This is a genomic window from Paraburkholderia sp. IMGN_8 (assembly GCF_038050405.1).
Lineage (GTDB): Bacteria > Pseudomonadota > Gammaproteobacteria > Burkholderiales > Burkholderiaceae > Paraburkholderia.
In genome coordinates, this window is record NZ_CP150901.1 from 2245245 (window position 1) to 2302780 (window position 57536).

Consider the following 57536-nt stretch of genomic DNA (forward strand, 5'->3'; position numbering starts at 1 on the left):
AGCGATGATCGACGCGATCCGCCAACTGGTCGATCTGAACAATCAGTTTTATCCGGGCTCGCTGCTGAGTTTTTCAATGGGCGCGGCGACCTGCCAGCGCGGCGATCGACTCGAAGCCGGCGTGCAGCGCGCCGATCTGCTGATGTATGAGGAAAAGCGCGCGCACTATACGAATCAACAGGGTTCGGCCGCACAGGGCGACTGAGCGCTGGAACGTGGGTCGGCAGCGCGGCACGACGGCGGTCGGCAGCTGGCCGAACGGGTCCGGCCGGGAGCACATCCGCTATAATCGCCAGCCCTGAAGTTGTCCGCGGCAAGCCGCGGTTTGGAAAGAAAATCATGTCGACGATTCCCGCCTGCCCCCAATGCGGCATGGAAAATACTTACCCGGACGGCGACAACTACGTCTGCCCGGATTGCGCTCACGAATGGCCGATGACGAACGCCGCCGTCGCTGACGACGCCGACGACCGCGTCGTCAAGGACGCCAACGGCAACACGCTCGCCGACGGCGACGCCGTGGTGCTGATCAAGGACCTGAAAGTGAAAGGCTCGTCGATCACCCTGAAAATGGGCACCAAGGTGAAGAGCATCCGCCTTGTCGGCGGCGATCATGAAGTCGACTGCAAGATGGACGCTGGCAATTTCATGCTGAAGGCGGCCTATCTGAAGAAGGTCTGACGCACACCTAACGCAACCGAGGAACGGCACCGATGCTTTCCCACGTATTCGTCGGCATTGCCGATTTCGAGCGCGCTTTCGGCTTTTATAGCGTGCTGATGGACACGCTGAATCTGAAGCTGAAGTTCCGCGACGACGACGCGTGCTGGGCCGGCTGGATGGCCGCGGATCAGCCACGGCCGCTGTTTCTGATCGGCAAGCCCTACGACGGCCGACCGGCCGCGGTCGGCAACGGTCACATGCTGGCGCTGCTGGCCACGGACCGCGCGACAGTCGATCGCGCGTATGCCGCGGCACTCGCTCACGGCGGTGCCTGCGAAGGACCGCCGGGATTGCGTCCGCAGTATCACGCGCACTATTATGGCGCGTACTTTCGCGATCCAGATGGCAACAAGCTTTGCGTGTGTTGCCACGAACCGGAAGCACCGGCAGCAAATCCGGCGTCAAACTAAGCGCCAACCAAACGCCAACTAAGCGCGCGGAAAGCGCAATTCGAAGCGCACGACGCCCGGCACCGGGCACACCACGCGTGCGCTGCCGCCATGCAGATGCATGATCGCCTTGACGATCGCGAGCCCCAACCCGTTCGATTCGGTGAACTCACTGCGCGCCGCATCGGCGCGATAGAAGCGATCGAACAGACGGTCCAACTGCTCGCGGGGAATCGGCTCACCGTCGTTTTCGACCGTCACGGTCGCGCCCTGTTCGTCCTGCACGCCGCTCAAACGCACGACCGTATCGCACGCGCCATATCGCACCGCATTGACGACGAGATTGTTGATCGCCCGCCGGCATAGCATAGGATTGACCGACGCCACGCCCTCGGCGTCGACGGTAAAGCGCATGCCGCGCTCGTCGGCGGGACCTTCAAAATAATCTGCGATCCTTACTAGTTCACCGCGCAGATCGACCGCCTCGCGCTCGATCGACAACGTCGCATGATCCGCATGCGCAAGAAACAGAATGTTCTCCGCGATGTGGCTCAAACGGTTCAGTTCCTCGAGATTCGATTCGAGCAATTGCTGGTACTCGTCGGGCTCGCGCGGTTTTGCGAGCGTGACCTGGGTCTGGCCGATCAACGCGCCGACCGGCGTACGGATTTCATGCGCGAGATCGGCCGAAAACTGCGACAGGCGCTGATAGCCATCGGCGAGACGGTCGAGCATGGCGTTGAAGGCGTGCGTGAGCTGGCGCAATTCGACCGGCGCGGCCTCGCTGTCGAGCCGCACCGACAGGCTCGTCGGACTGATCTGCGCCGCACGTGTGGCGATCTCGCGCACCGGCCGCAAGGCGCGGCGCAGCACATAGTAGGCAAGCAGCGTCGCGGCCAGCATGCCGGTCAGGGTCGCGAGCACGATGCGATTGCGGTATGCAGCGAGCATCTGCACTTCATGTGTCATTGGATGTGCGGCGATGACTTCGACTTCGGTGCCGTCCTCGCGCGCCTGGGTCGTGGCGATCGCCCAGTGAACCGGCACGCCGTCCGGTAGCACGGTCTGACGGATGTCGGCGGGGGTCGGCAAGTGCCCCGCCGCGCCGGCCTGCAAAGGCGGCACCGCGACGTTGCCCGGGTTGACGTCGATGAACGGCGCTTCGCCCGGCCTGCGAAACAGCAGCACGTCCTCTTCGGCGCCGAGCATGGTTTCGAACAGCAAGGGCCGATTCTTCAATTCGCTGACCGAGTACAGGTCGCGCACGATCCGGCTGAAATGCTCGACGCGCCCGGTGAGCACCACGTCGGCGCGCTGCCGCAACGACACTTCGGCGGAGTGATAGAAATAAACGCCGAGTGTGCCGATCACCACGCACGCGATCGATGCGAACAGCACCGTGGTGCGGGCCGTCAGCGAACGCCCCGTCCACAGTTTCATGAGCCGTCGCCGAAGGTGTAGCCGATGCTGCGCACCGTATGGATCAGCTTCTTTTCGAACGGATGATCGATCTTGGCGCGCAGCCGCTTGACCGCTACGTCGACCACGTTGGTGTCGCTGTCGAAGTTCATGTCCCACACTTCGGACGCGATCTGGGTTCGCGACAGCGCTTCGCCCTGCCGTCGCACCAGCAGATGCAGCAGCATGAATTCCTTGTTGGTGAGCGGAATCTCCACGCCTTCGCGCGTCACCTTGCGGCGCAATACGTCGAGCTTGAGGTCGGCAATCTCGAACACATCGCTCTCGCGGATCACGCCGCGGCGCAGCAGCGTGCGGATGCGCAACACCAGTTCGGTGAACGAGAACGGCTTGACGAGGTAATCGTCGGCGCCGAGCTCGAGGCCGCGGATGCGGTCGCTGACGTGATCGCGCGCGGTCAGGAAAATCACCGGCAAATCGCGCCGCGCCCGCAAGGTGCGCATGATTTCCCAACCGTCGATGCCCGGCAGCATCACGTCCAGCACCACGAGGTCATAAGGGTGTTCGAGTGCCATATGCAGGCCATCCGTGCCGGTGCGCGCGAGATCGACCGCGTAGCCGCTTTCGCGCAAACCCTTCTTCAGGTAGTCGCCGGTTTTCGGATCGTCTTCGATGACGAGGATGCTCATGATGCTGAATGCTCCAGCCCAGGCGCTGGTCCCCGGGCGTTGGACGTAGATATGGCGGTCATTCTACGTGTTAGCCGCGCGCCGTTCATGACGTTTTTGTCATCCGTCTGTCACCCGCCGGAGCCAACCGCTCGCCTAACCTGCCCCTATCCCTCACCACCCAGGAGCAGATTCATGAAGATCGTTTCCGCGAATGCACTGCGCGCCATCGTCGCCCCTGCACTCGTTGCCGGCACCTTGCTTGCGGCAGGACCGGCTGCGCAAGCCCAGAACACCGCGCCCACCGGCGTGCGCGGCACGGTCACGTCGCTTTCGGGCGATCTGCTCAAGGTTCACACGCGCGACGGCAACGACGTCGACGTGAAACTCGCCAAAGACACGCCGATTCGCGGCGTCGCGATCGCCAACGTGAACGATATCAAGCCGGACAGCTATGTCGGCACGGCCGCCATCCCGCAAGCCGACGGCACGCTGAAGGCGCTCGAAGTGCACGTGTTCCCGGCCAGCATGCGCGGTGCCGGCGAGGGTCACCGCCCCTGGGATCTCGGCTCGAACAGCACGATGACCAACGGCACTGTCGGCTCGCTGGTGGTCAGCAATGGCCGCACGATCACCGTCAAATACAAGGATGGCGAGAAGAAGATCGTGATTCCGCAAGACGTGCCGATCGTCAGCCTCGAATCGGGCGACCGTTCATTGCTGGTGCCGGGCGCGAAAGTCGTGCTGTTCGCGCACAAGGAAGCCGACGGTTCGATGGCGGCGAACTTCATCTCCGCGGGTGAGCACGGTCTGACGCCGCCGATGTAATACGGCTTGACCGGTTATGCAAAAAGGGCCGCGTCCTCCGTTGCTCACGACGCGGTTTCCGATTTCTCCGACTTCATCGGCTTCGTTTAGCACCGTCCACCATGTCTGAACCGCAAAAGCGCCTTGTCGTCCATCCGCTCGTCGTACGAATCACGCATTGGATCAACGCGTTTGCGATGGTCTGCATGGTGATGAGCGGCTGGGCGATCTACAACGCGTCGCCGTTCTTTCCGTTCAGATTCCCGCCGTGGGCGACCGTCGGCGGCTGGCTGGGCGGCTCGATTGCATGGCATTTCGCGGCGATGTGGCTGCTGTGCGCGAACGGCCTGCTCTATCTGGCGTATGGCATCGGCCGTGGGCATTTCCGCCGCAAGCTCTTGCCGGTTCGTCCACGCGATGTGGTGCGCGACGCGGCGCTGGCGATGCAATTCAAGCTGTCGCACGATACCGGCAAATATAACGCGGTGCAGCGCACGCTATATCTGTTCGTGTTGCTGCTCGGCGTGCTGCTGGTCGCATCGGGACTGTCGATCTGGAAACCGGTGCAGTTTTCGTGGCTCACCGCGCTATTCGGCGGTTTCGATTTCGCGCGGCGCGTGCATTTTGTCGCGATGGCGGGCGTGGTCGGGTTTGTCGTCGTGCATCTGGCACTGGTGCTGCTGGTGCCGCGCACGCTGCTGCCGATGTTGACCGGCCGCGCCAAACACGCCGCGCAGGAAGGGACCCGAGCATGAGCACATCCAAACCAGCAGGCGCGCGCGAAAAACGCATCGTTCTAGCTGACCATCAGCCGCAAATCGAGCGCTTGCAGCGGCGCCTGTTCCTGCGCTCGTCGCTGTCGATCGGCGCACTCGCGATGCTGTCCGGCTGCAACATACAGGACGGCGATTCGGCCGACAAGGTGCTGTGGGCCATGTCGCGCTGGAACGATCGCGTGCAAGCGTGGCTCTTCGACCGTAACAAGCTCGCGCCGACCTATTCGGCGAGCGAGATCACCAACCCGTTTCCGTTCAACGCGTTCTACTCCGAGTTCGACGCGCCGGACATCGACGGCTCGACGTATCAGTTAGAAGTGTCGGGATTGGTGTCGGACAAACGCTCGTGGAATCTCGATCAACTGCGCGCGTTGCCACAGACTTCACAGATCACGCGCCACATCTGCATTGAAGGATGGAGCGCGATTGGGCAATGGCGAGGCATACCGTTTCGCACATTCCTCGAACGCATCGGCGCCGATCTGACTGCGCGCTATGTCGGCTTCAAATGTGCGGACCGCTATTACTCGAGCCTCGACATGGCGACGGCGCTGCATCCGCAAACCCAACTGACGCTCGATTTCGGCGATGCGCCGCTGCCCGCCAAGTACGGCTATCCGTTGAAGCTGCGCGTGCCGACCAAACTCGGCTTCAAGAATCCGAAGCACATCGCGGCGATTTTCGTCACCAACACCAATCCGGGCGGCTACTGGGAAGACCAGGGGTATAACTGGTTCAGCGGCTTATAAATCTTGAGAGAGTGCGTGCTTCGTTTATACGGCCGTCACGTATCGTTCAACCGGCTTGACCACGCGCGGCGGCGGCGCGTCGTACACGGTACGCATGCGTTTGACTTCGTCGACCGGGCTGAGGCCGAACAGGCGCTTGAACTCGCGGCTAAATTGCGACGCGCTTTCGTAACCGACTCGCGCCGCGGCTGCGCCTGCGTTCAAACCATCCTGCACCATCAGCAAACGTGCATGATGCAAACGCGTGGTCTTCACGTATTGCATCGGCGAGGTAGACGTCACGGCCTTAAACTGCGCATGAAACACCGCGAGGCTCATACCTGCTTCGGCGGCCAGCGTATCGACATCGAGCTGACCATGATAGTCGGCATGAATGCGCCGTAGCGCCTTTGCGATGCGGCCGAAATGATTCTGATGCGTGAGCGCCGCGCGAATCGCATCGCCCTGCTCGCCGGTCAGCACGCGATAGCAGATTTCGCGGACCACGCCTGGCGCCAGAATGCGCGCATCGAGTGGCGAGGCCAACGCTTCCATCAGCCGCTGCACCGCATTGCTCAGGGCCGGATCGAGCGGCGTCGAATAGATGCCGAGCGGCTCGTTCTGCGCGGCACCTTGCGCTTCGTTCAGCGCCATCAACAACTCGGCCACCATGGTCAGATCGACGCGCACCGAGATGGCGAGAAACGGCTCCTCCGGGCTCGCTTCCGTCTCGCATTCGAACGGCAGCGGCACCGACAGTACGAGGTACTGTTGCGCGTCGTACTGGAACACCTGCTCGCCGATGAAACCGCGCTTGCGGCCCTGGCAGACGATCACGATACTCGGCTCGTAAAGCACGGGCCTTCGTTGCATCGGGTGATTGGCGCGTAGCAGACTGACGCCCTCCAGACTGGAGCGCGTAACGCCCTCGACGGGCGCCAGCGCATCGAACAGTGCGGCCAGACGCCGCTGATCGGGATTGGCGGAAGCGGGTTCAACGGAAGGTGTGGACATGACGATATGGTGACGCACGAGAGAATAGTGCTTGAAATTTAGCACCAAACATCCTACCGCGCTGCTCGCCAGGAGTTTTAGGCAAATCTTCAAGACATTCAGGTATTCCCGGGCTCGCTCCCGGCTCCTACTATGGGAACCCTGCCGGATCATCTTTTTCCGCGCTGCGCCGGACTCGGTTGGCGAATCACTCATTCGGTGAATTTGCCGGCCGCCGCCGGCGCCGTGATCCCGGTTCCTGACAAGGATTGGCCGCATCGGCGACGCGTGTCGCCATCGTCGGCGCCTTGTGACATCCCCCTCTTTGCTGGAGTTACCCATGAGCACGACTTATGCCTATGCAGCGACCGACGCCACCGCGCCGCTCGCCCCGTTCGAACTTCAGCGTCGCGAACTGCGCGCCCATGACGTGCAGATGGAAGTCCTGTTTTGCGGCGTGTGCCATTCCGATTTGCATCAGGCACGCAATGAATGGAAGAACACGGTTTATCCGGTCGTACCGGGCCACGAAATCGTCGGCCGCGTGACCGCGGTTGGTGCGGACGTGACGAAATACAAGGCGGGCGATCTGGTGGGCGTGGGTTGCCTGGTCGATTCGTGCCGCACGTGCGCGAGTTGCGAGGAAGGTCTCGAACAGTATTGCGAGAACGGTTTCGTCGGCACGTATAACGGCGTGGACCGTGTTGACGGACAGATCACTTACGGCGGCTATTCGACGCAATTAGTGGTGGACGAAGCGTTCACGCTACGTGTGCCGAAGAATCTCGACCCGGCGGGTGTTGCGCCGTTGCTGTGCGCCGGCATTACGACTTATTCGCCGCTGCGGACCTGGGGCGCCGGACCTGGCAAGAAAGTCGGGATTGTCGGCCTGGGCGGCCTGGGCCACATGGGCGTGAAGCTGGCGCGCGCGATGGGCGCGCATGTGGTGTTGTTTACGACGTCGCCTTCGAAGATCGAGGATGCCAAGCGGCTTGGCGCACATGAAGTTGTCATTTCCCGGAATCCGGAAGAGATGCAAGCTCATCTGAATAGCTTCGATCTCATTCTGAATACTGTGGCTGCGCCGCATGATCTGAATCCGTTTTTGAATTTGCTTCGACGTGATGGGACGATGACGTTGGTCGGTGCTCCTGAGCATGATCATCCGTCGCCGCAGGTGTTCAATTTGATCTTTAAGCGCCGCCGGCTTGCTGGGTCGTTGATCGGCGGGATCGCCGAGACGCAGGAGATGCTGGATTTCTGTGGCGAGCACGGGATTACTTCCGATGTTGAAGTTATTCCTATGCAAGGGATTAATGAAGCATACGAGAGGATGCTTAAGAGCGATGTTAAGTATCGGTTTGTGATTGATCTGGATTCCCTCCGGAAGTAGTTGTTTTTTTGCCTATGCGGCGCTTATTTCTGTGTGCCTACGGCGTTGGCCTTTCCTTGATTTGATATTGGTTTATTAGCGTTCCCCCTGTGCGGGGGGGCACCTACTTTTCTTTGCCGCCGCAAAGAAAAGTAGGCAAAAGAAAGCGGCTCAAACCGCTAATTCTTAAGCGGGTCCCCTGGCTCGGAGGAGGCAGTGGTGCATCTGGAATCTGTGCTCTCGCACATTCCACGTTCGTGACAAGGCAGTCATCCTTCCCGCCTCGCGCTGCGCGCTCGCCGGAACGGTTTGCCAGGCAAACCAGTGGCTTCGCTTTGGTTCAGCGGGGGCAATCGGCTTCGCCTCGGCTAGGCACCGGAATTTTGGAGTGCAAGACACCACACCAAGCGAAACGTCGCCGCTGAAACTGATGGGCGGCTTTGTGAAGTAACACCGAACGCCGAAACCGCCAGGTGATTTGACAAGTTACAGCCGAGTGCCGAACCACCAGGCGGTTCGATGAAGTACCGCTGCGGCGCGCGCAGCGCCGCCGGAAGTATGACTGCCTTGTCACAAACGCTGAATGTGCGAGAGCACTGATTCCAGATGCTCCACTGCCTCCTCCAAGCCAGGGGACCCGCTTAAGGGTTAGCGGTGTGAAGCCGCTTTCTTTGCTTACTTTCTTTGCGGCGGCAAAGAAAGTAAGTGCCTGCCCCGCACAGGGGCGACGCTAATAGACCACTAAGAAATCAAGGAAAAGCCAACGCCGTAGGCAAACAGACAACAAGCGCCGCCTAGGCAAACAGAGAAAGCCACCGCAAAGGCAAAACCCCAAACCGAATGGAGTTGAACCGTGATTGACAGAATAACTGCAATGCGCACCTTCATCCGTATCGTGGATACAAACAGCTTCACCCGCGCAGCGGAGTCCTTAAACATCCCGAGGGCGACGGCGACAACGATCGTCCAGAACCTGGAAGCAATGTTAGGCACCGCCCTACTAACCCGTACGACGCGACGCCTGAGCATCACCCCGGAGGGCGCCGCCTACTACGAACGTTGTGCGCAAATCCTCGCCGACATCGACGAAATGGAAGCAAGCCTCCGTCATGCAACGGACAACCTGACCGGTCGTCTGCGCATTGAAATGCCCGGTGCAGTGGCAAGCGTCCTCGTCCTCCCGGCGCTGGAGGACTTCCACGCGCGCTTCCCTAACCTCGATCTGGCCATCGGCATCAGCAACCGCGCAGTGGATCTAATAGCAGAAGCGGTCGACTGCAGTATCCAGCTAGGCGAATTGCCAGATTCGAACCTGATCGCGCGACAGCTGGGAACCCTCGAGCACGTGACATGCGCAAGCCCCGCCTATCTGGCGCGTCACGGCACGCCGCTGAATCTCAGCGACTTGACAGAACACGTCGCGGTAAATTGCATGTCGCCACACACCGGCCGCGAAGTGGACTTCGACTTCGAAGTGGATGGCGAAGCGCAGAATGTAAAGGTAAAGGGCTTCGTCAAAGTCAGCGACGAGCAGGCCTATCTGACCTGCGGCCTGCAAGGCCTGGGCCTGATACAACCCGCGCGAATCGCCGCTCAGCCCTACCTCGACTCGGGACAGTTGCGCGAAGTGCTGCCGCAATGGAAACCGGTGCCCATGCCGGTCTCGGTCGCGTATGTGAAGAATCGCCGCGTGTCGCCGCGCGTGCGGGCCTTTGTCGACTGGCTCGCAGAACTGTTCGAGCAAGCCGAGCACGTCGATCAGGACCTCTCGCGCGTCCGTCAGTTGTTGCGCGGCCTGCATCCCGCTTAACCGCAACTGTGCGGGCTCGATGCAGACTCGCAGCTGAACGAACGCGCTAGTTCGGTAGTGTGACCGGCACCGGCCGCGTCAGCAAATCGACGTAGAAATTGAAAAAGCTCGGATCGTGCGCAACACCGTAATTCATGGAATCAGCTTCCTGCGTCTGAGGTCATCGAAAATGCCTATAAACATCGTTTCGGTATCGATAAATTCATGAAAACCGAATCGGCGCGCTTTCGAGCCGTCGCCGAACATGTCGTAATCCCACGAGAAAACGAAATCGGCAAAACGCCATGATGAGACGTCTTGATACGGCACCGCCTGCAAGCCATGTTTCGCGGCGATTGCGTTCCATAAGGGTTCTTTATCGGCCATGACCGTATCGAGCGACATCGGCAGCGGCGGCGCCACATCGAGTTCGAAATAACGGGCGATCTTCGGCCACATATCGTTCCAGCGGAACAGATCGCCGTTGTGGATATTGAACGCATGGTTCGCGGCGCGCGGCTCGGTCGCGGCCCAGATAGTTGCGTGCGCAAGCAAGCCGGCGTCGGTCATTTCGAGCAGCTTGTCATAAGCGCCGGGTTTTCCGGGAAAGCGCAACGGCAAGCCGAGTTCTTTCGACATCGATGCATACACGGCAATCGCCACCGCCAGATTCATCGGATTGCCAAGCGCAAAGCCGCCCACCACCGAAGGCCGGATCGCCGACCAGCTCCAGCGTTTGCCCTTTTGCCGCGACTCGAGAAACGTCTGCTGGTCGAACATGAACTCGGGCGGCATGAAGTGCGCATCGTCCTCGCGCGCCGGCGTCTTGAAGGGGCCGAGATGGCCGCCGTACACCTTGTAGCCCTGCATCAGACTCACGTGCTGCAGGCCCGCCGCCGCTGGTTCGATCGCGTCGATCACGTTGACCAGCATCGCCAGATTTGGCGGCACCAGTTCGGTCCAGGTGGGGCGATCCTGGTAGGCGGCGTAGAACACGTGCGTGACATGATCGAGCGAGCGCAACTTGGCCTGACTATCGGGAGAATCGAGCAGATCGACTGCGACGTACTGCACTCGTTCCTTTGCTACGCCCCCGCGACGCGCGAGGCCAATGACCTCCCAGTCGTCAAGTGTTGCCAGATGATCGACCAGATTGCGGCCGATCACGCCCTGTGCGCCCACTACCAGAGCGACTTTCTTTGCTACGTTCATTGTCATGCTCCCGATAAAACTTTTCGTTGCGACGGCCCACGCCGTGCGGTAATTGAAAGATATCGTCGCGACAGCGCTTTCGGTAGACTGCCGGGTGGCATATCACCTGTGAATTGAACTCACGATGGCACGTTTGGATGTGAACCGTTCCGGCGAACTCGAAGTGTTCGTGCGTGCGGTCGAACTGGGCGGTTTTTCGGCAGCGGCGCGCGCGTTGGGGATGACCCCGTCCGCAGTCAGCAAACTGGTGGCGCGGCTCGAAGCCCGGCTGGGTGCGCGCCTCGTGAACCGTTCGACGCGCAATCTGCAACTCACGCCCGAAGGCTGCGTGTTCTACGAACGCGGCGTGCGCGTGCTCGCCGAACTCGACGAAACCGAGCGCGGTGCGGCCACCGGCGCAACGCTTCGCGGCCGTCTGCGCGTGCACGCGAACGTGCCACTCGGACGGCACTACCTGCTGCCGCTGGCGCCTGCGTTTCTCGAAGCGTATCCCGACATCACGCTCGATATCGTGCTGACCGATCAGGTTGTCGACTTGCTGGAGCAGCGCACCGATGTCGCGCTTCGCAGCGGTCCGCTGAAGGACTCGCAACTGGTGGCGCGCAAGCTGGGCGATGCAAAAATGGTGATTGTCGGTGCGCCGGCCTATCTGGCACGCCATGGCACACCGCAGACTCCCGCTGATTTATCGGCGCACAACCGGCTCGGCTTTGGTTTTGCAAGGACTGCAAACGGCTGGCCGTTGCTCGACGGCGAACAACGCAGGATCGACGTGCCGGTCGAAGGCAACGCGCAGGTCAGTGACGGCGAAACGCTGCGCCAACTGGCGCTGGCCGGCGTGGGACTCGGCCGCCTTGCCGCCTTTCAGGTGCGTGAAGACGTGGCCGCCGGCCGCCTCGTCGTGCTGCTCGAAGCGTTCAATCCCGGCGACACCGAGCCGGTCAACGCGCTCTATCTCGGCCATGGCGGCCATCTGCCCGCGCGCGTGCGCGCTTTGCTCGATTTTCTGGTGGAGCGGATGCGCGTCGACTGACACGCGCATCCACCTTATGACGCAGATGCGGCGCAGGCTCAGGAACGCCGTGGTGGCCTATTCTGCCCCGCGGGCACATTCAGGCGCCGATCGCGCACCACCTGCCACGGCCGCAGCAGGTAAGCAATCGACGCGAAGCCGCTCCATATATGCACTAGGCGCGTGAACGGAAACACCAGAAACAGCGTCATGCCGAGGAACATATGGGCCTTGAACACCCAGCTCGCTTCACTGATCAGCGCCGCGGCGCCGCCCTGGAACGTGACGATGTGCTGCGCCCAGCCGGCGAACTTCATCATCATGCTGCCGTCCAGATGTTGTGCTGACATCGGGATCGTGCCGAGGCCCAACACCAGTTGCACCCATAACAACACCAGCAGCACGATATCGCTGGTCTTCGAATGGGCGCGGATGCGCGTATCGCCGAGCCGGCGAATCAACAGCATCGTCACGCCGATAAACGCCAGCGTGCCTGCTATTCCGCCCGAGACCATCGCCATGACCTGCTTCGAACCGGCGCTGATAAACGATTCGTAGACCACATGCGGCGTCAGCATGCCGAAGAAGTGGCCGAACATCAGGAACAGCACGCCGACGTGGAACAAATTGCTGCCCCAGCGCAGTGCACCGGTGCGTAGCATCTGCGACGAGTCGCTTTTCCACGTGTACTGATCGCGGTCGTAGCGCAGCAAACTGCCGACCAGAAACACGGCAAGACAAACGTACGGATAGATGCCGAATAAGAGCGTATCGAGGTAGTTCATACAATGGCGTCCTTGGACCGGCGTGGCGACGCAGCGTCACGCCGAACGATCTGGATGGGCTGGACCTGAGGCGCGGCGCTCTGGCCCGCCGCCGAACAGCCGTCGAAGACGAGCGGCTCGGCCCATTGCTCGTCGAGGGGGCCCTCCGCGGGTGCTTCGGGCACGGTCTCGGGCGGCTGCACGGGTTCGCTCGCGAGATCGAGCGCCGCTGCTACCACCGCCGCATAGGGGCTGTGTAGCCGGGCCAGCGCCGCATGAATCGACTGCAACAGATGCGCCATTTCCGCGAGAAATTCACGCGCGACCTCATAGGGTTGCGTCGACGCGAACTCCAGCACAACCGGCAAGTAGTCAGGCAATTCGCCTGCTTCGAGCAGCAGCCCCTCCTGCGCGTAGGTTTGCTGCAGATCGATCATGGCCGGGCCGCGGTCGCGCGAATCGCCATGCACGTGTTCGAACAAATGAAGCGACGTACGGCGTCCGCGGTCGAACGTGTCGACATAGCGCGCTTCCGCTTCGAGCGGTTCGCTTTGCCGCAAGTCCGCGATCAGCAGGAGAACGGCATCGCGACGCTCGGCCGGCAACACCGTATCGCGTTGTAGAGCCGTTTCCAGTTCCGGCAATAGCGCGCGCAAAGACGCGTCCGGATAGCTCAGCAGCGCAGCGAGTACACGCGCCGCAACCGAGTGACGTTCGGGATTGAATTGATTAGTCATCGCTACACCTCTCACACTTTTGCCTTGATCGGAATCGTGCGTCGCTTCTTGCCGCCGAACAGACTCGTTTCGCTCGCGCCGTCCGAACAACCGTTACCAAACGAGAAGCCGCAACCGCCCTTCAGGTCGTACAGATTCTCCGCATATTCACGGTGCGTGCTCGGCACCACAAAGCGGTCTTCGTAGCTCGCGAGCGCCATTACGCGATACATGTCCTCTACTTCCTGCTGGCTTAAGCCCACTTGCGCGAGCACCGCTGCGTTCTCGCGGCCATCCACGTGTTTTTCGCGCTGATAGGTCCGCATCGCCAGCATCCGTTCGAGTGCGCGGATCACCGGCTCTTCGTCACCGGCGGTCAGCAGGTTCGCCAGATATTTGACCGGGATTCGCAGTTGCGTGACGTCCGGGATTTCGCCGTTCAGGCTCATATGCCCTTCGCTCGCGGCGGTGGTGATCGGCGAAAGCGGCGGTACGTACCAGACCATCGGCAGCGTGCGGTATTCCGGATGCAACGGTAGTGCGACGCGCCATTCCATCGCCATCTTGTAGACGGGACTGTGTTTCGCCGCGTCGAGCCACGCTTGCGGGACGCCGTCGGCGCGCGCCTGCTCGATCACGTCCGGATCGTTCGGATCGAGGAACACGTCGAGTTGTGCCTGATACAGATCGGTTTCACGTTCGACCGACGCGGCGTCCTCAATGCGATCGGCGTCGTAAAGCAGCACGCCGAGATAGCGGATCCGGCCCACGCAGGTTTCCGAGCAAACAGTAGGCTGTCCGCTCTCGATACGCGGATAGCAGAAGATGCACTTTTCCGCCTTGCCGGACTGCCAGTTGTAGTAGATCTTCTTGTACGGACAACCGGACACGCACATGCGCCAGCCACGGCACTTGTCCTGATCGATCAGCACGATGCCGTCTTCTTCGCGCTTGTAGATCGAGCCCGACGGGCAGCTCGCGACGCATGCCGGATTCAGGCAGTGCTCGCAGAGCCGCGGCAAATACATCATGAAAGTGTTTTCGAACTGACCGTAGATGTCCTTCTGTACGTCGTCGAAATTCTTGTCTTTGCTGCGCTTCTCGAATTCGCCGCCGAGAATCTCTTCCCAGTTCGGCCCCCACTCGATCTTCTCCATCCGCTTGCCGGTAAGCAGACTGCGTGGCCGTGCAACCGGGGGCGCCTTGCTCTCCGGCGCGGATTGCAGATGGTCGTAGTCGAACGTGAACGGTTCGTAGTAGTCGTCGATTTGCGGCAGGTTCGGGTTCGCGAAGATGCGCGAGAGCACCTTAAGCCTGCTGCCCTGGCGCGGCTCGATCGAGCCGTTCGCATTACGCTTCCAGCCGCCGTTCCATTTGTCCTGGTTCTCCCATTGCTTCGGATAACCGATGCCCGGCTTGGTCTCGACATTATTGAACCACGCGTATTCGACGCCTTCGCGATTGGTCCAGACGTTCTTGCACGTCACCGAACAGGTATGACAGCCGATGCATTTGTCGAGATTGAGCACCATGCCGATCTGTGCGCGAATTTTCATTGCCGACCTCCGTTTGCTGCGCGGACGGGTTCATCGTCGAGCCAGTCCACCTTCGCCATCTTGCGCACGAGGACGAATTCGTCGCGATTGGTGCCAATGGTTCCGTAGTAGTTAAAGCCGTAGCTAAGCTGCGCATAGCCGCCGATCATGTGTGTGGGTTTGAGCACGATGCGCGTCACCGAGTTATGGATGCCGCCGCGCGTGCCGGTGATTTCCGAGCCCGGCACGTTCACGATCTTTTCCTGCGCGTGATACATCATCACCATGCCCGGATTGACGCGCTGGCTGACCACCGCACGCGCCGCAATCGCACCGTTGATGTTGAACAGTTCAACCCAGTCGTTGTCTTCGATGCCGGCATCTTTCGCGTCGTCTTCGCTCAGCCAGATCACCGGGCCGCCGCGATTGAGTGTCAGCATGATCAGGTTGTCGGTGTACGTACTGTGAATACCCCATTTCTGGTGCGGCGTAATGAAGTTCAGCGCGATTTCCTTATGTCCGTTCGGCTTGCGATCGTGCATCGGCGAAGCCGCCTTCAGATCGACCGGCGGCCGATAGCTGACGAGGCCTTCGCCGAAATCGCGCATCCACGGATGGTCCTGATAGAACTGCTGGCGGCCCGTCAGAGTGCGCCATGGAATCAGTTCATGGACGTTCGTATAACCGGCGTTGTACGACACCTTCTCGCTTTCCAGACCGCTCCACGTAGGCGACGAAATGATCTTGCGCGGCTGCGCCTGCACGTCGCGATAGCGAATCTTCTCGTCCTCGCGATGCATCGCCAGATGGGTGTGTTCGCGGCCGGTGATCTTCGACAACGCGTCCCACGCCTTCACCGCCACGTGGCCATTGGTTTCCGGCGCAAGCATCAGCAGCACCTCGCAGGCGTCGATGTCGCTGTCGATCTTCACCATGCCCTGTGTCGCGCCCGCATCGCGCACGGTGCCGTTCAGTTCCGCCAACTGGCCGACTTCAGTCTGCGTGTTCCATGCGATGCCCTTGCCGCCGTTGCCAATCTTGTCCATGAGCGGCCCCAGCGCGGTGAAGCGCCGGTACACATTCGGATAGTCGCGTTCGACAACATTGATTTGCGGCGCGGTCTTGCCGGGTTTCAGTTCGCATTCGCCGCGTTTCCAGTCGCGCACGTCGTACGGTTGCGCCAGTTCGGCGGCCGTGTCGTGCATCAAAGGCGTCAGCACCACTTCTTTCTCGACACCGAGATGGCCGACGCACACGTCACTGAATTTTTGCGCGAAGCCTTTATAGATTTCCCAATCGCTGCGCGCTTGCCATGCCGGGTCGACCGCGCTCGACAGCGGGTGGATGAACGGATGCATGTCGCTGGTGTTCAGATCGTTCTTCTCGTACCAGGTCGCGGTCGGCAACACGATGTCCGAGTACAGACACGTCGTGCTCATGCGAAAGTCGAGCGTCACCAGCAGATCGAGCTTGCCCTCAGGCGCTTTATCGTGCCACGTGACTTCTTGTGGTTTGGCGTCGTCATCGCCGAGGTCGCGCCCTTGTACACCGTGCGTGGTGCCGAGCAGATGCTTGAGAAAATACTCGTGGCCTTTGCCCGACGAACCGAGCAGGTTCGAGCGCCATACGAACATATTGCGTGGCCAGTTGTCGGGATGGTCCGGATCTTCGCAGCTCATCTTTAGCGAGCCGTCCTTCAGCGTTCGCGCGACGTAGTCCTTCGCGTCGAGGCCGGCGGCTTGCGCCGCGGCGGCGACCTTAAGCGGATTGGTCTGCAATTGCGGCGCGGACGGCAGCCAGCCCATGCGTTCGGCGCGCACGTTGTAATCGATCAGCGAGCCGCTGTATTGCTGCTTGTCCGCGAGTGGCGACAGAATCTCCTCGACACCGAGTTTTTCGTAACGCCACTGATCGGTGTGCGCATAGAAGAAGCTGGTGGAATTCATCTGCCGCGGCGGACGAATCCAGTCGAGCGCAAACGCTAGCGCAGTCCAGCCGGTCTGCGGACGCAGCTTTTCCTGACCCACGTAGTGCCCCCAGCCGCCGCCGCTTTGACCGATACAGCCGCACAGCATCAGCATGTTGATCACACCGCGGTAGTTCATGTCGGCGTGATACCAATGGTTCATCGCCGCGCCGATGATCACCATCGACTTGCCGCGCGTTTTGTCGGCGTTTTCCGCGAATTCACGCGCGACAGTGATGACCTGTTCGCGTGGTACGCCGGTGATCTTTTCCTGCCATGCGGGCGTGTACGGCACGTCGTCGTTATAGTCGGCCGCACCGCCGAAGCCGCGATCCACGCCGTAGTTCGCGGCCAGCAGATCGAACACGGTTGCGACCAGTGCCTCGCGCTGCTCGCCTTCCTTGCCCAACGAGATGCGCACCGCGGGCACTGCACGCGCAAGAACATCGCTCTGCTTGCTGGCCGTGAAATGCGGCGTGTCGATGCCACCGAAATACGGGAAACCGACCGTCACGACTTCATGGTCTTGCGCGCTGTCTTCCAGTACCGAGAGCTTGAGCTTGACATCGTCGCCGTGGCGCCCTTCTTTCGCTTCGAGATTCCAGCGGCCCGAATCAGCGCGGCTGTCCGGACCCCAGCGGAAGCCGATCGAACCGTGCGGCAGCACGACCTTGCCGTGCTCGTCGAAGGCCACCGTTTTCCAGTCAGGGTTATTGTCCTGGCCGAGTTTGCCGTTGAAATCGTCGGCGCGGAGGTAGCGGTCCGGCGCCAGCACCTGACGGCCGTCCGGCAGCGTGTGTTGCTTCAGCTGCACGAGCAACGGCAGATCGGTATAGCGGCGCGCGTAATCGTCGAAATACGCGCTGCGCCCGTTGAAGTAAAACTCGCGCAAAATCACGTGACCCATCGCCATCGCGAGCGCCGCATCGGTGCCTTGCCGCGGATGCATCCACAGATCGGCGAGCTTCGCCACTTCCGAATAGTCCGGCGTGACCGCGACGGTTTTCGTGCCGCGATAGCGCACCTCGGTGAAGAAGTGGGCGTCCGGCGTGCGCGTTTGCGGCACGTTCGAGCCCCACGCGATGATGTAGCTCGAGTTGTACCAGTCCGCCGATTCCGGCACGTCGGTTTGCTCGCCCCACACTTGCGGGCTCGACGGCGGCAGATCGCAATACCAGTCGTAAAAGCTCATGCAGACGCCGCCGATCAGGCTCAGATAACGGCTACCCGCTGCATAGCTGACCATCGACATCGCCGGGATCGGCGAAAAGCCGACAATACGATCCGGCCCGTGCTTCTTGATCGTATAAACGTTGGCAGCCGCGACGATCTCGTTGACTTCGTTCCAATCGGCCCGCACAAAACCGCCCAGCCCGCGCTGGCTTTGATAATCGCGGCGCTGCGTGTCGTTCTCGACGATGCTGGCCCACGCGTCCACCGGACTCGCCGCCACCGCGCGCGCGGCGCGCCAGTGCTTGAGCAGGCGTGCGCGCACCAACGGATACTTGACGCGATTCGCGCTATACAGGTACCAGCTATAGCTCGCACCGCGCGCGCAACCGCGCGGTTCGTGATTCGGCAGATCGGCGCGCGTACGGGGATAGTCCGTCTGCTGCGTTTCCCACGTGACGATGCCTCCCTTCACGTGGATCTTCCACGAGCACGAGCCCGTGCAATTGACGCCGTGCGTCGAACGCACGATCTTGTCGTGCTGCCAGCGCGCGCGGTATGCGTCTTCCCACGTACGGTCTTCGCCCGTGGTGACGCCGTGGCCTTGCGCAAAGCGCTCTCTCGGCTGTGCGAAGTATTTGAGTCGGTCCAGAAAGTGGCTCATGGTGTCAGTCCTTGTCTAATGCTGTCCAGCGCCGCGTTCAACACGGCATTTCGGCGTGGCGCCGCGCGTAAAACCACCAGGTGAGTCCGACGCACAACACATAAAAAACGATGAAGCCGTATAGCGCCAGCTCCGGGCCGCCGGTGGCGAGAATCGAACTGCCGTAGCTCTTCGGAATGAAGAAGCCGCCATACGCACCTATCGCGCCTGCAAAGCCAATCGCCGCAGCGCCTTCGGTGTTGCCTTCGCGGTTCGCGTGAGCGAGCGCTTCCTGGTCGGCGGGCCGCACGCCACGCAGGCGCAGATTGAGAAAAATGACGGGGATCATGCGGAACGTCGACCCGTTGCCGATACCGGTGGTCAGAAACAGCAGCATGAACATCGCGAAGAAGCCGCCGAACGCACCCGCATGCGGTCCCCATGGGAATGCCGCACTGCCGGTCTTCGGCAGGAAGTAAAGGACGCCTAGCACCGCCAGCGCCATCACGGCGAAATTCCAGAACGTGACGCGCGCACCGCCGAGCTTGTCGGCCAGCCAGCCGCCGACCGGGCGGATCGCCGCGCCGACGAGCGGGCCGACCCATGCGTAAGTCAGCGGATTGACGTCCGGGAACTGGCTCTTGATCAGGAGCGGGAAACCTGCCGAGTAGCCGATAAACGAACCGAAGGTGCCGAGATACAGCGTGCACATCAGCCAGTTGTGGCGATTGCGGAAGATCGTCGCTTGCGCGGCGAAAGAAGCCTTGGCGTCGGCCAGATCGTTCATGCCGAACCATGCGGCGAGTGCTGAAATTGCAATCCAGGGCACCCAGATGAACGAGGCGTTCTGCATCCAGACATGCGAAACGTGACCCGCTTTCGTCATCAACTGCGGCTCGCCGCCGAAGATGCCGAACACGCCGGCCGTAATGACGAGCGGCGACAGAAACTGCACAGCCGACACGCCAAGATTGCCAAAACCGCCATTCACGCCGAGCGCCGAGCCCTTACGCTCCTTCGGAAAGAAGAAGCTGATGTTGGCCATGCTCGAGCTGAAATTGCCGCCGCCGAAACCGCACAACAGCGCAAGCAACAGCATGGTGGGATAGCTGGTGGTGTTGTCCTGCACCGCGAAGCCGATGCCAATTGCGGGGATCAGCAAGGACGCGGTGGAGAGCGCCGTCCAGCGACGTCCGCCGAAAATCGGCACCATGAACGAGTAAAAAATGCGCAGCGTCGCGCCTGAGAGCGCAGGAGCCGCGGCCAGCCAGAACAGTTGATTCGTCGAGTAGCGAAACCCGAGTGTCGGCAAAGTGACCGCTACGACGCTCCACACCTGCCAGATCGCGAATGCCAAAAACAGCGCCGGAACCGAGATCCAGAGATTGAGTTTGGCGACAGATTCGCCTTCCTGCTTCCAGAAGGCTTTATCCTCCGGCGACCAGAGAGTCAGCGTGCGGCCGACCCGCGCGCGTGCTGTCGAGATATTCATGATTGGATTCCTGCTTGAGAAGAAGCCTGATTGCGTGCGACGCCTGCCGCAGTTGTTCCTGCTGTCAGTACGTCTTTGCTGCGAACTTCGGTGAGATACATCCAGATCAGCGACACCCATACGACGCCGTAGAGCAGCATGAAAGCGCTCGAACGGATGCCCGTGAGATCGACCAGCAGTCCGAACATAATTGGCAGCGCGAAGCCGCCAAGGCCACCTGCGAGTCCGACGATGCCGCAGATGGCGCCGATGTTGTGCGGAAATTCGTCGCCGATATACTTGAAGGTGCTGGCCTTGCCAAATGCGAAGGCAATACCGAGCACGAACATCAGCACGGTGAACCACACCACATCGAGGCCGAGATGGAACACCTTGGGGCCGTCGACGGTGGCGATGGTGAAAACGGTTTGCGGATAGCTGAGCAGAAACAGGCAGATCCAGCTCACCCACATCACCCACCACGTCACGCGATGCGCGCCATATCGATCGGAGAGCCAGCCGCCGACCGCACGCAAGACTCCGCCGGGCAGCGAAAAGCAGGCCGCGAGCAAGGCCGCGACACGAATATCGAGCCCGTATTCTCCGACGTAGTACTGCACCATCCACAGCGACAGCCCCACATAGCCGCCGAACACGATGCTGTAGTACTGGCAATACTTGAGTACGCGCGGATCTTTGAGCGCCTTGAGTTGATCGACGAAGCGCAGGTTGTTCGGCACGCGATGCGCGGGATCGCTGGCGGTGAAGAGCCAGAACAGCACCACGGCTGCGAGCATGGCGATTGCATACAATTTCGCGACCATACCCCAGCCGAACGCCACGAGGATGGCCGGCGCGACAAACTTGTTGACGGCCGCGCCTGAATTGCCGGCGCCGAAGATGCCCATTGCAAATCCGCGGCGTTCTTGCGGAAACCAGCGGGCTACATACGGCGTGCCAACAGAGAACGAACCGCCGGCGAGGCCGACGAACAGGCCAATGACGAGGAACTGCCAATATGCCGTGGCGTAGCTCATGAGCCAGATTGCGGGTACGGTGGCGAGCATCAGACAGGCCATCACGATGCGGCCGCCATAGCGATCGGTCCAGATGCCGAGTGGCACGCGGATTAGCGAGCCGGTCAGGACTGGCAAGGCGGCCAGCACGCCGAATTCTGTTGCGTTCAATTGAAGCGATTGACGAATCGGGATGCCGATCACGCCGAACATCATCCACACCATGAAGCACACGGTGAACGCGAAGGTGCTCGCGGTCAGGATCGACCAAGGGTAGGTTGAGGCGCTGCTGCGGGCTGTGGTCGTTGTCATGGGAGTGGCTCCTTTTTTCATGACTCTGACTTTGCCGCTTCCAGCGGGGGGTGGGTATCCTTCTGATGGGGTTTTGCTTTTGTGCAGAAGGAGTAGGAGTTTTATTGGCTTGTAGTTCTTTTGGAGTATTGTTTTTTTGCCTTTTGCGGCGGTGTGGTTGTTTGCCTACGGCGTTGGCCTTTTCTTGTTTTGTTTGCCTTCGCGGCGCTTTATGTCTGTGTGCCTATGGCGGTGGGCACACAACCAAAAGCGCTGAGCAGGCAAAAAACCTAATCTATTGCGATCGAATTAACCGTCGCATAAACAGCGGCTTGCACCCTCGACCCCAACTTAAGCTTGCGCAAAATATGCTGCACATGAATCTTAACGGTGGTCTCAGCAATAGCCAGTGCCCGAGCGATTTCCTTATTACTCGCGCCGCGAGCAATATGAGCAAGAATCTCCTGCTCCCGCGCGGACAGCGCGCTATCCGACACCGGTGGCGCCGGCCCAGCAACAGCAGCAACCGGCGGAGCCACAATCACCTCAGGTACAGCCCGCGACCCGGCCGAAAAATCATTCCCGGCCACGACGGCCCGATAAGCGGCCACCAACTTCCCGGTCATCTCGGGACTCACAACAGCCTCATCCCGCATTGTCCGCATGATCGACTCAACAAGCGTGTCCGCATCGACAGTCTTCAACAGATACCCCTGCGCGCCGCACCGTAATGCGGCACCCAAATCCCGCTCATCCTCGCTAACGGTCAGCATCAGCATCCGTGCTCGCGGCGCCGCCTCGCGCAAATCCTTGAGCGCGTCGATTCCGCTTACGCCCGGCAAATGGTTGTCCAGCAGGATCAAATCGGGCTGCAACTCACCAGCACGCCGTTGCGCTTCGCCAGCGTCGGCCGCTTCGCCGACCACCCGGAATCGTGCATCCTCCCCAAGCAAAGCAATCAGCCCGCGCCGAAGCAATGCGTGGTCATCGACCACCAGCAAACGAATTGGAATCATATTCAACGACCTCAATGAACCGACGCCTAAGCAGCCTCGGCCCCATGTTGATGAATAGCGTCCGGCGTTGCGCACTGAGACGACGCCAACGTCAGCGTGACGCACGTACCCGCGCCGGGCACGGAGTCGACTACCACCTCGCCGCCGATGCGCGCCGCGCGTTCACGCATGATGCGCATGCCGACGTGCGTCTCGCCCGGTCTATGCTGCTGCGCGTCGAACCCTTCGCCGTCGTCGCGAACCTCGAAACTCCACAGCGGGCTTTGCTGAACCTCCAGCCAGACCTCGCGTGCCTGCGCATGTTTGCGAACGTTCGATAACGCCTCCTGCAACACATGCAGCACTTGCACCTGCACATCGGCATCAAGCGGCAAACCATGACCCTCAATCGACAAATTGGTTGCAAGCCCGGTTTGATGCTCGAATTTGCGCAGCGTGGTGCGCAACGCAAGTTCGATATCCTCGGTATTGCCGCGCGTGCGGAAATGCACCAGCAATTCGCGAACATCGCCCGTGCTTTCGCGCACGCCCGCGTCCAGTTCGTCGACGATACGCGCTACCGATGAATCAGCGGCGGCAGGCAACGCGTCGCGCAGTAGTTGCACCTGGATTTTCAGAAACGCCAGCGACTGCGCGATCGAATCGTGCAATTCGCTCGCGAGCAACGCGCGCTCCTCGGACACCGCCGTTTCCCTTTCGAGTGCTGTCACGCGCAGGTTTTCCATCGCGCCCGCCAAATGGCTCGCGAGTGCGTCGAGCAGGTCGCGGTCCTGCGCCGACAACTCGATGGCTTCATGAAAGAACAGATCGATCTCGCCAAGCGTGCGCTGATGCAGAATCACAGGAACAGACACGAGCGTCGTGTAACCGGCGCGCGCGCAATGACCGAGCGTCGCCGCACCGGGACCCGCGGCCAGCACCGGAATCACTCGTGCGCCAGGCATGCTCTGAGGATGGCCGCACAGGCAACTGCGCGACGCGAGGCATTGTTCGTCCTCGATCATGAAGCGTGGCAGACTGTCGCCAGCCAGCAGCAGGTAGCGTTCATTAGCCTCGCCGGACCATCGAATCGCCACCGAATCCGCACCGGCTATGCGGCGAACGCGCTGCGCAAAACCCCGCGCGAGTGCATCGAGCGTATTGGCTTCAGAGAGAAATGCGCTGACCTCATAGAGCGCTGCAAGACGCGCGCGCTCCGTTTCGAGGCTGGCAGTTTTTTCGCGGACCTTCTGTTCCAGACCGGCATATAGCTGCTGCAGGTTCTGCGCCATCCTGTTGAAGCCCGCCGAAAGCTGGCCGAATTCATCCTGCGATTCCACCTCGATACGCGTATCGAAGTCACCGCGTTCGATACGCGCAAGACCGCCGGTAAGCCGGAACACCGGCGCCAGCACGCTTAAATGGCCGACATACAGCAACGCCAGCGCACTGCCGACGGCCAGCACCAGCAGCGCGAGTTGCAACGCATTGAGGATCGCGGTCCAGCGCGCCAGTTGCGCTTCGATGGCGCTATCGAACGAATCGATGAGCAAAACAAAATGACCTGCTTCGCGAGCGACGTCCGTAGCCGCGGGTGGTCTTGCACGGGTCCAGACCGGACGCAAGGTCTGCCATTGCGCTCGTACACGGGCGAAGCGTTCGCGCGCCTCGGCATTCCACGGAACAAACAGCGGGCGTACCGGATCGCCCTTTTCCAGTAACTCCAGACTTTCGTCGAACTGATGCGCAAGTGCGTTGACGTCAGACGGCGAATCGCGCAGCATCAGCGCGACGCGATAGGTCTGCATCCGCATGCGCCCGGCTTCGTTGATCGCGGCCGCCCCGCCGTCGAGTTGCCAGGTGATCCAGAGTGTCAGACCGATGGACCCCAGCGCCAACGCAAGCAACGTAGCGACGAGAGCAGCAAGTTTGGAGGCAAGAGGCCAGGAGGAGACGGAGCGCATTCAATGATTCTATGCGCCGCCTCCAAACAGAGCGCGCGGCCGGATTGACTTGAATCAACTCAGCGACGCGTCGGATGCGGTAGTGCGTCACTAAGACGCGCTTTGCAGGATATTAAGGCTGGCGTACCTGTGATGACGCACCCGGGCATGCCGGGTCTTTACCCCAATGACCGTCGCACACGCGCCAGCGGCACAACTGGTCTTCGAAGAAACCGCGTTGGCCACACTCCTTCACCCGCTCGGCCAACTTTGCGTTGCCGGGGGCCGCGGAAGCACTCACCTTGGTGGTGTCGCCGCCAGCCGCTTTCGCATCGGCCGGTTTGGTTCGCGCCACCAGCGCCGCCAATAGATCGGCATCCGAATCATCTTTCGAAGCCTTACCGTTGCCGGCAGCCGGGCGCGGTTTCTTCGTTTGAGCGACCTCCGTCGGCGCGCTCGCGTGCTTGCCGTGAGCCGCCGCGGTTTCATGCTTCGTATTGCTGGCGACAGCCGTTGCAGGTTTGCCGTGTTTCACCGCGGGCACAGCCACAGCCGACGCGGCCGTTGCTGACGCAACAGGCGTGGGCGAGCTGCTCGGCTCGGCACCGTCGGCAAGCGCGCGCGACAGGCGGCTGCCGTCCCCGCTTGCGGAGGCGGCGGCGGGCTTGGCCTGGTTGTCACTGTCCTCAGCGACGATAGTAGCCGCCTGCGATGACGCAGCAGCCGGAGCCGCCGCTTTCGCGCTGACTTGCCCGGCTCCGCTCGCACCGGACGCCGACGCGGCTTTCTCCGCACTATTCGGTGCGGCCGGCGTAGCCGACGCTACCGCTTCAGTCTGCGTATGCTGCTGCAAATGCCACGCGCCCCAACCACCGGCGGCGATCACCAGCAAGGCGACCAACGCGAGCGGCGTTTTTGACCGGCGTGGTTTATCCGTAGGCGGCGCGACGCGGCCTTCGAGGTTCGCAAGAATCCGCGAACCATTGCTATCAGCGCCTTTAGCTTTATCGGATAACAGGCTAGGCGGGGCTTTGGAATTCGAACTGTCCGGCGCACTCATTCACTGTCTCATTGAATCCTGGTTTAATTCGCCGTGATAATACGTTCCGGCTCGTCTCCGAGCAGGCCTGATTCTAAGAGCAAGCTTTGCAAAATACAATTGTTTCCAATTTCCGGGGTCGCCTTTGATTGCCGTTGTACTTGTTGCCTATTTCGCCATCGCTGTCGTGATCGCTGCAATGCTGCTATTGCCGGCGGTACGCGCCTCTTTATTAGGCGCCGCGCTCGATATTCATGGCCGTGTTATGCGCCGGGCATCGCGTGGCGCATCGCGCGCTCGCGGTCAATTAGCACGCTCGGCAAAAATTTCGCAATCGACGGTGGTCGATATGCAAAATTTACTGGCGAAGCGGCGCTTGCTGATTTTTACCACCGCAGGTATTCTTGCGACGCCGCCATTGGTGGCATTGGCATTACGCGGACGGCAATTATTCCAATTCGATGACACTGCACGGGTACCTGACGAGAAAATTGCTGCGTTATTGAATGGCGAACAGCTCGTGCCCCCGCCGCCGCTGCCGCCAGAGGTATTTGCAACGCAGGAAGTCGAGCAGATTCGGCCCGCGCTAAAAGATGCGAGCCGCGACTGGAATTTGCTCGACGCCGACTTCAGGACGCGTTTATTGCTCGTCTACAAAATCATGCACGAGCAGTACGGGTATGAAATGGCATTGCTGGAAGGTTATCGCAGTCCGGAGCGGCAAAACCGGCTTGCGCAAATGGGGGGCAACGTCACCAATGCCGCAGCGTTTCAGAGCTATCACCAATACGGCCTTGCCGCGGACAATGCGTTTTTGCGCGACGGCAAGCTCGTCATTTCAGAAAAAGATCCTTGGGCCATGCGAGGCTATCAGTTATACGGACAGACGGCCGAACAGGTCGGTTTGACGTGGGGCGGCCGCTGGAAAATGATGGATCTCGGGCACGTTGAATATCACAAACCCGGCTTCGTGCTGGGACGCGGCCATTAACGCGATGCGGGCAATAAAGAGGTTGGCAATGGGGCGTTCAATCAATTTTTCCGGCGAAAGGCGGCAATGCCGTGCGCATAACGGCATTGCCGGAATTGCAATCCTCGGGATCGTCGACTCCGGATTTAACAATTCACCCGTATTCAATTTCGCCTGACTCATGCCGTCATTTTCTTTCAAACGCGTTGCCCTGATCGTGCCCGCGGACCGGACCGGTGTGTCCGCCATGCTGTTTGCCACACCACGCGCCACAACATATATCACCAAGACCTGAACGGCTTATGCGACGCATTCTCAACGTGTTGACCCACCCGCGCACGCTCTCGATCATCGGCTTGCTCGCGCTCGCTGCCGTATTGTTCATCGGCGCCGATACCCTGCAGATCGACCTGATGTGGCCGGCCATCGTGCTCGGCGCGGTAATCGCGCTATGGCTGCTGGTCTGGCTGGTGCGCCGCCTGCGCGCACGGCGCGCGAACCGCAAGCTCGGCGAAATGCTCGAGCAGCAGGCAGAAAAGCAGGCCGAAAGCGGACCCGCGCCGACGCCCGCGCGTCAGGCCGAACTCGACGTGCTGCGCACGCGCCTCGTCGATGCGGTGAAGACCATCAAAACCTCGAAGATCGGCCAGGTGTCAGGCGGCTCGGCGCTTTACGAACTGCCCTGGTACATCGTGATCGGCAACCCCGCTGCGGGCAAGAGCAGCGCCGTGCTGAATTCCGGCTTGCAATTCCCGTTCGCCGACAAGAACAACGCGGTGATTCACGGCATCGGCGGCACGCGTAATTGCGACTGGTTCTTCACGACCGAAGGCATTCTGCTCGACACCGCCGGCCGCTATTCCGTGCATGAGGAAGACCGCACCGAGTGGCTCGGCTTCCTCGGTTTGCTCAAGCGTTTCCGGCCGAAGGCGCCGATCAACGGCATCATCGTGACGGCGAGCATTGCGGAATTGACCAGCAGCAAGCCCGAATTCGCGATCAACCTCGCGAAGAATCTGCGCCAGCGCGTGCAGGAACTGACCGAGAAGCTCGAAGTATTCGCGCCGGTGTACGTGATGTTCACCAAGGCCGACCTGATTACCGGCTTCACCGAGTTCTTCAGCGGCAGCGACCGTCACGAATACGACCGCGTCTGGGGCGCCACCCTGCCCTACGAGCCGGACGAGAAGCGCGACGTGGTGGGACTGTTCGACGAGCATTTCGAAGAGCTGTATGACGGTCTGAAAGAAATCAGCGTCGCGCAGATGTCGATCAACCGCGGCAACAAGCTCTCGCCCGGCCAACTGAGCTTTCCGCTCGAATTCTCGGCGATCAAGCCCGCATTGCGCGCGTTCCTCGCCACGCTGTTCGAAAACAACCCGTTCCAGCACAAGCCGATTTTCCGCGGCTTCTACTTCACTAGCGCATTGCAGGAAGGCGAAACCAACAGCGCCGCCGCCACGCGCATCGCCAACCGTTTCGGCCTGAGCACCGACAGCCTGCCCAAGCCGCATAGCGCGTTCTCGAAGAACGGCTTCTTCCTGCGCGACCTGTTCTCGAAGGTCATTTTTGCCGACCGTCAGACAGTCAAGCAGTTCGCCAGTCCCGCCAAAACGCGCATGCGCTATGCGACGTTCTTCGGCTTCGTCGCGGTGCTCGCTTTGGCGCTCGGCGGCTGGACGTGGTCGACGATCGGCAACCAGCAATTGACGGCGAACGTGCAGGCCGACCTCGACAACGTGGTGCGCCTGCAGCAGAACCGCAACGATCTGCAATCGCGCTTGCAGGCGATGGACATTCTCGAAGACCGTATCGACCAGCTCGAACAGTTTCGCCGCGACAGGCCGCTCGCGGTGTCGCTCGGCCTGTATCAGGGCGATCGGCTCGAACAGCATCTGCTTACCCAGTATTACAACGGCGTGCGCCAGATTCTGCTCGACCCGGTGTCGCAGAATCTCGCGTCGTTCCTGAAGGACGTCAATGCGCATCCCGATCAGCTCGCACCGCTGAACCGCACGCCGGACGCCGCCGCGATTCCCGTGTCCGCGCATACGGCGATGGCGGCGAACAGCCAGGGCGGTCTGTATAGCGATGCGTCGCCGACCAACGTCGAAGACGCGTACAACGCGCTCAAGACCTACCTGATGCTCAGCGACAAGCGTCACGTCGAAACCGCGCACCTGACCGATCAGGTCGCGCGCTTCTGGCGCGGCTGGCTCGAAACCAATCGCGGCAACATGCCTCGCGACGAGATGATCCGCAGCGCCGAGCGCATGATCACGTTCTACCTGTCGCGCGTTTCCGACGACGATTGGCCGATGATCGATCAAAACCTCTCACTGGTCGATCAAACGCGTGAAAACCTGCGCCGTGTGGTGCGCGGCATGCCGGCACGTCAGCGCGTCTATGAAGAAATCAAGGCGCGTGCGTCGACCCGCTTCGCGCCGATGACCGTCGCGCGCATCGTCGGCGAAAACAATACGGCGCTGGTGGCGGGCAGCTATGCGATCCCCGGCACCTTCACGCGTGAAGCGTGGTTCCAGTACGTGCAGCCGGCGATACGCGATGCCGCGACCAAGGAATTGCAGGCGAAGGACTGGGTGCTCAACACCTCCGCGCACGACGATCTGACGCTCGAAGGCAGCCCTGAACAGATCCAGAAAGCGCTCGTTTCTATGTACAAGACCGAGTACGCGATGCATTGGCAGAAGTTCATGCAGGGCATTGCCGTGCAGAGCTTCGGCAGCTTCGGTCAGGCGGTGGATGCGATGAACCGCCTCGGCGATCCGCAGGATTCGCCGATCCGCAAGGTGCTCGAAACCGCGTACGACCAGACCTCGTGGGATAACCCGTCGCTCTTCAACGCGGGCCTCAAGCGCGCGCAAACCGGCGTCACCAGCTGGTTCAGGAACTGGTTCTCGCGCGCGCCGACCGGTCAGATCAACGCCAACATCGACATCAACGGCAATCCAGTCGAAATGCCGATGGGTCCGATCGGCCAGGAGTTCTCGGCGCTGGGCCGCATCGTCGTCACCGGCGACAACGGTTCGATGCTGAAGGGCTACATGGACACGCTCTCGAAGGTGCGCACCCGCTTTAACGTGATCAGGAACCAGGGCGATCCGGGACCGGGCGCGCGCCAGCTGATGCAGCAGACACTCGACGGCAGCGGGTCCGAGTTGGCCGATTCGCTGAAATACGTCGACGAGCAGATGCTCACCGGCCTCACCGATTCGCAACGCAAGGCACTGCGTCCGCTGCTGGTGCGCCCGCTGATGGCGGCGTACGCGGTGGTGATCCAGCCGGCCAGCGTCGAAGTCAACAAGGTGTGGAACGCGCAGGTCTACCAGACCTTCCAGGGGTCGCTGGCGAACAAGTATCCGTTCTCGGGCGATGCGAAGGTCGAAGCCGGCGCCGGCGAAATCGCCCAGGTGTTCGGACCGGACGGCGCGATCGCGAAGTTCGTCGGTACCACCCTCGGGCCGCTCGCGGTGCGCCGCGGCGACACGCTCACCGCTCGCACGTGGGGCGATATGGGCCTCGCGCTGACGCCCGACTTCACCAGCGGCTTCGCGCGCTGGGTGGCGCCGCTTGCAGGCGGTGCGGCGAGCTCGGCGCAAAGCTCGTCCGAACCGCAGACCGTGTTCCAGATCCTGCCGCAGCCGAGCAGCGGTACGACGGAATACACGCTCGCAATCGACGGCCAGCAACTGCGTTACCGCAATACGCCGCCGCAGTGGACCAACTTCGTGTGGCCGAATCCGTCGGGCTCGCCTGGCGCGACGCTGAACGCAACGACCTTCGACGGCCGCACGCTGCAACTGGTCAACGAGCCGGGCCGCTACGGTCTGGAGAAGCTGATCAACTCGGCACAGCGCAAGCGCCGTCCGGACGGCACCTTCGATCTGTCGTGGACGCAAGGCAACGTGACGGTGGCGGTCAGCATGCGCATCATCAGCACGTCGCAGGCATCGGGCGGCAGTGGTAGCGATGCGCCACAACAACAGAGCCTGCGCGGCTTGCGGCTGCCGTCGTCGGTGGCGGATGTAAGCGCGGCGGCTAATTCAGTCAACGCGACGGCCAGCGGCGCAACGGGTGCAACGGGCGCTTCGCCCGCACCTGCACCGGCTTCGCAAGCGGCACGGCCGGCCACGGCCGCCGCGGTTTCGAATACTGGGGGTGCGCAATGACGCAAACCGTGCAGGCGCAAATCGCCTTCTTCGGCAAGATTCCGTCGCGCGGCGACTTCGTAAAGAGCGCGCATAACCCGCAATTGCTGGCGACACTCGATCGCTGGATCGCGGAAGCGATGGATCTGCTCACCGACGATCCGCGCTGGAAGATCGTCTACGAAAACGCCAAGCCGATGCACTTCGCGTTCCTCGGTTCGCGCAGCAAGCTGGCAATTGCCGGTCATATGGTGGCGAGCCATGACCAGTCGTCGCGGCGCTTTCCGTTCCTTGCCGCAACCGCGCTGGAAGTCGAAAAGCCGCTGACGTTTCTGGCGCGCAGTCCGCTGGCGTTCGCGCGCCTGTGGTCTCGTGTCGCGTCGCAAATGAAGCCGTTGCTCGACACCAGCGAGCCGGCCGGCGCATTGCAGGCGCTCGGCGAAACGCAGGTGCCGATCGAAATCGGCGGCGGCCCGGGTAACCCGCACGACGGCACCTTCAACGATTTCGTCGAGCATCAGACGCTCGCCGGCCTCGAACAGATGCTGCTCGCGAGCGGCCATCCGGTGCGGCTGCGCGGCGCGATGCTCGCGCTCGGTTCGCTGCTGCGTCCGGTGATGCAAAGCGGTTCGTCGCATCTCGAACGCGGGCTGACGCTGCCGCTGCCCAACGATCCGTTCTACCGCAGCCTGGTGGCGGCATTCTGGCTCGAACTGATCGCACCGTTCGTTTCGCAGGCGGATTTCGAACTGGCAATTTTCATCGGCACGATTGCCGAGCGTGAGCGGCTCATCATCGGCTTTAACGGCGCGTCGGCCAAAACGCTGCATAGCGTGGTCGATCCGCAGTCATACGCGGCGCATAACATCGATATCGACGATCCCGAGTGGATCGACGAACACGCACAGAACGACCATGGCATCAGCAAGCTCGTCAGCTACCTCGACCAACCGCAACTGTCGCTGCGTGTCAGCATCGACACGTTCCGCGAAGCATTCACGGGAGCGTGACACCATGCTGAGCAACCCCACGCGTATCGCCGCGCTGCTGGCGGGGCTTCTGGTGAGCGCTCTCGCCCATGCCGACAATGACGGTCCGGCGCGCGTCACGCCGGTCGACAACAGCGGCATTGCGATTCACACGACGATTTTGCCGGCGCAGGCTCCGGCGTCATCGGGCAATACGGCGCCCGGTCTTGCTGTGACCAACGGCTCGACGGGCGCAGGCACCGGCGCGATCAGCGCATCGCCGCCGCCCGCCAACGCGACGCCGGGCCAGGTGGTGGTCGGCGGCAAGGTGCCGGATGAAGCAACCAAGGCGGCCGTGCTGGCGCGTCTGCGTGATACCTACGGCGCGGCAAACGTGGTCGATCAGATCGAGGTCGCCGACGTGGCGACGCCGCCGAACTGGTCCGCCAACGTGCAAAAGCTGATCGGCCCGCAGTTGAAGCAGATCAGCAAAGGCCAGTTGAAGATCGACGGCACGCAGATCGACGTGAAAGGCGAAGTGCATAACGAATCGCAGCGCCAGCAACTGGCGAGCGATATGGCCAATGCGCTGAATCCGACCTACACGATCAAGAACGGCCTGCGCGTGAGCGCATCGGAACAGGGCCTGCTCGATCAAACCCTGGCGAATCGTACGATCGAGTTCGAGACCGGTAGCGCGACGCTCACGCCCCAAGGCCGCGCGATTCTCGATCAGATGGCCGCGGTGCTGCAAAAGATGACGACCAGAACAGTGGCAATCATCGGCCACACGGACAATTCGGGCAATCGCACGTCGAATATCGCGCTGAGCCAGGCGCGTGCGGATGCGGTGAAGGGTTATCTGGTCGTCAAGGGCCTCCCGCCCCAGCAAATGACGACGACGGGCGTCGGCCCGGATCAGCCTATCGCGTCGAACGATACGAACGATGGCCGGGCGAGGAATCGGCGAATCGAGTTTCGTGCGGGATCCTGAGTTGTTGCCTGCGCGATATGTTTAAAAAAAGCCTGGCATGCATGCCAGGCTTTTTTCTTTGCGTTCGAACCGAACGTTTTAGCTTTTCTCGTCGGGCTTGACCCCCAACAGCTCGCGAATATGCGCGAGCGAGCCATCGTCCTTCACCACCGAGGACAGCCACTGATGCAAAGGCATATCCGCACATTCCGCCGCCTTGTCGGCGAGATAGGCCGCCGGATTATGCGGCTCGGTGCTGCGGAAAAACTTGGCCACCGCGCGCAACTGCGCGACTGCCTGCGCACGGCTCTGAATTCCTGCAATCGGGCCAGTCGACATGGTCGTCAACACGGGCTCCTCGCGTTGCGGTGACGTCTTGAAGGTAGGCTCGGCACGTTCGTGCTCGTCCGGCTTCGGCGCTTTCGGCGGCGCCGCCTCGGCGCTCACGCCAAGATCGCGTGCGAAGCGCTCGGACAAACGGTAGACGCTGTCATATGCGTCCCTGGCCTGACGGAAGCTCGGCGCGGAATCGGCGGCGCGCCGGTCCAGTTCCTGTTCGAGCGCGAGCATCGCGGCTTCGAACGCTTTCAGATCGGTCAGCAACGCCGAATAAAACGCGGGCGGCGTGGCGCGTTTCGACGCGTCGATCTGATCGATCGACGGCTTGCCGCGCGCAATATCGTCGGCGTGGTCCGGATCGCGCTTGACCGCTTGCGCGACATGCGTGGCCACGTCCCAATCGATCGTGCTGTACGAGTTACCCTGGGATGAAGTCAGCGGCATCGCGCGCAGCAGTTCGCCGGTGCGGCCGACCAGCCACGCGACGTTGCCGAGGCGATACTCGGTATCGTCGCCTTCCGGCAGCGGATGCACATGATCCCAATAGCGTTCGCACAGGCCTGCCAGCAATGCATAACCTTGCGTGAGGCCGGTGACGCCATCTTCGATTGCGAGCGCCTCGGTCAGCCAGACAGCCAGCCGCAAATCCTTGGTCTGGGTTTGCAGCAGGCTGCTACAGCGTTCGACGACGAACGGCCAGTCGGCCTCTTTGATATCCGTGACCCATTCGCCCTGATCCAGCGACGGGTCTTCGAAACGGCGCGCGTGCTGGATCGCATCGAAATCGGCCGAGAACAGCAGATCCTCGCCACACGGCGAGGATTCGTTGATCGGGGCCAGCAGCGTATTCAGGTTGGTCGGCATGACAGAAAGCAATAAGTATCCGGTACGGCATTAAAACAGATTGGTGAGCAAACAGGCATGCCTGCTCACACAACCGTGTATTCGAACTCACCCGCTTCGCTCGCACGCACCGCGATGCGTTCAATGGCGGCGCCGTTCGCGATGCGCTCCAGCACCTGCTGCGCGACTTCAGGCAAGAGCGTGCCGTTCAGAATGTGATCGACGTTGCGCGCGCCGGAGTCCACTTCGGTGCAGCGCGCGAGCACCGCATCGACCAGCGATTCGTTCCAGTCGAACACTGCCTTGTGATTCGACTCGATGCGGCGGCGAATCCGCTCCAGCTTCAGCTCGATGATTTCGGCAAGCACGTCATCCGAAATCGGATAGTACGGCACCACTTTCATGCGGCCGAGAAACGCCGGTTTGAATGCTTTATACAACTGCGGGCGCAAGGTTTCGGCGAGTTCGTCGGCGTCCGGCAACGCTTCAGCGCTCTTGTTCAGGCACGCCTGCATCACCGCTTGCGAGCCGACGTTCGAGGTCAGAATGATCAGCGTGTTGCGGAAATCGATCTCGCGTCCTTCGGCGTCGTCCATCGTGCCCTTGTCGAACACCTGGAAGAACATTTCGAGCACGTCCGGGTGTGCCTTTTCGACTTCGTCGAGCAGCACCACCGAATACGGATTGCGCCGCACCGCTTCGGTCAGCACACCGCCCTCGCCGTAACCGACGTAGCCCGGCGGCGAGCCCTTCAGGCCCGACACGCTGTGCGCCTCCTGATACTCGCTCATGTTGATCGTGATCATCTTGCGTTCGCCGCCGTACAGCACATCGGCGAGCGCGAGCGCGGTTTCGGTTTTGCCGACACCCGACGGTCCGACGAACATGAACACACCACGCGGTTTGTTCGGATCTTCGAGATTCGCGCTGGCGGTCCGCACACGTTGCGCGATTGCTTCGAGCGCGTGGTCCTGACCGATCACGCGCGCGGCCAACAGCGGCTGCAGATTCAGCACGGTCTGGATTTCGTCCTTGACCATGCGGCCGAGCGGAATGCCGGTCCACGAGGCGACGATTTCGGCAACCACGTGGCCGTCGACCTGCAACGGCACCATCGGTTGACCGCCCTGCAATGCGTGCAATTCCGCCACGCGCGTGGCGAGGGTTTCGCGCGCCTGCTGCGCCTTTTCGGCCTGCCCGGCGTCCGCGCTGCTCACACGCGCCGCGTCGATTTCCGCGCGCAACCCGACGATCTCCGTGACCAGCGCGCGCTCCTTGTCGTAGCGCGCTTCGTCTTCGGCGAGATCCTTGATGTCTTCGTCGCGCAGGCTGCGCAACTGCGCGAGCCGCTCGCCGTGCAGCGCGCCGCTCGCCACTTCGCGTTCCAGCGCGGCGATTTCCGCGTCGATACGTTCGAGGCGCTTCTTCGTGTCGTCGATCGCGGCAGGCGTCGAGCTATGCGCGAGCGCGACCTTCGCGCAAGCGGTATCGAGCACGCTGATCGCCTTGTCCGGCAGCTGACGGCCGCTGATGTAGCGATGCGACAAACGCACCGCCTCGGTGATCGCATCGTCGAGCACGCGCACGTTGAAGTGTTTTTCCATCAACGCCGCCATGCCGCGCAGCATCGCCGCGGCTAGCGGCTCGCCCGGCTCCTCGATTTTGACGACCTGGAAACGCCGTGCCAACGCCGCGTCTTTCTCGAAGTACTTCTTGTATTCGCTCCAGGTGGTCGCCGCGATGGTACGCAACTCGCCGCGCGCCAACGCCGGCTTCAACAGATTCGCCGCGTCGTTCTGCCCGGCCTGACCACCGGCGCCGATGATCGTATGCGCCTCGTCGATAAACAGAATGATCGGATGCGGGCTCTTCTTGACCTCGTCGATCACGTTCTTCAGGCGGTTCTCGAACTCGCCTTTGACGCTCGCGCCTGCTTGCAGCAGCCCCATATCGAGCACGTGCAGCGCGACGCCCTTCAGCGGTGCGGGCACGTCGTCCGCCGCAATGCGCAGCGCGAGTCCTTCGACCACCGCGGTTTTGCCGACACCCGCTTCGCCGGTCATGATCGGATTGTTCTGCCGGCGGCGCATCAGAATATCGATGGTCTGGCGAATCTCGCCTTCGCGGCCGATCACCGGATCGATCCTGCCTTCGCGCGCACGCTGCGTGAGATTGCTGGTGTAGGTATCGAGCGCAGGCGTTTTCGACGGCGCGCCGGGCGCCGAATCGAGCGCCGCCGGATTCTCGTCACCGTCAGCCGGGCTTTCTGTTGCGTTGCTGCGTTCGACTTCACGCGATCCCGCGGTCAGTTCGTCGAACTTGTGCTTCAGATCTGTCACGCGCACGTCGCGCAGTAGCGGCGACATCCGCTCGGCAAACTGCGCGAGGTCCGGCGCGCTCAGCAGCGCCAGCAGCAGATGCCCCGAACGAATCCGCCCGATCCGCGAATCGAGCGACGCGATCAGCCACGCCTGCTCAAGCAGTGCGATCAGATGCACCGAAAACACCGGCGTGCGCGTGTTGCCCGTTTTCAGGCGCTGCAATTCGCGTTCGAGATCGGCGCGCAGCGCGTGCGCATCGACCTTGCTCGCGCGCAGCACCAGCGCGACATCGCTCGCCGGTTCATCGAGCAGCGCCAGCAGCAGATGTTCGAGGTCGACCTCGTAGTGACCGCGCGCGAGACAATTGTTCGCCGCCAGCAATGCCGCCTGCCGGCAGGTCGGATTCAGTTTGGCGATCAGGGTGTTGAGGGACGTGCTCATGTCGTGCGATCCGGGTCCAGGTTCTATCGTTATGGTCAGTGAATCACGTGCAATTCGTAGCGGGCATCCGCGCGATCACGGTCGGCTTCCCTGGTGCACAGGAACGCGTCCCAACCGAGGCGCGCACCGTTGCTGAGAATGCTTGGGCCCACTTCCGCACGGCGCAGCACCAGCGAGATCTCGTATTCGAGCGTCACGCCGGCGAGCAGCGTCAGCATGCGTTCGAGCGCGACGGCACGCTCGGCGCCGGGTAAGAACGCCTCGTAGTCCTGCTTGTCGAGCGGCCCGATCACGAGCCGCGCGCGCATGTCGCGCTGCCAGACCCGTTCGCCCGCCAGCGCTGTCGCACCGAGTGTCGCGTTGATACTGCCGAGCACGGTCAATTGATCGCGCGGCACGTCGTACCATTTGCCGACGAACTGCTCGACGCGCACCGGCACCTTGAAGTACTCGGAGAGCGTACGCTGCAGATACGCCGCCGACACCGGCCGATGCCGCGCGGCCAGCGCGTAGCCGGCAATCGCTTCGTCGAAGAGCGCGCCGTCGCCGCTTTGCAGACTGTTGCGCGTGTCGTCGTCGGCGACGCCGGCCAACGCGAGCAACAGCGGCAGATAGCGTTCGTCGCGATCCAGTTCGTAATGAAACGGCAGCCGGTATTTCTTCCACGCCGCGTAAAACAGCGCGGTCGCGCGATTCGAAAACACGTCGAAGAACTCGCGCGCCGCGCGGTCGCGCCTGATCTGCTCGCGCTCGATGATCTGCTCGGTATAGTGCAGCGGCAATGCGCCCTGCCCGCCGAGCAAACCGAAAAACGCCGGCGTGATATCGACCTTGTGAAGCGACCCGTCTTCGAGCGCGGCCGCGCGCTGCGGCTTCTCTTTCAGCGCCGCGCCTTCGTCATCGTAAGACTGCGCGCTGTGAATTTCGCTCGGCGGAAACGACATCGACAGCGAATTGCGAAAGGCAATCCGCTGTGCGACGATTTCGCCGGGACGTCCGGCATGTGAAGGCGCTTGCTGTGCGAACCACTTCTCGAGAATCCGCACTGCCTGAAAAAACTCGAAGCGATGCGGTTCGTCGAGCAGTTGCTCGACTACGCCAGGATCGATTCGCCGCTGCGCGGTTTGCATCGCAGAATCTCCTCGCCGGTGCGCTTCGACACGACGACCAGTTGCACAAAGCTGTTCAGATGCACGTACAGCCCAAAGAAGGTGTCGATCACGCGCACGAACGACGCGAGGCTCGTGCCGACGAAATGCTCTTCGTCGATCGTCAAACGGATCTCGATGCCGCGCACGAAAGTCGCGAACGGCTTGCCCGGCAGCCATTGGACGGCCGCGCGCTGCTCGATGCCCACGAGTCCGTCGATATGCCGCGCCGACACCGCTGTGCGCCGCAAATCGTACAGCACCAGCATTTCCTTGAGCGCCGACAGGCCGCTATTGGCGAGCGACACATGATTCAATGCCAGATGCGAAATCAGCCGCCAATGCGCGGCACGCCCGCGCTCGAAACGCACGCTCGGTGTCGGCCTGCGCAGCATGGAAATGCTGCCGGTCAGCGAGCCGCCTTCGAGAAACAGATCGCCGCCTTCGAGACCGACCGCGAGACCCGCCGGCAGGTCACGGTTGGTACAGGTCAAGTCGAGGCTAAGGGTATCGGTTTGCGGCGCAGCCGGTTCGAAATCGATATCGACGATCGAAATCTCGGTCTCGTAGCCGGGACTTTTCTGCGCGACCCAATCGTTGCGCCGCGCGAACCAATAGTGCCCCGCACGTGCCGCTTCGCCATGATGCAGCGAATAGAACGGCCGGAATTCGATCACCGATTCTTCATGCGCCTGCTGCCTGACGAGCTGCACCGAATCGATCGAATAGACCTCATAGGCAAATGCCCGGCGCGCTTCGGCGATCACCGGATACGAAATCGCCTGATGGCTGATCCGGATCGGCTCGCCGTGTTGCTCGAACAGATTGACGACCGGTGTGCAGAACAGCCGGAAATGATGCACCGACAACGAATCGAGCAACCGCGCGACGTGCGAGTCGCTGCGCACCTCTTTGAGTACGACGTGCAGCGTCAGGCGCTGGCAGCGGCCGCTTGCGCGCGTCATCGCCGCCAGATCGAAGTCAGTGAAATTGAATTTTTCGGGGAACGCGAAGTATTCGGTCAGCAGCCGGTACGCCGGATGCGACTTGGCCGGATAGTCGATCAGCGCGTCCTGCTCATCGAAACCCGCCTGCACGAGCGGCGAAGTTCGCAGTTGCGTCCACACGCCGCGCCGGTCGGGTTCCACATAGGTGGCCATTGCATTGACAAACAGGCAATCGGCCAGCGCCGCGATGAACGATTGTTCGCCGTGCATGTGCGTACGTAGCGTGCCGACTTTCAGCGCGGACAGATCGAGTTGCGGGGCCGTCGATTCGAACGTGATCGACACGATCGCCGTGGCGTTGCCCGGTAAAACGGTCGCGCTCGGCGCCATCGCCACCGACGTATACTTCGCCTCCGAAATACGGATCGGCGCCAGCGTCACATCGTAGGCGGTGCGGAAACGGCATTGCACGCCGCGAATCGGCCGCGACTTGAGTTCGGTGCCGCGTTCGACCAGGACCGGCTCGGTCAGATGACTGAACGCCGCGGAGGTGCCCAACTGCGCGATCGAGCACGACGGAAACGGCCGCAGGTAGTGCGGATAAAGCACTTCCAGCAGCGCTTCGGTAAATTCGGGGTAGTCGTCGTCGAGTTTCTTGTTGATGCGCGCGCCCAGCAGCGCGAACGATTCGATCATCCGCTCGACGTGCGGATCTTCGCAGTGCTCGCCGGACATCGCCAGACGCGCCGCGATCTTCGGATAGCGTTCGGCGAAATCGCGCGAATAGCGCCGCAGAAACGACAATTCGCGCTCGTAATACGGCAGCAACTCTTCCATCTATCTATCCCCGGACCTGAACCATCTCCGCCCAAAACTATCGCTGCCGTTGCGCGTAACGGCAGCATGAAAGCGGTACTAAAACGCGGTGCTAAAGCTTCGCGCGTGCGCGCGTCACCGAGTATTGCAACGTCGAAGGCTGCAGCATCGCATCGAAACTCACCGGTTCTTCCGCCGGATGCACGACCAGCAACGCCTGAATTGCAAAGTTCAGCGCATTGGTGGATTGCTCGTTCAGTTCGAGCGTTACCGCGACCTGCTGTAAGCGCGGCTCGTGCCGCGCGATTGCCTGTTGAATCGATTTACAGATGAACGTGCGGTCGTAGTGGCTCGCGAGGCTCAAGCCCGCGAAATCGTTCAGACCGTACGTCAGCACCGAGCGCTGACATTCCGGCAGCGCCGCCAGCTCGTGCTCGGTCAGGGCAATCCGCGTATTCAGGATCGCCTCGACGTCGCGCGCGACGGTGCTCTTCAATTCGTCCAACGACAATTGCCGCATCGCCGGTGAAGCCGGCAGATGCGGTTCGTCGTCGAACAGCTTGTCGAGAAAGCTGGGCTCGAAGCGCTTCATCGGATACCGAAGAGCCTGTTCGATGCGAGGCGCGCACGGCGCGCGCAAGCGGATTCACGCCACCCGTACTGCCGCCGTGTGCGCCCAAGCATCAGACCGCGTACGTCTTGTCGTTCTTCGTCAGGCTCCACGCGCCTTGCGCGTTACCGCCCTGATTGCCGCCGATCTTCTGCTGCGTGTACTTCCACTGGACGGCCGCGTACTTCAGCGAGAACTGTTCGCTCGGCAGGCCTTCGCCCACCACGCTCGGCGTCACGCTCGAGATGATCACGTACTTGAGCTTCACTTCCAGGTACTTGATGCGGTTGCCTTCGCCGTCCGAACGCATGAAATCGATCGTCACTTCGTCGAACGTCGTGCCGCCCGACGCGTGTTGATAAATCAGCGGGCTGACCACGTCGATATCTTTCGTGAACTGCATGTCAGCATGTTCGCAGCGCTCGGACGTGTGACCGCCGGCCGTCGAAGCCGTAGCCGAACGCGGTTGCGTGATCGAGTGGCTCCACGAATCGATTTCGATCCAACCAGCATGATCTTTATCGGCAGACTCGCCTTTGATCGCCGGATTGCCGAATTTTAAATAGATGTCCTTCATAACTCATCGACTCCCCAAAGAGGTGGTTTTAACAGCCTACCCGTGCGGCCCGCACGGGTTTTCTGACTTCGTTTAAGAATTTGCCGGTTTCGGCAGGTCAGCGACAAGCCGCAAGGAGATTGAGAGCTCGTCCAGTTGAAAGTGCGGGCGCAGGAATGCGACCGAACGATACGCACCAGGCTTGCCCGGAATCTCCGAGACCTGTATCGATGCCTCGCGCAGCGGGAACTGCGCTTTCTGCTCCTGAGTCGCGTTGTCGTCCAGCAGCACGTACTGCGAGATCCAACGGTTCAGGAATACTTCGACGTTTCCGGCCGACGCGAAACTGCCGATCTTGTCGCGCATCATCGCCTTCAGGTAGTGCGCAACGCGCGATACCGAGAAGATGTACTGAAGCTGCGCGGACAACACGGCGTTCGCATTCGCGCTATCGGTGCTGTATTTCTTGGGCTTTTGCACCGATTGCGCGGCGAAGAACGCGGCGTAATCCGAGTTCTTGCAGTGCACGAGCGGAATGAAACCAAGGTCGCTCAGTTCTTTTTCACGGCGATCGGTAATCGCGATTTCGGTCGGGCATTTCAGCGCGACTTCGCCGTCGTCGGTCTTGAACGTGTGGGTGGGCAGGTCTTCCACCAGACCGCCGCCTTCCACGCCGCGAATCGCCGCGCACCAGCCGAAGTCGTCGAATGCGGCCGTCAGGCGTGCCGCGAAGGCCCACGCTGCGTTACACCACAGGTATTTGCTGTGATCGGTGCCGTCCACCTCTTCAACGAAGTTGAAGCCTTCCGCGGTGGCGCCGTCTTTCGGATTGAACGGCAGGCGGCCGAGAAAACGCGGCAGCGTCAGGCCGACATAGCGCGAATCTTCAGCGTCGCGGAACGACTTCCACTTGGCGTATTCGACTGTGTCGAACACCTTGCCGAGGTCGCGAGGCTTGCCGAGATCGGCGAAGGTTTCGAGGCCCAGCAATTCGGGCGACGCCGACGCGATGAACGGCGCATGCGCGGCCGCTGCCACGTGCGACATCTGCTCGATGAAATAAACGTCTTCCGGCTGGCGGGTCACTTCGAAGTCCCCGATGATCGTGCCGAACGGCGCGCCACCGAAAGTGCCGAACTCTTCTTCATAGACTTTCTTGAAGAGCGCGCTCTGATCGAATTCGATCGCGGTCTTGAAGTCGCGCACGAGGTCGCGCTTGGGCGCGTGCAGCGCCTTGATCTTGACCGTCGCGCCCGTATTGCTTTCCTTGCACAGATAGTCCAGACCGCGCCACGTGCTTTCCATGCGCTGGAATTGCGGTGCATGCATCACCGCGCTCAGCTGCGAGGAAATCAGGCGGTCGAGTTCCGCGACGCGCGCGTCGATCGTGGCCGACAGGTTATCGGACATCACCACGGTACCGTCGAGCACCTGATGCACGAGTTCCCCGATCAGGTCTTTCGCGCGCGCGTGTTCGGAATCGGACTTCGCCACACGGCTTTTCTCGACGATTTCGTCGAGCAGCGTGGATTCCGTGCTGCTTTGCGCGGTGGCGACCTGGGCTGCTGCCGTTTGCTGGTTCATCTCACACCCCGTACTTATTCGCCCTGCTTGTCATGATCCGGCGCGCCGGCGTGCTGGTCCGCTGCATCGCCCTGGTCTTTCGCCAAGGTTTGCAACTGCTGCGTATTGTTGAGCACTTCGCTCAGCAGGTCTTCGAGCTTGTCGTTGCCGGCCAGCTTGTTGCGCAGGTCGGCGAGCTTCGAACGTGCGTCGAGCAGGCGCCGCAGCGGCTCGATCTGCGCGACCACTTCATCCGGATTGAAATCGGCCATCGACCGGAAACGCAGGTCGACGGCAAATTTGCCACCGGCTTCGCTCAGGCGGTTTTCCACCTGAAACGCGGCACGCGGCTCGATCGCTTTCATCACGTCGTCGAAATTGTCGCGATCGATGTTGACGAACTTGCGATCGCGCAGCTTCGGCTGCTCGACTTCGGACTGCCCCGCCAGATCGGCGACCACCCCGACGACGAACGGCAACTCCTTCACCTCGATCGCATCGCCGCGCTCGACCTCATAGGTCAGTTGAACGCGGGGCGGCCGCACTTTTTGCAAGCGTTTTTGGATGCTTTCTTTCTTCGCCATCGTCGGCTCCCGGATGCAGATGAATCAGGCGTGTGGATCAGCGCAGTGCGCTGAACGGATCGGACGCGCCGCCGCTTTTTGCGGCTTTGACGGGTGCTGCCGGCGCCGGTGCGGCAGGCGCCGCTGCCGCAGGCGCGGCCGGGGCTGCCGGCGTAGCGACCGGAGCCGCCGCGCTGGCGGTCGTATCCGGCGTCTCGGCGGGCTTGCCCTTCACGACGCGATGAATGATGCGCTTCTTCTTCGGCGCGGGCTTGTCGTTCGGATCGGGCGGGAACAGCGTGGCCTCGCCGAGCGTGTCGCGCAGTTGCTTGGCGAGCGCTTGCGCGTCGGACTTCGCATCACCCGCGAGCGACGCATCCTGACGCAGTTCGCCGAGCGATTGCGTGGCGACGCGCAGGCCGGCTACAGCCAGCACGCTCTTCGCCTGACGGTCGGTTTGATCGCGTTGCAGCGCTTCTTGCGCGGCGACGATGGCCTGGCCGTAGTGACCTTGCGTGAACTGGATCTGCGCAATGCGCGACCACGGTTCTTCACGGGTTGGATCGGACTTGGAAAGTTGTTGATAAAGCGCGATTGCGCGATCCTGATCACCGCCCTTGGCGACGGTATCGGCATCCGCGAGTTGCTTATTAAATGCCTCCGGCGTGGTCGCTGCGTTGTTGCCCTGTGTCGCGCATCCGGCAATTACGCCGCATGCCAACACTACCCCAGATAGTTTTACAAACAGACGGTCATTCATCGTTTTTCACCGACGTGCGAATATTTTAATTCAAGGAGAAACCGGAGTTTTGCTTTGCTTCAAGTGCGCGGGTATAGTACAGGCCAATTTTCGATAATTCAACTTTCGTGTGAAGAAGCATTGCACAAAAAAAATGCATGCGGATGATTTAAACGAAACACGCAGAAATTGTTTCCTGGTGCAATGGCGGCAATGCAAGGAACGGAAAAAATTTCCGCCCGGCCAGCTGCGAGCATGTAAGTGCCGTGACAGCAATGCGCTTTGCATAAAGCGGCAATACGCGGCATAGCGTTGCTGCTGATTGCCGCCGATTGCCGGATTGGTTTCGTTAATGGTGTTTTGACGGGGGGACGGCGTCGAGCCGGTCGATGTATATGAATTCGCGTCTTGTTCGCCATGCATCGCTATTGATTGCAAACACCGCCGTGTGTGCGCTTCTGGGCGGCTGCGCGGCCGGTGTGACCGTGCTGGGTGCCGCTGCCAACGCGGCTTTGCAGGCGAGCGGGCTCGGCAAACCGGACCTGCCCGATGCGCAAAAGCCGCCGCGCAATGTCGGTCTCACGTTATATGCCGCGCCGAATCTGAATGCCGCCAATGATAAGCGTCCATTGGCGCTGGTCGTACGGCTTTACGTGCTGAAAGACCCCACTTCGTTCCAGCAGGCGCCATTCGATGCATTTACCGATCCGGCGAAGGAAAAGACCATACTCGGCGGCGATTTGCTGGGTGTGCGTGAAGTGACGCTGATCCCAGGCCAACGCTACGTCGTTACCGAAAAAGTCTCGCGCGAAGCGCAAGCATTCGGTATCGTCGCCCTATTCCGCGATCCGGCGATGCAGCGCTGGAAATTCGCCTTTGACCCGGCGAAGTCGGAGAAATCCGGCATAATGATCGGCCTGCATAACTGTGCAATGACGGTGACCAACGGCACTGTGATCCCGCCTGAACAGGGATTGCCTGCACAACCGCTGAATATGCTCTCTTCAGTAAGTTGCGGTTAAAGATGCGGTGCAAATACGATTTAACAGTTTTTAGAGAATTAACAATGCAGCGCTCGAATCGGTTATCGCCGGGCGCGCCACAAGCTGAACGCATATAACAGGTTTGAGATGAGTTATTCCGCAAAAGTGCTCTGGGGGGAAGGCCTTTTTCTCAGGCCGCAGCATTTTCAGCGTCAGGACGCCTATCACGAAGCACGCCTGTTCGAATCGATCCAGGCGATCCAGCCATACAACTGGGGCGTGCGTTCGGTGCGTCTCGACCGCGATGCGCTCGGCAGCAATGTGCTGCGGGTGAGCGAACTGTCGCTGGTGTTTCCGGACGGTGCACTCTATTCCGCGCCGCAAGCCGACGACCTGCCGCCGCCGATCGCGCTCGACACCCTGCCCGACGGCATCAACGAATTCACCTTTTATCTCGCACTGCATCCGCTGCGCGAAGCCGGCGCGAACTATTCACAAGACAGCAACGCAGGTTTCGTGTCGCGTTACGTCAGCGAGCAGACGCCGGTGGCCGACCATTTCACCGACGCCGCCGAAGCCGACATCACCTTCCTGAAGACCAGCGTCAAACTCATTGCGCATAGCGAGCCGCGCGACCAGCTGCTGTCGGTGCCGCTCGTACGCGTGCGCCGCACCGCCACCTCGGGCTTCGAGATCGACGACACCTTCGTGCCGCCCTGCCTCGCGATCGACGCGTCGGCGATTCTGCATCAGCGGCTGCGCCAACTGATCGACGCCTTGCAGGCCAAGGTCAACGCACTGTACGGCTTTCACCGCGAGCCGACCAAGAACATCATCGAGTTCCGCTCCGGCGACATCGCGTCGTTCTGGCTGCTGCACACCGCGAGCGCGGCATTCGCGTCGCTTGCGCATCTGTACCAGCACTCGGCGCTGCATCCGGAGCGCCTGTTTCAGGAACTGCTGCGTCTTGCCGGCCAGTTGATGACGTTCTCGAAGGGCTATGCGCTGTCCGATCTGCCCGCTTACCGGCACGACGATCCAGGCCCGGGCTTCGCCCGGCTCGATACGATCCTGCGCGATCTGCTCGAAACCGTGATCTCGACCCGCTACTTCGCGATCGCGCTCGAAGAAGTACGGCCGTCGTTCCATGCCGGCCGGCTCGACTCGGGCAAGATCGACGACAAGACCATGTTCTATATCGCCGTGTCGGCGGACATGCCGACCGCCGAACTCGTCGAAGCGGTGCCCGCGCGTTTCAAGGTCGGCGCACCAGACGACGTCGACAAGCTGGTGCTCTCGGCCATGCCCGGCGTGCGGCTCGTCTATACGCCGCAAGTGCCGCCGGCCATTCCGGTACGGCCGGGCGCGTGCTACTTCTCCTTCGAATCGCGCGGCGCCCTGTATGACCGCATGTTGCAGGCCCAATCGGCGATGATCTACGCACCGTCGGGCATCAACGATCTTCAACTCGAACTGATCGCCGTCACATCATGAGCTACGCGCCTTCCCTGTTTGGCGGCAGCACGCCTGCCGCGACGCCCGCCCCCTCTGCCGAGCCGAGCTACCAGGTTCGCTCGCTGCTCGATCTGCTGTACGACGGCTTCTTCATGCTGTTCTTGCTGAAGAATGGCCGGGAGCCCGGCGACGCGCACGAATTCAGCCAGCGCATCCAGCAGTTTCTCGGCGACTTCGAACGCGGCGCGAAAAAGCTCAATGCGTCGGCTGAAGACGTGTATGCGTCGAAGTTTGCGTTCTGCGCAGCGATCGACGAATCGGTGTTGTCGTCGACGTTCAAGATCCGTACCGAATGGGAGCGCCGTCCGCTGCAACTGGTGCTGTTCGGCGAGCAACTGGCGGGCGAGAAATTCTTTCAGTATCTCGAGGAATGCCGCGCGCATGGCGCCGCCCGGCTGCAATCGCTCGAGGTGTTTCATATGTGCCTGCTGCTCGGCTTTCAGGGCAAGTATCTGCTCGAAGGGCCGGAGAAGCTTGCGTATCTGACCGCACGGATCGGCGATGAAATCGCGCATATGAAGGGCAAGCGCGCGCCGTTCGCGCCGCATTGGCCGCTGCCGGATCAGGTCGCACACCGGCTCAAGCGTGAGGTGCCGTTGTGGTCGATCGGCGCGGTGTTCGCGCTGGTCGGTTTATTGGCTTACCTCGGTTTGAACACGTATCTGCGCGATCAGACCTTGCGCACGCTCGCGCCGTATTCGCAAGTGGTCAAGCTCGGACCGCAGTCGGCTACGCTGACGATCTCGTTGCCTTGATTCCGGCAACCGCATCACGACAAACACAACGACAAAGGCGGCCCGCTCTCGCGCGGCCGCCTTTGCAATACCCCCTGCTTCGCTAAAGAATCGCTTACTGCGACTCTTCCGCCCACACCGCATTTTCCCGCGCCATCAGCGCGGTCGACGCCGCCGGACCGAATGTGCCCGCCGTATAGCCGCGCGGACGGTCGCCCGATTTCTGCCAGCCTTCGAGAATCGGCTCGGCCCACGCCCATGCCGCTTCGAGTTCGTCGCGACGCATGAAGTGCGTCAGGCGCCCGCGAATCACGTCGATCAGCAAACGCTCGTACGCTTCCGCGCGACGCTCGGTGAACGCCTGCTGCAAGTCGAGGTTCAGATTCACCGGCAGCATGTGCATGCCGCTGCCCGGCTCCTTCGCGAGCATCTGCAACTGGATCGATTCTTCCGGCTGCAACTGGATCACGAGACGGTTGCCGTAGTTGCGCCCGCCGCTCGGAATGATCGAGAACGGCAGTTCGGAAAACTCGATGACGATCTCCGACACCTTCTTCTGCATGCGCTTGCCGGTGCGCAGGAAAAACGGCACGTTGGCCCAGCGCCAGTTGTTGATATGCGCGCGCAAGGCGACGAAGGTCTCGGCGCGGCTGTTTGCCGGCACGTTGTCTTCCTCGAGGTAGCCCTTGACCGGCTCGCCGTTCACCGCGCCCGCCGTGTACTGGCCGCGCACGGTATCGCGCGCGATATCTTCGGGTGTCATCGGACGCAGCGAGCGCAGCACCTTGAGCTTTTCGTCGCGCACCGCATCCGGATCGAGCGACACCGGCGGCTCCATCGCGACGATGCATAGCAGTTGGAGCAAGTGGTTCTGCACCATGTCGCGCAGCGCGCCGGTTTTGTCGTAGAAGCCCGCACGGCTGCCCACACCGACCTCTTCGGCCACCGTGATCTGCACGCGCTTGATATACGGCGCCTGCCACAGCGGGCCGAAAATCGCGTTGCCAAAACGCAGCACCATCAGGTTCTGCACCGTTTCCTTGCCGAGGTAGTGGTCGATCCGGTAGATCTGCGCTTCGCTGAAATGCTGGCCGACCGCTATGTTGATTTCCTGCGCCGACGCCAGATCGTGGCCCAGCGGCTTTTCCAGCACGACGCGCGAATGCTCGTCGACCAGCCCCGCTGCCGAGAGGTTGTCGCAAATATTCGTGAACAGATCCGGCGAAGTTGCGAGATAAAACACGCGCCGTACCCCGGGGCGTGACACCTCCTTCAGACGCGCGTAATCCTCGACCGAATCGACGTCCATGCGCACGTACTCGAACAGCGCGAGGAATTTGTCCCAGGCGGCGGCATCGAACGCCTTCTTGTCGATGAAGGGTTTCGCCTTCAACTCCATGAATTCGTTGATGTACTCCTCACGCGACCACGGCTTGCGGCCGATCGTGAGAATGCGGGTATCCGCCGGCAGATTGCAGTGCAGATGCGCCATGTAGAGCGCCGGCAGCAGCTTGCGAAACGACAGGTCGCCGGTGCCGCCGAAAATGATCATGTCGAGCGGCAGGTCGGGGGTAGCAGAAGCGTGTTGGGTAATCATAGCGCGGTCGCACCGTCGTGATAGGCGTCGAGTCAAAGGACACGGGGGCAAAAGCGCCGGCTGACCGGCACTTTTTTCTGGCAAACGCCTATGTTGCAACGTTTTGAGATTGTTTGCACGGCAACATGTGCCGCAGGTTGGCGCAATATGCCAACTTGACTCGTAAAACCAGCCTTTTCCGGGCCTTTTGCCGAGTCTTTTTCGAACCGTCCGGATGATCCTGCTCAGCCGCCGGACAAGGCCTCGCGCGCTACCCGGCATGCCGCCAGATCCCACGCCGCGCAGCCGACGCTCTTGAACACAATCGGTTTTTCAGGCGGCAACGACGCGGCGTTTTCCAGCACCGCGGAAATTCCACCGACCTGCGACCAGTCCACGTCTGCCTGAATGAAGTCACCGGCTTCGTGTTTCGCGCCGGCTTCGTCGTCGACAAAAAGCGCGCTGCCTGCGATCGTGCGCGCGCCGATCTCGACCATCGCCGGCGTGAACGCACCGACGCCGATCACGAGCCGCTCTGCCCGCGCCGCTTCGTCGTAGACGGCTTGCTTGCTGGTGGTGAGCGCGATCACGACGTCGATCGAGGCGGGGACGCCTGCGTCCACCAGCGGTTGCAGTTCGCGTACCTTGCTACCGTGCACGCGCTGCGCGGCGCAAAACGCTTCGGCCCGCGCGGGCGCACTGCCCTTCACCCACACGCGCGCGTCGGGAAACAGTTCGCCGATCGCTTCCAGATGGTTCACCGCCTGCGTGCCGGTGCCGATCAGCAGGAATTCTCGCGGCGTGGCTGCGGCGAAGGTCTCGATACCGAGCATCGACATCGCCGCCGTGCGCCGTCCGGTCACCGTCGGCCCGTCGAGAATGAACAGCGTCTCGCCAGTGTCGGCGTCGAAGGCCATCACCTGGCCGTGGATCGTCGGCAAGCCGCGCGGCGCGTTGCTCGCGCACACGTTGACCAGCTTGTGAATGGCGAGATCGGGCGCGGTGGCCGGCATCGACAGCATGATGCCGCCGTCGTTGAGCGGCACGACGAGCCGCTCAGGACTCGCGATGCGCTGTTGCGCGTAGTCGATGCTCGCGCGTTTCAATGCGCCGACGAGCGCCGCATGCGGGATCAGCCGCGCGGTGGCGGCGGCGTCGAAAATCTGCGTGGTCGGGCGGGTCATAGGCGTGTTCATTCAATCCTTGCAATGGGTTGCACAATGGGTTGCATTCAGCTCAGCGCACCAGAAAACCGTAAGTCAGCGGGTCGCATTCGTCGACGATCCAGTTGGCGAAACCATAAACATGCGCGTCGCCTTCGATCTCGGGGATCACCGCGTCGAAGCGGTCGAGCTTCGCCTCCGACAATACGCGGCCCCGAAAAATCGTGCCGATCACCGATTCGTTGACGAGCGTTTCATTGCGGCCCAGTTCGCCGCGCAGATAGAGTTGCGCAACGCGCCCCGCGGTGCCGGAACCGGTCGGTGAACGGTCAACCTCCCGGTCGGCGAACACGCAGCAATTGGCCTGTGTCGAGCCTGCGTGGCGCGGCGCGTTGTCGATGATCGTGCCGTAGATATGGTTGATTTCGGGGATTCGCGGATGTTCGACCTTGAAGGCCGCGTTCGCCGCCTGTTTGACCTCGGCGCCGAACTGGATCAGGCGATCGATCTCAGCTTCGCACACGTTCAGATCGAACGGCTTGCCCGACGTATAGAAATAAAACGCGCCGCCGAACGCAATATCGCCGCGCACTTCGCCAAAGGTCGGCGTCTGGACCGTCACGTCGCGCTGCCAGATGAACGACGGCACGTTGACGAAGCGCACGTGGCCAGCGTGATCGCCGTCCCACTGCACGAAGGCTTCGATGAAGCCGCACGGCGCGTCGATGCCGACGCGCGTTTCCGGTTCGCTGCGCTCGACCCAGCCGAGCGCGACGGCAGCGGTGGCGAGTGCGATCACGCCGTGGCCGCAGTGATCGCTATAGCCTTCGTTGTGCACGAAGATAATGCCGAAGTCGGCGTTTTCGCTGACCGGCTCGGTCAGATAACCGCCGTACATGTCGGCGTGGCCGCGCGGCTCGAACATCAGCGCGCGGCGCAAATGATCGGCGTGTTCCTTGAGCCATGCGCGGCGCTCGACGATGGTCTTGCCGGGAAACTTCGGCAGCCCGCTTGTGACAATGCGAAACGGTTCGCCGGCTGTATGCACTTCGACCGTGCTGATCATGCGGTTCAGTTTCATGCGTTGGCCATCCTGCGCGTGGACAATGGAAAGGCAATGAAAAACGTCAGCAAATGAACGCTGTCGCGGCAGGCGAAAGCGTAGCGGGCATTCAAGCCGGATCCCGGCCCGCTCGTTTAGCGCGCGCCTCGGGTAAGCGTCATGCCGCGCCCAGCGTAAAAACGCGCCATCGTCGCGAACGGCAGATACATATCCGCCTGGTGCGGCGCGACGCCCGACGGGTTGTGAAACCACACGCCGCCACTGTCACGCCCGTGCAGCAAAATCAGATGCCCGCCCTGGCGCTGATTCGGCCGTTCGGGATAGCGGATCTCCGGGCTCACGGAGACGATCGTCAGCGTGTCGCCGTCGATGCGCGCGGCGATCTCTTCGAGCGGCGCCTGCGGCAACACCTCGACCTGAATGCCGAACGCCCCGCCGATCCAGTCGGCGAACGGCCGGTAGATCAAACCGTCGACACCGCCGTCGTCGCGCATCCGGTACACACCGTGGCGCAACGCTTCATCGAGCAACGCCGCACGCGGCGCGTGTTCGATGCGCCAGTAATCGAGCGCGGATTCGAGGCATGTCAGGCCGCACAGGCGCCGGGCCCAGAACCGGTAACGCTCCGGCTCGGTGAAACCGCTGCGCTGCCAACCGGGATCGTCGCACGGGTCGGCCTGTTGCTCGACAATGTGGCGCACCCATTCAGGGCTGCCCCATTGCGTGTAGTACGGCACCTCGGTGTGGCGTAGCGTCGGTTCGTTCATGAGTCGTCGCGCGTGAAAGTCGCGTGCAGCGGGTAAGTCGTGGTCATCGGGCGGGCGGGTTTTAAGTGTGAGCATAATCTTCGCAGGCGGCTCGTTTGTCTGCAATGCCGCCACGCCTAACGAACCGGACGGTGACGGTTTTGGCGCTGACGGGCGGCGGGCGCGATACGCTTCTTACAGCCAATGCAGGTCAATGCAAGTGAGCGGCATTTATTCGTATCACAGATAATTGCCGTTTATTTGCCAGACAGATATTTCGCAAATATCTGTCACACGTATATTTGACAAATATGTGTGTGACGAATAAAGTGCATTTATTCGTCTCGCGGATAATTTGCCATGATTCACCTCGTCGCCACGCCGGACCAGATGGCCCAGCTGCTCGTCGCCGGCCGGCGCCAGGCCGGCCTCACTCAGGCGGAAGCCGCCGCGCGGATCGGCGTCAGCCAGAGCCGCATCTCGGCGCTGGAAACCGATGCCGCCGCCCTCACCCTTGTCCAATTGCTGGCGTTGTGCGGCGCCTACGGCCTGCAATTGCAGGTGCGCGACAAGATCCAGCCGGCGCCTGAGCCAGCGCCTTTGGTCGAGTGGTAAGCATGGGCCGCCAAACCCATTCGCGGGCGCTCTCGGTGTGGGCCAACGGCGAGCGCGTCGGCGCCTGGCGCATTCCCACCCGCGGTTCCATGGAGTTCGCCTACGATCCCGCCTGGGTCGCATCGCCCGCGGGCCGCCCGCTGTCGCTGTCGCTGCCGTTCACGCCCAGCAACATCGCGCTCAAAGGTGCGCGGGTGCTGAATTATTTCGACAATCTGCTGCCGGACAGCGAGGCCATCAGAAAGCGCATCGCCCAACGCTATCAGACCGATACGCTGGACGCCTTCGATCTGCTGCAAGCCATCGGCCGCGATTGCGTGGGCGCAGTCCAGCTGCTCGCCGAAGACGACGCACCGGCCGGCGTCGAGCGGATCGAAGGCACGCCGCTTTCCGACAGCGAGATCGAAACCATGCTGGCGCGCACTGTCGGCAATCCGGCGCTCGGCGCACACGAGGAGGCGGACGATTTCCGCATCTCGCTCGCCGGCGCACAGGAGAAAACCGCACTGTTATGGCACGAGGGTAAGTGGCAACGGCCGCATGGCGCCACGCCCACCACCCATATTTTCAAGCTGCCGCTCGGGCTGGTCGGCAACAGGCTGGCCGACCTCAGCACCTCGGTCGAAAACGAATGGCTGTGTCTGCGGATTCTGCGCGCCTATGGCCTGCCGGTCGCGAACACCGAGATCATGACCTTCGGCAAGCAGCGGGTGCTGAGCGTCGAACGCTTCGACCGGCAATTGCATTCGAGCGGGCAATGGTTGCTGCGCCTGCCGCAGGAAGATTTTTGCCAGGTGTACGGCGTGCCGTCGCACCGCAAATACGAAAACGAAGGCGGCCCGGGTGTGCTGGACCTCGCACGGATTCTCCAGCAATCGGTTACCGCGCAGCAGGACATCGAAACGCTGCTGGCAAGCCAGATCCTGTTCTGGCTGCTGGCGGCGCCGGACGGTCACGCGAAGAACTTCAGCATTCGCCTGTTGCCGGGCGGACAGTACCGCCTGACGCCGCTTTACGACGTGATGTCGATCTGGCCGGTGGAAGGCAACGGCCCGAACCAGTGGTCATGGTTCAAGGCCAAGCTCGCCATGGGAATGTGGTCGAGGAGCAAACACGACGCGTTCCGCGACGTGCAGCGGCGTCACTTCAATACGATGGCGCTGAAGTGCTCATACGGTGCGAACGCCGAGCCGCTGATCCAGCGGCTGATCGAACAGACGCCGGAGGTGATCGAGCGAGTCTCGGCCGAATTGCCCGAACGGTTCCCGGGCAAAGTCGCCGAGCGCATCTTCAAAGGCCTGAAAAACTCGGCGGCCAAACTCGACAAAATGCCCGCGGCATAAAGTGATGAATGGGTGATGCGCGCGGCGGCGCGTCCTCGTTCCAGCGCGCCGCCGCACCTGACCGGACAAACCCGACATATTTCTCTGCAGATCAGATGCGGCGAGGTTTCATCGGTAAAATGCATTTGATGCTGAATGCATAAATGAATGTATAAACGAATCGCCGAACGTGTCCATGTCGAACCCCGCAATGACCGGCCGGTGACGGTCATGCAAAATTGCAGACCGCGATATTTTTTACGGTACATTTGCTGTCCCCCGCGTAGCCTCGCCCATGCATGGCAAACGTTCATGGCGGTGCTTCGCGTGTCGTATAGCGTTCCCTACAGCCACCCTTTAAGACGGCGGATTTTCACGCAGTATGGCCAACGAAACAAACTCACCTGACTCCATGGCAGTCGCCGAGCGTGTGCGCGAGTTGATGAGCCGGCATGGCATCGGCAAACGGCAGCAAACCACGGAGTTGTGCCGCATCCTCGATCTGAGTTTTTCGCAGGGGCACCGCAAGCTGCGCGGCAACAGTCCGTGGACCCTGTCACAGATAAAGAAGGTCGCCGAGGTGTTCGGCGAACCCGCGGCGCAGCTGTTCGGCGCACAGTCGCTCGATCCCGGCATGGTCGGCGCGATCGCTCAGGAAGCGGTGTTCAGCATCGGTGCGATCGAGCTGGCCTGCACCGCGTGGGTCGGCGCCGCACTCGAACCCGGCAGCCGTCCGGAATTTGTCGCGTACTCGAAGCTCGGCCAATGGCGCGTCACGCGTCACGACGGCACGCTTTACCAAAGCGCGTACGAAGTCCACAAGATTGAGATCTATCCGCGCCGCGCCGAGACCGACAAGCCGACCATCGCCGTGGTCGACGACGATCAGGCCTCGGCGGACAACTTGCGCGACTACCTGGAGCGCAGCGGCTTCACTGCGGTGGCGATCTACGGCCTCGCGGCATTCGCGGAGCAACTGCAAACGCAGATCTTCGACGGCGTGGTGATCGACTGGTTGTTCGGCTCGCAAACGTCCGCAGCGGCGATTCGCGCGGTGCGCGCGTCGGAAAATCCGGACGCGCCGATTTTCGTGCTGACCGGCGAATTGCTGACCGGCAAGGCCAGCGAATCGGAGATCAGCCAGGTGATCCGCAACTACGACGTCGCCTGCTATGAGAAGCCGGCGCGTATGGCGATCCTGGTCGCCGATCTGTCCAAACGGCTCAACCGGCCCTGACGCGCCGGCAAGTGGCGCTGGACGCGCTGTGTTTTCCACCCGCGCCCACGTCCATGCCGCCCACTCGCCGTATCAAACCCTATGCCGCGAAGCCAACGCACGCTGCAACGCGTTGCGCAGTTCCTCGTAATGTACTGGCTTTAATAACGCTTCGAAAAACGGCTGTGATCCGGCCGTTCCGCCCTCACCCCGGCCGGCCGTTGCACCCACCGTACCCGGCTCCGGCGCATAGGCGCTGACCACGATCACCGGCACACCCGTCGACGGCCCGCCGCGCGCGGCGAATTCCGCGAGAAAGGTATAGCCGTCGCGCCCCGGCATATGCAAATCGAGCAACACCACGTCGCAGCGCCGCGCATCGAGCCACGCAAGCGCATCGTCGGCGTTGGCGACGGCGTGCGCGTCGATCTCCATGTGCGCGACCATTTCGCTGAGCGACTCGCGAATCAGCCGGTTGTCGTCGACGATCAGCACGCATGGCCGCGCGCCGCCCGGCTCGGCGTGCGCCGCCACGTCGGACGGCGCGGCGGCAGCGACCGGCGTGACCGGAATCGTCACCGTGAAGGTCGTGCCCTCGCCTACCGTGCTGGCCACGTCGACCGTGCCGCCGAACAGCCTGACCAGCCCCTGCACGATCGTCAGTCCCATGCCCGCGCCCTCGAAGCGGCGCGTGCGCGACGCATCCAGCTGCGTGAACTCCTGGAAGATCAGCGGAATCTGCGCGCGCGGCACGCCCGGCCCCGTATCGCTGACCACGAAGATCAGCGCCGTCGGCTGTTGCTTCAATTGCACGCGCGCCGTGCCGGTTTCGGTGTAGCGGATCGCGTTGGTGACCAGGTTGTTGACGATCTGACGGATGCGGTGCGGATCGGAATCGACAAGACCGGTTGCACCGCTCGCCTCGCTTTCGAGCTTCAGCCCGCGCGCGGCAGCGGACATCGCATGCTCGTCGACAATCGACGTCAGCAGCTCGCGCGGCTCGAAATGTTCGTGGCGCAATTCGAGCTTGCCGGCGCCGAGGCGCGCATAATCGGTCAGGTCTTTCATCTGCGCTTCCAGATGACGCGCCGCGGTTTCGAGCCGCTGGATCACCTTGCGGTCAGCCTCGGAATGAAAGTTGAAGCCAAGCAATTCGATCGACGACACGATCGCGTGCAACGGCGTGCGCAGTTCGTGACTGATCATGCCGAGAAACGCATCCTTCGCGAGACTCGCCTCGCGCGCGGCGCGGCTCGCCTGGTGCTCCGCTTCGAGCGCCGCATGCTGCTGATGCATCAGCCGCGTGCGGCGGCGGCCGTTGAGGACCAGCAGCAGGGTCGCGGCCGCCGACAGCAACAGCAGCAACAGTCCGCTGGCAAACAGCATGCGGCGCTTGCTGATGAAATCGCGGTTCATCGCTTCGCGGTCCGCCACATCCGCGATACGGCGGCTCAACGCGAGATCGTTGATCTCGTTCCAGTGCGCACGCAACGCCGCGACGATCTGGTTGGCGCGTCCGCGGTCCTGCGGCAATGCATCGACCTCAGGCCCGATACCGCCCAGCAGATGATCGAGCGACTGGATTTCGTCCACTTGCCGTTGCAGCAGCGCGAGCTGGGTGGACAGCTGGCGCGTCGAACCGGCCATCACGTGCAGCTTCGATTGCAGCAACTGGTAGCGCAACACCAGCCGCGGATAGTCGTCGTCGGCGCCCGACTGGTACAGCAGCAACTGGTTCTCGAAGCGGGCGTAGGCAATCTGCAATTGCGCGGCGTCCCAGTAGAAGCCGTCGTAAGTGCCGGCCAACTGTTCGGTGACGCGCGGATTGAACAGGTTCGCGTACAACAGGTAGCCGATCGCGCCGGCCGGCGCTGCGAGCGCGGTCAACCAGATCAGTACATAGAGGAAACTGCGCAAGGGACTGCGCGCTATTTGACGATGAGAGCCTTGATCTGCCATACGAATTTCGAGTCGCTCGAGGCGCCCGCCAGATCTGCGGGGAACGCGTCGCGCGGATAGATAAGAAACAGCGGCCCGAAGTCGCTGATCTTCAGACGCTGCCCGTTCATGCTGTATGCAACGACCACGCCGTAGCGATCGCAGTCCGACACCGGCACGGTGTACGTATAGTCGTCGAGCGTATGGATCTCGACTTCGCTGCCGTACGCGCCGACCGTCTTCAGGATATCCGCCAGCAGCGGCCCTGTGAAGGTGGAGCGCGGCGTCCAGGTGGTCGAGGTCGTAATCGAATGGACCGGCAGCGCGAGCAGTTGCGCCTCGGTGAAGTGATACACCCCGTGCGACGCATCGGTTGTCTTGCCGATTTTACCCGTCACGTCGAGCGCTAACGACTGCGCCTGCGCGCCCCATGCGGCCAGTGCGAAAATCAGGCCCATCGCCCAGTACGCGCTTTTCCTGCCGACCATCCCCGCGGTCATCTTGGTCATCATCTTTCTTGTTCCGTTGTTATTTGCTTTTTGCGGGCGGCTTCGCACTGTATCGACTCTCGCCGATTCACCGCGCTTGCCGCCTTTTGCTTGCCGCCTTTTGCTTGCCGCCTTTTGCTTGCCGCCTTTTGCTTGCCGCCTTTTGCTTGCCGCCTTTTGCTTGCCGCCTTTTGCTTGCCGCCTTTTGCTTGCCGCCTTTTGCTTGCCGCCTTTTCCCAGACCGCTTCGCCGCGTTTCGAGGCGTGCCCCGTCCGGCGACGCGCGTCAGCCCCGACGCGCGATCTTTGAACCGCATGCATAATATCGCCAAATTTCCGTGTCTCAAAAACGGGGCGTGCGGCCGCGCTGCTGCGCGCCGTTCGCCGTCACCGTGACACCCGCCACACGCTGGCAACACGATGCAACAAGAGTCATGAACAAGCCGGAAGCGCCGCTGTTGCGGGTGATCTGGTGGGACGCGCACACGCAAACCGGCACACTGGTCAACGCGCGCGCGTGGAACTGAGCGGGCCCTACGCTTCTTTCGCTTATTTAACTTCTTTGTCGCGCAGATGCAGATGCCGCGCGGCCCGCTGCGATGCGACGATGATCAGCTTCATCGTCGCGCGCGTGGCGCCGACGAACAGCTTGCGTGCGATCCGCTCGTCGAAGGTATCGAAGTCGACCTCGGTGAGAATCACGCACGGCGCCGCCTGGCCCTTGAAGCGGTAGATCGACTCGAACAGCACGTCGCCTTCGCGATACTCCGGGTTG

General features: G+C 61.7%; 49 protein-coding genes (2 of these 49 cut by a window edge). 19 read left to right on the forward strand and 30 right to left on the reverse strand.

Annotated features, from left to right (window positions below):
• From WN982_RS31155 to WN982_RS31165, 3 genes are all read left to right on the forward strand, one after another.
• A protein-coding gene (locus WN982_RS31155) for a sensor domain-containing diguanylate cyclase (protein ID WP_341315887.1) crosses the window boundary here: on the forward strand, positions 1-205 show its 3' end. 1301 nt of this gene lie to the left of the window's left edge; 205 of the gene's 1506 nt are visible here — the last part of the coding sequence; its start codon lies beyond the left edge, outside the window; it ends in the stop codon at positions 203-205.
• A 134-nt stretch (positions 206-339) separates the two neighbouring features.
• The gene (locus WN982_RS31160; RefSeq protein ID WP_341315888.1) at positions 340-681 is read left to right on the forward strand and encodes a zinc ribbon domain-containing protein YjdM; all 342 of its coding nucleotides are present in this window, start codon (positions 340-342) and stop codon (positions 679-681) included.
• A gap of 32 nt (positions 682-713) precedes the next feature.
• The gene (locus WN982_RS31165) at positions 714-1133 is read left to right on the forward strand and encodes a VOC family protein (RefSeq protein ID WP_341315889.1); all 420 of its coding nucleotides are present in this window, start codon (positions 714-716) and stop codon (positions 1131-1133) included.
• Positions 1134-1151: 18 nt separating this feature from the next.
• Here the strand turns inward: WN982_RS31165 and WN982_RS31170 are convergent, their stop codons facing one another.
• Both WN982_RS31170 and WN982_RS31175 read right to left on the reverse strand, forming a co-directional pair.
• Positions 1152-2552 (reverse strand): heavy metal sensor histidine kinase, encoded by a 1401-nt coding sequence (locus tag WN982_RS31170; RefSeq protein WP_341315890.1) that lies wholly within the window; start codon positions 2550-2552, stop codon positions 1152-1154.
• Positions 2549-3220: a heavy metal response regulator transcription factor gene (locus WN982_RS31175; RefSeq protein WP_341315891.1), complete on the reverse strand. Its 672-nt coding sequence runs from the start codon at positions 3218-3220 to the stop codon at positions 2549-2551. The genes WN982_RS31170 and WN982_RS31175 overlap by 4 nt, the downstream gene beginning before the upstream one ends.
• A gap of 174 nt (positions 3221-3394) precedes the next feature.
• Here WN982_RS31175 and WN982_RS31180 point away from each other — a divergent pair, with 174 nt between their 5' ends.
• The 3 genes from WN982_RS31180 (at position 3395) to WN982_RS31190 (ending at position 5531) form a co-directional block, all read left to right on the forward strand.
• Complete coding sequence (locus WN982_RS31180) at positions 3395-4027, forward strand: hypothetical protein (protein WP_341315892.1); 633 nt, start codon at positions 3395-3397, stop codon at positions 4025-4027.
• 101 nt (positions 4028-4128) lie between these two features.
• Positions 4129-4761, forward strand: a complete 633-nt coding sequence (locus WN982_RS31185; RefSeq protein WP_341315893.1) for a cytochrome b/b6 domain-containing protein — start codon at positions 4129-4131, stop codon at positions 4759-4761.
• Complete coding sequence (locus WN982_RS31190; protein WP_341315894.1) at positions 4758-5531, forward strand: molybdopterin-dependent oxidoreductase; 774 nt, start codon at positions 4758-4760, stop codon at positions 5529-5531. The genes WN982_RS31185 and WN982_RS31190 overlap by 4 nt, the downstream gene beginning before the upstream one ends.
• 24 nt (positions 5532-5555) lie before the next feature.
• On the opposite strand, the gene WN982_RS31195 is transcribed toward WN982_RS31190, so the two are convergent.
• Entirely contained in the window at positions 5556-6524 is a 969-nt protein-coding gene (locus WN982_RS31195) for an AraC family transcriptional regulator (RefSeq protein WP_341315895.1), read from the reverse strand.
• A 319-nt stretch (positions 6525-6843) separates the two neighbouring features.
• Between WN982_RS31195 and WN982_RS31200 the strand changes: the two genes are divergently transcribed.
• Both WN982_RS31200 and WN982_RS31205 read left to right on the forward strand, forming a co-directional pair.
• Entirely contained in the window at positions 6844-7896 is a 1053-nt protein-coding gene (locus tag WN982_RS31200) for an NAD(P)-dependent alcohol dehydrogenase (protein ID WP_341315896.1), read from the forward strand.
• Between the two features lie 832 nt (positions 7897-8728).
• Complete coding sequence (locus tag WN982_RS31205; RefSeq protein WP_341315897.1) at positions 8729-9685, forward strand: LysR family transcriptional regulator; 957 nt, start codon at positions 8729-8731, stop codon at positions 9683-9685.
• 132 nt (positions 9686-9817) lie between these two features.
• On the opposite strand, the gene WN982_RS31210 is transcribed toward WN982_RS31205, so the two are convergent.
• Complete coding sequence (locus tag WN982_RS31210) at positions 9818-10876, reverse strand: SDR family oxidoreductase (protein ID WP_341315898.1); 1059 nt, start codon at positions 10874-10876, stop codon at positions 9818-9820.
• A 124-nt stretch (positions 10877-11000) separates the two neighbouring features.
• Between WN982_RS31210 and WN982_RS31215 the strand changes: the two genes are divergently transcribed.
• Positions 11001-11909 (forward strand): LysR family transcriptional regulator, encoded by a 909-nt coding sequence (locus WN982_RS31215; RefSeq protein ID WP_341315899.1) that lies wholly within the window; start codon positions 11001-11003, stop codon positions 11907-11909.
• A gap of 38 nt (positions 11910-11947) precedes the next feature.
• Here the strand turns inward: WN982_RS31215 and narI are convergent, their stop codons facing one another.
• From narI to WN982_RS31260, 9 genes are all read right to left on the reverse strand, one after another.
• A complete protein-coding gene (narI, locus tag WN982_RS31220; protein ID WP_341315900.1) occupies positions 11948-12673 on the reverse strand; it encodes a respiratory nitrate reductase subunit gamma in 726 nt (241 codons plus the stop codon).
• Positions 12670-13389, reverse strand: a complete 720-nt coding sequence (gene narJ / locus WN982_RS31225) for a nitrate reductase molybdenum cofactor assembly chaperone (RefSeq protein ID WP_341315901.1) — start codon at positions 13387-13389, stop codon at positions 12670-12672. Before narJ ends, narI begins: the two co-directional genes overlap by 4 nt.
• Before the next feature lie 11 nt (positions 13390-13400).
• Positions 13401-14924 carry a nitrate reductase subunit beta gene (narH, locus tag WN982_RS31230; protein ID WP_341315902.1) on the reverse strand — a complete coding sequence of 508 codons (1524 nt, stop codon included), beginning with the start codon at positions 14922-14924 and terminating at the stop codon, positions 13401-13403.
• Positions 14921-18703: a nitrate reductase subunit alpha gene (locus WN982_RS31235; RefSeq protein WP_341315903.1), complete on the reverse strand. Its 3783-nt coding sequence runs from the start codon at positions 18701-18703 to the stop codon at positions 14921-14923. The genes narH and WN982_RS31235 overlap by 4 nt, the downstream gene beginning before the upstream one ends.
• 37 nt (positions 18704-18740) lie before the next feature.
• On the reverse strand, positions 18741-20174 hold the full coding sequence (locus tag WN982_RS31240; protein ID WP_341315904.1) for a NarK family nitrate/nitrite MFS transporter: 1434 nt from the start codon (positions 20172-20174) through the stop codon (positions 18741-18743).
• A complete protein-coding gene (locus WN982_RS31245) occupies positions 20171-21481 on the reverse strand; it encodes a nitrate/nitrite transporter (RefSeq protein WP_341315905.1) in 1311 nt (436 codons plus the stop codon). The genes WN982_RS31240 and WN982_RS31245 overlap by 4 nt, the downstream gene beginning before the upstream one ends.
• A gap of 269 nt (positions 21482-21750) precedes the next feature.
• The gene (locus WN982_RS31250; RefSeq protein ID WP_341315906.1) at positions 21751-22476 is read right to left on the reverse strand and encodes a response regulator; all 726 of its coding nucleotides are present in this window, start codon (positions 22474-22476) and stop codon (positions 21751-21753) included.
• 26 nt (positions 22477-22502) lie between these two features.
• Positions 22503-24419, reverse strand: coding sequence for a type IV pili methyl-accepting chemotaxis transducer N-terminal domain-containing protein (locus WN982_RS31255; RefSeq protein ID WP_341315907.1), 1917 nt, complete (start codon positions 24417-24419; stop codon positions 22503-22505).
• Between the two features lie 112 nt (positions 24420-24531).
• Complete coding sequence (locus tag WN982_RS31260; RefSeq protein ID WP_341315908.1) at positions 24532-25458, reverse strand: hypothetical protein; 927 nt, start codon at positions 25456-25458, stop codon at positions 24532-24534.
• 124 nt (positions 25459-25582) lie between these two features.
• Between WN982_RS31260 and WN982_RS31265 the strand changes: the two genes are divergently transcribed.
• The 4 genes from WN982_RS31265 to WN982_RS31280 all read left to right on the forward strand — a co-directional run bounded on the left by WN982_RS31265 (position 25583) and on the right by WN982_RS31280 (position 32538).
• Positions 25583-26428 (forward strand): M15 family metallopeptidase, encoded by an 846-nt coding sequence (locus tag WN982_RS31265; protein WP_341315909.1) that lies wholly within the window; start codon positions 25583-25585, stop codon positions 26426-26428.
• 281 nt (positions 26429-26709) lie between these two features.
• On the forward strand, positions 26710-30597 hold the full coding sequence (gene tssM, locus WN982_RS31270) for a type VI secretion system membrane subunit TssM (RefSeq protein ID WP_341315910.1): 3888 nt from the start codon (positions 26710-26712) through the stop codon (positions 30595-30597).
• Positions 30594-31586 (forward strand): type VI secretion system-associated protein TagF, encoded by a 993-nt coding sequence (gene tagF / locus WN982_RS31275; protein WP_341315911.1) that lies wholly within the window; start codon positions 30594-30596, stop codon positions 31584-31586. Before tssM ends, tagF begins: the two co-directional genes overlap by 4 nt.
• 4 nt (positions 31587-31590) lie before the next feature.
• A complete protein-coding gene (locus WN982_RS31280; protein WP_341315912.1) occupies positions 31591-32538 on the forward strand; it encodes an OmpA family protein in 948 nt (315 codons plus the stop codon).
• A gap of 78 nt (positions 32539-32616) precedes the next feature.
• Here the strand turns inward: WN982_RS31280 and tssA are convergent, their stop codons facing one another.
• From tssA to WN982_RS31325, 9 genes are all read right to left on the reverse strand, one after another.
• On the reverse strand, positions 32617-33720 hold the full coding sequence (tssA, locus tag WN982_RS31285; protein ID WP_341319475.1) for a type VI secretion system protein TssA: 1104 nt from the start codon (positions 33718-33720) through the stop codon (positions 32617-32619).
• A gap of 65 nt (positions 33721-33785) precedes the next feature.
• Positions 33786-36461: a type VI secretion system ATPase TssH gene (gene tssH / locus WN982_RS31290; protein WP_341315913.1), complete on the reverse strand. Its 2676-nt coding sequence runs from the start codon at positions 36459-36461 to the stop codon at positions 33786-33788.
• A gap of 35 nt (positions 36462-36496) precedes the next feature.
• A complete protein-coding gene (gene tssG, locus WN982_RS31295; protein WP_341315914.1) occupies positions 36497-37591 on the reverse strand; it encodes a type VI secretion system baseplate subunit TssG in 1095 nt (364 codons plus the stop codon).
• Positions 37555-39393, reverse strand: coding sequence for a type VI secretion system baseplate subunit TssF (gene tssF, locus WN982_RS31300; RefSeq protein ID WP_341315915.1), 1839 nt, complete (start codon positions 39391-39393; stop codon positions 37555-37557). The genes tssG and tssF overlap by 37 nt, the downstream gene beginning before the upstream one ends.
• 91 nt (positions 39394-39484) lie before the next feature.
• On the reverse strand, positions 39485-39964 hold the full coding sequence (gene tssE, locus WN982_RS31305) for a type VI secretion system baseplate subunit TssE (RefSeq protein WP_007176945.1): 480 nt from the start codon (positions 39962-39964) through the stop codon (positions 39485-39487).
• 91 nt (positions 39965-40055) lie between these two features.
• Positions 40056-40559, reverse strand: coding sequence for a type VI secretion system tube protein Hcp (locus WN982_RS31310; protein WP_006052923.1), 504 nt, complete (start codon positions 40557-40559; stop codon positions 40056-40058).
• Positions 40560-40631: 72 nt separating this feature from the next.
• Positions 40632-42122 carry a type VI secretion system contractile sheath large subunit gene (gene tssC, locus WN982_RS31315; RefSeq protein ID WP_341315916.1) on the reverse strand — a complete coding sequence of 497 codons (1491 nt, stop codon included), beginning with the start codon at positions 42120-42122 and terminating at the stop codon, positions 40632-40634.
• A 14-nt stretch (positions 42123-42136) separates the two neighbouring features.
• Positions 42137-42685: a type VI secretion system contractile sheath small subunit gene (gene tssB / locus WN982_RS31320; RefSeq protein WP_341315917.1), complete on the reverse strand. Its 549-nt coding sequence runs from the start codon at positions 42683-42685 to the stop codon at positions 42137-42139.
• Between the two features lie 37 nt (positions 42686-42722).
• Positions 42723-43424, reverse strand: coding sequence for a tetratricopeptide repeat protein (locus WN982_RS31325; RefSeq protein WP_341315918.1), 702 nt, complete (start codon positions 43422-43424; stop codon positions 42723-42725).
• Positions 43425-43798: 374 nt separating this feature from the next.
• On the opposite strand from WN982_RS31325, the gene tssJ reads away from it, so the two are divergent.
• The 3 genes from tssJ (at position 43799) to icmH (ending at position 46656) form a co-directional block, all read left to right on the forward strand.
• Positions 43799-44425 (forward strand): type VI secretion system lipoprotein TssJ, encoded by a 627-nt coding sequence (gene tssJ, locus WN982_RS31330; RefSeq protein ID WP_341319476.1) that lies wholly within the window; start codon positions 43799-43801, stop codon positions 44423-44425.
• A gap of 108 nt (positions 44426-44533) precedes the next feature.
• On the forward strand, positions 44534-45880 hold the full coding sequence (gene tssK, locus WN982_RS31335) for a type VI secretion system baseplate subunit TssK (RefSeq protein ID WP_341315919.1): 1347 nt from the start codon (positions 44534-44536) through the stop codon (positions 45878-45880).
• On the forward strand, positions 45877-46656 hold the full coding sequence (icmH, locus tag WN982_RS31340; protein WP_341315920.1) for a type IVB secretion system protein IcmH/DotU: 780 nt from the start codon (positions 45877-45879) through the stop codon (positions 46654-46656). Before tssK ends, icmH begins: the two co-directional genes overlap by 4 nt.
• A 94-nt stretch (positions 46657-46750) precedes the next feature.
• Here icmH and zwf read toward each other — a convergent pair whose 3' ends face one another.
• The 4 genes from zwf to WN982_RS31360 all read right to left on the reverse strand — a co-directional run bounded on the left by zwf (position 46751) and on the right by WN982_RS31360 (position 51204).
• Positions 46751-48232: a glucose-6-phosphate dehydrogenase gene (zwf, locus tag WN982_RS31345; RefSeq protein WP_341315921.1), complete on the reverse strand. Its 1482-nt coding sequence runs from the start codon at positions 48230-48232 to the stop codon at positions 46751-46753.
• Positions 48233-48456: 224 nt separating this feature from the next.
• Positions 48457-49395: a bifunctional Delta(1)-pyrroline-2-carboxylate/Delta(1)-piperideine-2-carboxylate reductase gene (gene lhpI, locus WN982_RS31350; RefSeq protein ID WP_341319477.1), complete on the reverse strand. Its 939-nt coding sequence runs from the start codon at positions 49393-49395 to the stop codon at positions 48457-48459.
• A 52-nt stretch (positions 49396-49447) separates the two neighbouring features.
• Complete coding sequence (lhpH, locus tag WN982_RS31355; RefSeq protein ID WP_341315922.1) at positions 49448-50455, reverse strand: trans-3-hydroxy-L-proline dehydratase; 1008 nt, start codon at positions 50453-50455, stop codon at positions 49448-49450.
• 116 nt (positions 50456-50571) lie between these two features.
• Positions 50572-51204: a C39 family peptidase gene (locus WN982_RS31360; RefSeq protein ID WP_341315923.1), complete on the reverse strand. Its 633-nt coding sequence runs from the start codon at positions 51202-51204 to the stop codon at positions 50572-50574.
• Between the two features lie 339 nt (positions 51205-51543).
• Here WN982_RS31360 and WN982_RS31365 point away from each other — a divergent pair, with 339 nt between their 5' ends.
• From WN982_RS31365 to WN982_RS31375, 3 genes are all read left to right on the forward strand, one after another.
• Positions 51544-51798: a helix-turn-helix domain-containing protein gene (locus WN982_RS31365; RefSeq protein ID WP_341315924.1), complete on the forward strand. Its 255-nt coding sequence runs from the start codon at positions 51544-51546 to the stop codon at positions 51796-51798.
• A 2-nt stretch (positions 51799-51800) separates the two neighbouring features.
• The gene (locus WN982_RS31370) at positions 51801-53141 is read left to right on the forward strand and encodes a type II toxin-antitoxin system HipA family toxin (RefSeq protein ID WP_341315925.1); all 1341 of its coding nucleotides are present in this window, start codon (positions 51801-51803) and stop codon (positions 53139-53141) included.
• 361 nt (positions 53142-53502) lie between these two features.
• Positions 53503-54357: a helix-turn-helix domain-containing protein gene (locus WN982_RS31375; RefSeq protein ID WP_341315926.1), complete on the forward strand. Its 855-nt coding sequence runs from the start codon at positions 53503-53505 to the stop codon at positions 54355-54357.
• 72 nt (positions 54358-54429) lie between these two features.
• Here WN982_RS31375 and WN982_RS31380 read toward each other — a convergent pair whose 3' ends face one another.
• The 4 genes from WN982_RS31380 to WN982_RS31395 form a co-directional block, all read right to left on the reverse strand.
• Complete coding sequence (locus WN982_RS31380) at positions 54430-56295, reverse strand: ATP-binding protein (protein ID WP_341315927.1); 1866 nt, start codon at positions 56293-56295, stop codon at positions 54430-54432.
• Positions 56265-56783: a molybdopterin-dependent oxidoreductase gene (locus WN982_RS31385; protein WP_341319478.1), complete on the reverse strand. Its 519-nt coding sequence runs from the start codon at positions 56781-56783 to the stop codon at positions 56265-56267. Before WN982_RS31385 ends, WN982_RS31380 begins: the two co-directional genes overlap by 31 nt.
• Positions 56783-57082: a hypothetical protein gene (locus WN982_RS31390; RefSeq protein ID WP_341315928.1), complete on the reverse strand. Its 300-nt coding sequence runs from the start codon at positions 57080-57082 to the stop codon at positions 56783-56785. The genes WN982_RS31385 and WN982_RS31390 overlap by 1 nt, the downstream gene beginning before the upstream one ends.
• Positions 57083-57310: 228 nt before the next feature.
• Positions 57311-57536 carry the 3' end of an ATP-binding domain-containing protein gene (locus WN982_RS31395; RefSeq protein WP_341315929.1) on the reverse strand. 1442 nt of this gene lie beyond the right edge of the window, so the window shows 226 of its 1668 coding nt (coding positions 1443-1668); the start codon falls outside the window, past its right edge — the gene reads right to left on this strand; it ends in the stop codon at positions 57311-57313.

What these genes read in the sequence shown, in the direction of transcription:
- tssG (WP_341315914.1), bottom strand. Translation starts at nt 37,591, where the DNA reads ATGCAAACCGCGCAGCGGCGAATCGATCCTGGCGTAGTCGAGCAACTG.
- WN982_RS31325 (WP_341315918.1), bottom strand. Translation starts at nt 43,424, where the DNA reads ATGAATGACCGTCTGTTTGTAAAACTATCTGGGGTAGTGTTGGCATGC.
- WN982_RS31375 (WP_341315926.1), top strand. Translation starts at nt 53,503, where the DNA reads ATGGCCAACGAAACAAACTCACCTGACTCCATGGCAGTCGCCGAGCGT.
- WN982_RS31170 (WP_341315890.1), bottom strand. Translation starts at nt 2,552, where the DNA reads ATGAAACTGTGGACGGGGCGTTCGCTGACGGCCCGCACCACGGTGCTG.
- WN982_RS31165 (WP_341315889.1), top strand. Translation starts at nt 714, where the DNA reads ATGCTTTCCCACGTATTCGTCGGCATTGCCGATTTCGAGCGCGCTTTC.
- icmH (WP_341315920.1), top strand. Translation starts at nt 45,877, where the DNA reads ATGAGCTACGCGCCTTCCCTGTTTGGCGGCAGCACGCCTGCCGCGACG.
- narI (WP_341315900.1), bottom strand. Translation starts at nt 12,673, where the DNA reads ATGAACTACCTCGATACGCTCTTATTCGGCATCTATCCGTACGTTTGT.
- tssA (WP_341319475.1), bottom strand. Translation starts at nt 33,720, where the DNA reads ATGCCGACCAACCTGAATACGCTGCTGGCCCCGATCAACGAATCCTCG.
- WN982_RS31235 (WP_341315903.1), bottom strand. Translation starts at nt 18,703, where the DNA reads ATGAGCCACTTTCTGGACCGACTCAAATACTTCGCACAGCCGAGAGAG.
- WN982_RS31200 (WP_341315896.1), top strand. Translation starts at nt 6,844, where the DNA reads ATGAGCACGACTTATGCCTATGCAGCGACCGACGCCACCGCGCCGCTC.
- WN982_RS31160 (WP_341315888.1), top strand. Translation starts at nt 340, where the DNA reads ATGTCGACGATTCCCGCCTGCCCCCAATGCGGCATGGAAAATACTTAC.
- WN982_RS31175 (WP_341315891.1), bottom strand. Translation starts at nt 3,220, where the DNA reads ATGAGCATCCTCGTCATCGAAGACGATCCGAAAACCGGCGACTACCTG.
- WN982_RS31380 (WP_341315927.1), bottom strand. Translation starts at nt 56,295, where the DNA reads ATGGCAGATCAAGGCTCTCATCGTCAAATAGCGCGCAGTCCCTTGCGC.
- tssC (WP_341315916.1), bottom strand. Translation starts at nt 42,122, where the DNA reads ATGAACCAGCAAACGGCAGCAGCCCAGGTCGCCACCGCGCAAAGCAGC.
- tagF (WP_341315911.1), top strand. Translation starts at nt 30,594, where the DNA reads ATGACGCAAACCGTGCAGGCGCAAATCGCCTTCTTCGGCAAGATTCCG.
- WN982_RS31310 (WP_006052923.1), bottom strand. Translation starts at nt 40,559, where the DNA reads ATGAAGGACATCTATTTAAAATTCGGCAATCCGGCGATCAAAGGCGAG.
- tssB (WP_341315917.1), bottom strand. Translation starts at nt 42,685, where the DNA reads ATGGCGAAGAAAGAAAGCATCCAAAAACGCTTGCAAAAAGTGCGGCCG.
- WN982_RS31210 (WP_341315898.1), bottom strand. Translation starts at nt 10,876, where the DNA reads ATGAACGTAGCAAAGAAAGTCGCTCTGGTAGTGGGCGCACAGGGCGTG.
- tssJ (WP_341319476.1), top strand. Translation starts at nt 43,799, where the DNA reads ATGAATTCGCGTCTTGTTCGCCATGCATCGCTATTGATTGCAAACACC.
- WN982_RS31280 (WP_341315912.1), top strand. Translation starts at nt 31,591, where the DNA reads ATGCTGAGCAACCCCACGCGTATCGCCGCGCTGCTGGCGGGGCTTCTG.
- WN982_RS31190 (WP_341315894.1), top strand. Translation starts at nt 4,758, where the DNA reads ATGAGCACATCCAAACCAGCAGGCGCGCGCGAAAAACGCATCGTTCTA.
- WN982_RS31385 (WP_341319478.1), bottom strand. Translation starts at nt 56,783, where the DNA reads ATGACCAAGATGACCGCGGGGATGGTCGGCAGGAAAAGCGCGTACTGG.
- lhpH (WP_341315922.1), bottom strand. Translation starts at nt 50,455, where the DNA reads ATGAAACTGAACCGCATGATCAGCACGGTCGAAGTGCATACAGCCGGC.
- narH (WP_341315902.1), bottom strand. Translation starts at nt 14,924, where the DNA reads ATGAAAATTCGCGCACAGATCGGCATGGTGCTCAATCTCGACAAATGC.
- WN982_RS31370 (WP_341315925.1), top strand. Translation starts at nt 51,801, where the DNA reads ATGGGCCGCCAAACCCATTCGCGGGCGCTCTCGGTGTGGGCCAACGGC.
- WN982_RS31260 (WP_341315908.1), bottom strand. Translation starts at nt 25,458, where the DNA reads ATGAGTGCGCCGGACAGTTCGAATTCCAAAGCCCCGCCTAGCCTGTTA.
- WN982_RS31255 (WP_341315907.1), bottom strand. Translation starts at nt 24,419, where the DNA reads ATGCGCTCCGTCTCCTCCTGGCCTCTTGCCTCCAAACTTGCTGCTCTC.
- tssK (WP_341315919.1), top strand. Translation starts at nt 44,534, where the DNA reads ATGAGTTATTCCGCAAAAGTGCTCTGGGGGGAAGGCCTTTTTCTCAGG.
- zwf (WP_341315921.1), bottom strand. Translation starts at nt 48,232, where the DNA reads ATGATTACCCAACACGCTTCTGCTACCCCCGACCTGCCGCTCGACATG.
- narJ (WP_341315901.1), bottom strand. Translation starts at nt 13,389, where the DNA reads ATGACTAATCAATTCAATCCCGAACGTCACTCGGTTGCGGCGCGTGTA.
- WN982_RS31245 (WP_341315905.1), bottom strand. Translation starts at nt 21,481, where the DNA reads ATGACAACGACCACAGCCCGCAGCAGCGCCTCAACCTACCCTTGGTCG.
- WN982_RS31185 (WP_341315893.1), top strand. Translation starts at nt 4,129, where the DNA reads ATGTCTGAACCGCAAAAGCGCCTTGTCGTCCATCCGCTCGTCGTACGA.
- lhpI (WP_341319477.1), bottom strand. Translation starts at nt 49,395, where the DNA reads ATGACCCGCCCGACCACGCAGATTTTCGACGCCGCCGCCACCGCGCGG.
- WN982_RS31390 (WP_341315928.1), bottom strand. Translation starts at nt 57,082, where the DNA reads ATGCATGCGGTTCAAAGATCGCGCGTCGGGGCTGACGCGCGTCGCCGG.
- WN982_RS31180 (WP_341315892.1), top strand. Translation starts at nt 3,395, where the DNA reads ATGAAGATCGTTTCCGCGAATGCACTGCGCGCCATCGTCGCCCCTGCA.
- WN982_RS31360 (WP_341315923.1), bottom strand. Translation starts at nt 51,204, where the DNA reads ATGAACGAACCGACGCTACGCCACACCGAGGTGCCGTACTACACGCAA.
- tssM (WP_341315910.1), top strand. Translation starts at nt 26,710, where the DNA reads ATGCGACGCATTCTCAACGTGTTGACCCACCCGCGCACGCTCTCGATC.
- tssE (WP_007176945.1), bottom strand. Translation starts at nt 39,964, where the DNA reads ATGAAGCGCTTCGAGCCCAGCTTTCTCGACAAGCTGTTCGACGACGAA.
- WN982_RS31195 (WP_341315895.1), bottom strand. Translation starts at nt 6,524, where the DNA reads ATGTCCACACCTTCCGTTGAACCCGCTTCCGCCAATCCCGATCAGCGG.
- WN982_RS31215 (WP_341315899.1), top strand. Translation starts at nt 11,001, where the DNA reads ATGGCACGTTTGGATGTGAACCGTTCCGGCGAACTCGAAGTGTTCGTG.
- WN982_RS31240 (WP_341315904.1), bottom strand. Translation starts at nt 20,174, where the DNA reads ATGAATATCTCGACAGCACGCGCGCGGGTCGGCCGCACGCTGACTCTC.
- tssF (WP_341315915.1), bottom strand. Translation starts at nt 39,393, where the DNA reads ATGGAAGAGTTGCTGCCGTATTACGAGCGCGAATTGTCGTTTCTGCGG.
- WN982_RS31250 (WP_341315906.1), bottom strand. Translation starts at nt 22,476, where the DNA reads ATGATTCCAATTCGTTTGCTGGTGGTCGATGACCACGCATTGCTTCGG.
- WN982_RS31365 (WP_341315924.1), top strand. Translation starts at nt 51,544, where the DNA reads ATGATTCACCTCGTCGCCACGCCGGACCAGATGGCCCAGCTGCTCGTC.
- tssH (WP_341315913.1), bottom strand. Translation starts at nt 36,461, where the DNA reads ATGAGCACGTCCCTCAACACCCTGATCGCCAAACTGAATCCGACCTGC.